The 54275-nt window shown below is 71.9% G+C and carries 57 protein-coding genes (2 of these 57 running past the window's edge); 22 read left to right on the top strand and 35 right to left on the bottom strand.

Translation table 11 applies throughout. The features are described 5' to 3' along the window. From ACNNMR_RS03275 to ACNNMR_RS03265, 3 genes are all read right to left on the bottom strand, one after another. Window positions 1-500, bottom strand: partial view of a GNAT family N-acetyltransferase gene (locus tag ACNNMR_RS03275; RefSeq protein WP_419992965.1) — the 5' portion only. It extends 814 nt beyond the left edge of the window; only the first 500 of its 1314 coding nucleotides appear in the window; its start codon is at window positions 498-500; the stop codon falls past the left edge of the window. Between the two features lie 66 nt (window positions 501-566). After that, window positions 567-2165: an alkaline phosphatase D family protein gene (locus ACNNMR_RS03270; protein WP_419992964.1), complete on the bottom strand. Its 1599-nt coding sequence runs from the start codon at window positions 2163-2165 to the stop codon at window positions 567-569. Between the two features lie 117 nt (window positions 2166-2282). Further along, a complete protein-coding gene (locus tag ACNNMR_RS03265; RefSeq protein ID WP_419992963.1) occupies window positions 2283-3776 on the bottom strand; it encodes a PLP-dependent aminotransferase family protein in 1494 nt (497 codons plus the stop codon). A gap of 48 nt (window positions 3777-3824) precedes the next feature. On the opposite strand from ACNNMR_RS03265, the gene ACNNMR_RS03260 reads away from it, so the two are divergent. The 3 genes from ACNNMR_RS03260 (at window position 3825) to ACNNMR_RS03250 (ending at window position 6516) form a co-directional block, all read left to right on the top strand. Beyond that, window positions 3825-4793 (top strand): DMT family transporter, encoded by a 969-nt coding sequence (locus ACNNMR_RS03260; protein ID WP_419992962.1) that lies wholly within the window; start codon window positions 3825-3827, stop codon window positions 4791-4793. Continuing rightward, window positions 4727-5632: an RNA polymerase sigma-70 factor gene (locus ACNNMR_RS03255; protein WP_419992961.1), complete on the top strand. Its 906-nt coding sequence runs from the start codon at window positions 4727-4729 to the stop codon at window positions 5630-5632. Before ACNNMR_RS03260 ends, ACNNMR_RS03255 begins: the two co-directional genes overlap by 67 nt. Before the next feature lie 149 nt (window positions 5633-5781). Beyond that, complete coding sequence (locus ACNNMR_RS03250) at window positions 5782-6516, top strand: GntR family transcriptional regulator (protein WP_419992960.1); 735 nt, start codon at window positions 5782-5784, stop codon at window positions 6514-6516. Between the two features lie 8 nt (window positions 6517-6524). Here ACNNMR_RS03250 and ACNNMR_RS03245 read toward each other — a convergent pair whose 3' ends face one another. Further along, entirely contained in the window at window positions 6525-8300 is a 1776-nt protein-coding gene (locus ACNNMR_RS03245; RefSeq protein ID WP_419992959.1) for an oleate hydratase, read from the bottom strand. Window positions 8301-8382: 82 nt separating this feature from the next. Between ACNNMR_RS03245 and ACNNMR_RS03240 the strand changes: the two genes are divergently transcribed. Continuing rightward, window positions 8383-8739 carry a DUF4180 domain-containing protein gene (locus ACNNMR_RS03240; RefSeq protein ID WP_419992958.1) on the top strand — a complete coding sequence of 119 codons (357 nt, stop codon included), beginning with the start codon at window positions 8383-8385 and terminating at the stop codon, window positions 8737-8739. On the opposite strand, the gene ACNNMR_RS03235 is transcribed toward ACNNMR_RS03240, so the two are convergent. The 3 genes from ACNNMR_RS03235 to ACNNMR_RS03225 are packed head-to-tail and all read right to left on the bottom strand — an operon-like array spanning window position 8736 to window position 11810. Beyond that, window positions 8736-9893 carry an ROK family protein gene (locus ACNNMR_RS03235; protein WP_419992957.1) on the bottom strand — a complete coding sequence of 386 codons (1158 nt, stop codon included), beginning with the start codon at window positions 9891-9893 and terminating at the stop codon, window positions 8736-8738. The genes ACNNMR_RS03240 and ACNNMR_RS03235 overlap by 4 nt on opposite strands. 47 nt (window positions 9894-9940) lie before the next feature. Continuing rightward, window positions 9941-10600: a response regulator transcription factor gene (locus ACNNMR_RS03230; protein WP_419992956.1), complete on the bottom strand. Its 660-nt coding sequence runs from the start codon at window positions 10598-10600 to the stop codon at window positions 9941-9943. 4 nt (window positions 10601-10604) lie between these two features. Beyond that, window positions 10605-11810, bottom strand: a complete 1206-nt coding sequence (locus tag ACNNMR_RS03225; protein WP_420000248.1) for a sensor histidine kinase — start codon at window positions 11808-11810, stop codon at window positions 10605-10607. 118 nt (window positions 11811-11928) lie between these two features. On the opposite strand from ACNNMR_RS03225, the gene ACNNMR_RS03220 reads away from it, so the two are divergent. The 3 genes from ACNNMR_RS03220 to ACNNMR_RS03210 all read left to right on the top strand — a co-directional run bounded on the left by ACNNMR_RS03220 (window position 11929) and on the right by ACNNMR_RS03210 (window position 17062). Then, a complete protein-coding gene (locus ACNNMR_RS03220; protein WP_419992955.1) occupies window positions 11929-12858 on the top strand; it encodes an ABC transporter ATP-binding protein in 930 nt (309 codons plus the stop codon). A gap of 4 nt (window positions 12859-12862) precedes the next feature. Then, window positions 12863-13600, top strand: coding sequence for an ABC transporter permease (locus tag ACNNMR_RS03215; RefSeq protein ID WP_419992954.1), 738 nt, complete (start codon window positions 12863-12865; stop codon window positions 13598-13600). A 171-nt stretch (window positions 13601-13771) separates the two neighbouring features. Next, window positions 13772-17062, top strand: a complete 3291-nt coding sequence (locus ACNNMR_RS03210) for a S8 family peptidase (protein ID WP_419992953.1) — start codon at window positions 13772-13774, stop codon at window positions 17060-17062. Between the two features lie 9 nt (window positions 17063-17071). Here ACNNMR_RS03210 and ACNNMR_RS03205 read toward each other — a convergent pair whose 3' ends face one another. From ACNNMR_RS03205 to ACNNMR_RS03175, 7 genes are all read right to left on the bottom strand, one after another. Continuing rightward, window positions 17072-18283 carry a sensor histidine kinase gene (locus tag ACNNMR_RS03205; RefSeq protein ID WP_419992952.1) on the bottom strand — a complete coding sequence of 404 codons (1212 nt, stop codon included), beginning with the start codon at window positions 18281-18283 and terminating at the stop codon, window positions 17072-17074. A 50-nt stretch (window positions 18284-18333) separates the two neighbouring features. Continuing rightward, complete coding sequence (gene mug / locus ACNNMR_RS03200; RefSeq protein ID WP_420000247.1) at window positions 18334-18882, bottom strand: G/U mismatch-specific DNA glycosylase; 549 nt, start codon at window positions 18880-18882, stop codon at window positions 18334-18336. Beyond that, a complete protein-coding gene (gene purB, locus ACNNMR_RS03195; RefSeq protein ID WP_419992951.1) occupies window positions 18879-20309 on the bottom strand; it encodes an adenylosuccinate lyase in 1431 nt (476 codons plus the stop codon). Before purB ends, mug begins: the two co-directional genes overlap by 4 nt. A 19-nt stretch (window positions 20310-20328) precedes the next feature. Then, complete coding sequence (locus tag ACNNMR_RS03190; protein ID WP_419992950.1) at window positions 20329-21102, bottom strand: SGNH/GDSL hydrolase family protein; 774 nt, start codon at window positions 21100-21102, stop codon at window positions 20329-20331. 24 nt (window positions 21103-21126) lie between these two features. Next, on the bottom strand, window positions 21127-22143 hold the full coding sequence (locus ACNNMR_RS03185; RefSeq protein WP_419992949.1) for a hemolysin family protein: 1017 nt from the start codon (window positions 22141-22143) through the stop codon (window positions 21127-21129). Continuing rightward, on the bottom strand, window positions 22140-23498 hold the full coding sequence (locus ACNNMR_RS03180) for a hemolysin family protein (RefSeq protein ID WP_419992948.1): 1359 nt from the start codon (window positions 23496-23498) through the stop codon (window positions 22140-22142). The genes ACNNMR_RS03185 and ACNNMR_RS03180 overlap by 4 nt, the downstream gene beginning before the upstream one ends. 145 nt (window positions 23499-23643) lie before the next feature. After that, window positions 23644-24069, bottom strand: a complete 426-nt coding sequence (locus ACNNMR_RS03175; protein ID WP_419992947.1) for a GNAT family N-acetyltransferase — start codon at window positions 24067-24069, stop codon at window positions 23644-23646. Between the two features lie 47 nt (window positions 24070-24116). Between ACNNMR_RS03175 and ACNNMR_RS03170 the strand changes: the two genes are divergently transcribed. Beyond that, window positions 24117-24659 carry an FABP family protein gene (locus ACNNMR_RS03170; protein ID WP_420000246.1) on the top strand — a complete coding sequence of 181 codons (543 nt, stop codon included), beginning with the start codon at window positions 24117-24119 and terminating at the stop codon, window positions 24657-24659. Between the two features lie 40 nt (window positions 24660-24699). Here the strand turns inward: ACNNMR_RS03170 and ACNNMR_RS03165 are convergent, their stop codons facing one another. Together ACNNMR_RS03165 and ACNNMR_RS03160 are read right to left on the bottom strand one after the other, a co-directional pair. Continuing rightward, window positions 24700-27270 carry an ABC transporter permease gene (locus ACNNMR_RS03165; protein ID WP_419992946.1) on the bottom strand — a complete coding sequence of 857 codons (2571 nt, stop codon included), beginning with the start codon at window positions 27268-27270 and terminating at the stop codon, window positions 24700-24702. 7 nt (window positions 27271-27277) lie between these two features. After that, entirely contained in the window at window positions 27278-28060 is a 783-nt protein-coding gene (locus ACNNMR_RS03160) for an ABC transporter ATP-binding protein (protein WP_419992945.1), read from the bottom strand. 147 nt (window positions 28061-28207) lie between these two features. Between ACNNMR_RS03160 and ACNNMR_RS03155 the strand changes: the two genes are divergently transcribed. After that, window positions 28208-28729, top strand: a complete 522-nt coding sequence (locus ACNNMR_RS03155) for a DinB family protein (RefSeq protein WP_419992944.1) — start codon at window positions 28208-28210, stop codon at window positions 28727-28729. 5 nt (window positions 28730-28734) lie between these two features. Beyond that, window positions 28735-29259 carry a DinB family protein gene (locus tag ACNNMR_RS03150; RefSeq protein WP_419992943.1) on the top strand — a complete coding sequence of 175 codons (525 nt, stop codon included), beginning with the start codon at window positions 28735-28737 and terminating at the stop codon, window positions 29257-29259. Between the two features lie 9 nt (window positions 29260-29268). On the opposite strand, the gene ACNNMR_RS03145 is transcribed toward ACNNMR_RS03150, so the two are convergent. Together ACNNMR_RS03145 and ACNNMR_RS03140 are read right to left on the bottom strand one after the other, a co-directional pair. Beyond that, window positions 29269-29934: a class I SAM-dependent methyltransferase gene (locus ACNNMR_RS03145; protein WP_419992942.1), complete on the bottom strand. Its 666-nt coding sequence runs from the start codon at window positions 29932-29934 to the stop codon at window positions 29269-29271. A gap of 337 nt (window positions 29935-30271) precedes the next feature. Continuing rightward, a complete protein-coding gene (locus ACNNMR_RS03140; RefSeq protein WP_419992941.1) occupies window positions 30272-30871 on the bottom strand; it encodes a TetR/AcrR family transcriptional regulator in 600 nt (199 codons plus the stop codon). Window positions 30872-30969: 98 nt separating this feature from the next. Here ACNNMR_RS03140 and ACNNMR_RS03135 point away from each other — a divergent pair, with 98 nt between their 5' ends. After that, window positions 30970-32460: a carboxylesterase/lipase family protein gene (locus ACNNMR_RS03135; protein WP_419992940.1), complete on the top strand. Its 1491-nt coding sequence runs from the start codon at window positions 30970-30972 to the stop codon at window positions 32458-32460. A gap of 50 nt (window positions 32461-32510) precedes the next feature. Here ACNNMR_RS03135 and ACNNMR_RS03130 read toward each other — a convergent pair whose 3' ends face one another. The 5 genes from ACNNMR_RS03130 to bioB all read right to left on the bottom strand — a co-directional run bounded on the left by ACNNMR_RS03130 (window position 32511) and on the right by bioB (window position 36514). Next, on the bottom strand, window positions 32511-32810 hold the full coding sequence (locus tag ACNNMR_RS03130) for a bacteriocin fulvocin C-related protein (RefSeq protein WP_419992939.1): 300 nt from the start codon (window positions 32808-32810) through the stop codon (window positions 32511-32513). 166 nt (window positions 32811-32976) lie between these two features. Further along, the gene (locus ACNNMR_RS03125; protein WP_419992938.1) at window positions 32977-33129 is read right to left on the bottom strand and encodes a hypothetical protein; all 153 of its coding nucleotides are present in this window, start codon (window positions 33127-33129) and stop codon (window positions 32977-32979) included. 280 nt (window positions 33130-33409) lie between these two features. Then, a complete protein-coding gene (gene bioD / locus ACNNMR_RS03120) occupies window positions 33410-34159 on the bottom strand; it encodes a dethiobiotin synthase (protein ID WP_419992937.1) in 750 nt (249 codons plus the stop codon). Between the two features lie 2 nt (window positions 34160-34161). Beyond that, window positions 34162-35457 (bottom strand): adenosylmethionine--8-amino-7-oxononanoate transaminase, encoded by a 1296-nt coding sequence (locus ACNNMR_RS03115; protein ID WP_419992936.1) that lies wholly within the window; start codon window positions 35455-35457, stop codon window positions 34162-34164. Further along, window positions 35450-36514: a biotin synthase BioB gene (bioB, locus tag ACNNMR_RS03110; RefSeq protein WP_419992935.1), complete on the bottom strand. Its 1065-nt coding sequence runs from the start codon at window positions 36512-36514 to the stop codon at window positions 35450-35452. The genes ACNNMR_RS03115 and bioB overlap by 8 nt, the downstream gene beginning before the upstream one ends. A 120-nt stretch (window positions 36515-36634) precedes the next feature. Here bioB and ACNNMR_RS03105 point away from each other — a divergent pair, with 120 nt between their 5' ends. Further along, window positions 36635-37789: an 8-amino-7-oxononanoate synthase gene (locus ACNNMR_RS03105; protein WP_419992934.1), complete on the top strand. Its 1155-nt coding sequence runs from the start codon at window positions 36635-36637 to the stop codon at window positions 37787-37789. Here the strand turns inward: ACNNMR_RS03105 and ACNNMR_RS03100 are convergent. Both ACNNMR_RS03100 and ACNNMR_RS03095 read right to left on the bottom strand, forming a co-directional pair. Next, window positions 37786-38019, bottom strand: coding sequence for a DUF397 domain-containing protein (locus tag ACNNMR_RS03100; RefSeq protein WP_419992933.1), 234 nt, complete (start codon window positions 38017-38019; stop codon window positions 37786-37788). The genes ACNNMR_RS03105 and ACNNMR_RS03100 overlap by 4 nt on opposite strands. 9 nt (window positions 38020-38028) lie before the next feature. Continuing rightward, window positions 38029-38886 carry a helix-turn-helix domain-containing protein gene (locus ACNNMR_RS03095; RefSeq protein ID WP_419992932.1) on the bottom strand — a complete coding sequence of 286 codons (858 nt, stop codon included), beginning with the start codon at window positions 38884-38886 and terminating at the stop codon, window positions 38029-38031. A 208-nt stretch (window positions 38887-39094) separates the two neighbouring features. On the opposite strand from ACNNMR_RS03095, the gene ACNNMR_RS03090 reads away from it, so the two are divergent. Next, window positions 39095-39523: an ATP-binding protein gene (locus tag ACNNMR_RS03090; RefSeq protein WP_419992931.1), complete on the top strand. Its 429-nt coding sequence runs from the start codon at window positions 39095-39097 to the stop codon at window positions 39521-39523. A 10-nt stretch (window positions 39524-39533) separates the two neighbouring features. On the opposite strand, the gene ACNNMR_RS03085 is transcribed toward ACNNMR_RS03090, so the two are convergent. Together ACNNMR_RS03085 and ACNNMR_RS03080 are read right to left on the bottom strand one after the other, a co-directional pair. Next, on the bottom strand, window positions 39534-40448 hold the full coding sequence (locus ACNNMR_RS03085; protein ID WP_419992930.1) for a LysR family transcriptional regulator: 915 nt from the start codon (window positions 40446-40448) through the stop codon (window positions 39534-39536). 11 nt (window positions 40449-40459) lie between these two features. Continuing rightward, window positions 40460-41587, bottom strand: coding sequence for an FAD-dependent oxidoreductase (locus ACNNMR_RS03080; RefSeq protein ID WP_419992929.1), 1128 nt, complete (start codon window positions 41585-41587; stop codon window positions 40460-40462). Window positions 41588-41669: 82 nt separating this feature from the next. Here ACNNMR_RS03080 and ACNNMR_RS03075 point away from each other — a divergent pair, with 82 nt between their 5' ends. Next, the gene (locus tag ACNNMR_RS03075) at window positions 41670-42257 is read left to right on the top strand and encodes a TetR/AcrR family transcriptional regulator (protein WP_419992928.1); all 588 of its coding nucleotides are present in this window, start codon (window positions 41670-41672) and stop codon (window positions 42255-42257) included. A gap of 3 nt (window positions 42258-42260) precedes the next feature. Here ACNNMR_RS03075 and ACNNMR_RS03070 read toward each other — a convergent pair whose 3' ends face one another. Beyond that, window positions 42261-42566 (bottom strand): DUF6189 family protein, encoded by a 306-nt coding sequence (locus ACNNMR_RS03070; protein WP_419992927.1) that lies wholly within the window; start codon window positions 42564-42566, stop codon window positions 42261-42263. A 72-nt stretch (window positions 42567-42638) separates the two neighbouring features. Between ACNNMR_RS03070 and ACNNMR_RS03065 the strand changes: the two genes are divergently transcribed. Then, complete coding sequence (locus ACNNMR_RS03065) at window positions 42639-43577, top strand: serine/threonine dehydratase (protein ID WP_419992926.1); 939 nt, start codon at window positions 42639-42641, stop codon at window positions 43575-43577. A gap of 88 nt (window positions 43578-43665) precedes the next feature. Here ACNNMR_RS03065 and ACNNMR_RS03060 read toward each other — a convergent pair whose 3' ends face one another. From ACNNMR_RS03060 to ACNNMR_RS03050, 3 genes are read right to left on the bottom strand one after another with little or no spacing between them, the layout of a single operon-like run. Continuing rightward, on the bottom strand, window positions 43666-44295 hold the full coding sequence (locus ACNNMR_RS03060) for a GNAT family N-acetyltransferase (protein WP_419992925.1): 630 nt from the start codon (window positions 44293-44295) through the stop codon (window positions 43666-43668). Continuing rightward, window positions 44288-44599, bottom strand: coding sequence for a hypothetical protein (locus tag ACNNMR_RS03055; RefSeq protein WP_419992924.1), 312 nt, complete (start codon window positions 44597-44599; stop codon window positions 44288-44290). The genes ACNNMR_RS03060 and ACNNMR_RS03055 overlap by 8 nt, the downstream gene beginning before the upstream one ends. Window positions 44600-44605: 6 nt before the next feature. After that, on the bottom strand, window positions 44606-45238 hold the full coding sequence (locus ACNNMR_RS03050) for an ATP-dependent Clp protease proteolytic subunit (protein ID WP_419992923.1): 633 nt from the start codon (window positions 45236-45238) through the stop codon (window positions 44606-44608). Between the two features lie 59 nt (window positions 45239-45297). Between ACNNMR_RS03050 and ACNNMR_RS03045 the strand changes: the two genes are divergently transcribed. Next, window positions 45298-45567: a type II toxin-antitoxin system Phd/YefM family antitoxin gene (locus ACNNMR_RS03045; protein ID WP_419992922.1), complete on the top strand. Its 270-nt coding sequence runs from the start codon at window positions 45298-45300 to the stop codon at window positions 45565-45567. Between the two features lie 11 nt (window positions 45568-45578). Here the strand turns inward: ACNNMR_RS03045 and ACNNMR_RS03040 are convergent, their stop codons facing one another. Continuing rightward, window positions 45579-46298 carry a lysophospholipid acyltransferase family protein gene (locus ACNNMR_RS03040; RefSeq protein WP_419992921.1) on the bottom strand — a complete coding sequence of 240 codons (720 nt, stop codon included), beginning with the start codon at window positions 46296-46298 and terminating at the stop codon, window positions 45579-45581. A 216-nt stretch (window positions 46299-46514) separates the two neighbouring features. On the opposite strand from ACNNMR_RS03040, the gene ACNNMR_RS03035 reads away from it, so the two are divergent. Next, window positions 46515-47015, top strand: coding sequence for an SSI family serine proteinase inhibitor (locus tag ACNNMR_RS03035; protein WP_419992920.1), 501 nt, complete (start codon window positions 46515-46517; stop codon window positions 47013-47015). Window positions 47016-47028: 13 nt separating this feature from the next. On the opposite strand, the gene ACNNMR_RS03030 is transcribed toward ACNNMR_RS03035, so the two are convergent. Then, window positions 47029-48255, bottom strand: a complete 1227-nt coding sequence (locus ACNNMR_RS03030) for an acyl-CoA dehydrogenase family protein (RefSeq protein WP_419992919.1) — start codon at window positions 48253-48255, stop codon at window positions 47029-47031. Window positions 48256-48420: 165 nt separating this feature from the next. Here ACNNMR_RS03030 and ACNNMR_RS03025 point away from each other — a divergent pair, with 165 nt between their 5' ends. Beyond that, a complete protein-coding gene (locus tag ACNNMR_RS03025) occupies window positions 48421-49065 on the top strand; it encodes a TetR family transcriptional regulator (RefSeq protein WP_419992918.1) in 645 nt (214 codons plus the stop codon). A 7-nt stretch (window positions 49066-49072) separates the two neighbouring features. Here ACNNMR_RS03025 and def read toward each other — a convergent pair whose 3' ends face one another. Further along, a complete protein-coding gene (gene def, locus ACNNMR_RS03020) occupies window positions 49073-49603 on the bottom strand; it encodes a peptide deformylase (RefSeq protein ID WP_419992917.1) in 531 nt (176 codons plus the stop codon). A 121-nt stretch (window positions 49604-49724) separates the two neighbouring features. Here def and ACNNMR_RS03015 point away from each other — a divergent pair, with 121 nt between their 5' ends. From ACNNMR_RS03015 to ACNNMR_RS03000, 4 genes are all read left to right on the top strand, one after another. After that, entirely contained in the window at window positions 49725-50963 is a 1239-nt protein-coding gene (locus tag ACNNMR_RS03015; RefSeq protein WP_419992916.1) for a MurT ligase domain-containing protein, read from the top strand. A gap of 29 nt (window positions 50964-50992) precedes the next feature. After that, complete coding sequence (locus tag ACNNMR_RS03010) at window positions 50993-51721, top strand: type 1 glutamine amidotransferase (protein ID WP_420000245.1); 729 nt, start codon at window positions 50993-50995, stop codon at window positions 51719-51721. Between the two features lie 87 nt (window positions 51722-51808). Next, window positions 51809-52834 carry a 6-phosphofructokinase gene (locus ACNNMR_RS03005; RefSeq protein ID WP_419992915.1) on the top strand — a complete coding sequence of 342 codons (1026 nt, stop codon included), beginning with the start codon at window positions 51809-51811 and terminating at the stop codon, window positions 52832-52834. Between the two features lie 100 nt (window positions 52835-52934). Continuing rightward, window positions 52935-53882 (top strand): cytochrome c oxidase assembly protein, encoded by a 948-nt coding sequence (locus ACNNMR_RS03000; protein ID WP_419992914.1) that lies wholly within the window; start codon window positions 52935-52937, stop codon window positions 53880-53882. Here the strand turns inward: ACNNMR_RS03000 and ACNNMR_RS02995 are convergent. After that, window positions 53859-54275 carry the 3' portion of a GNAT family N-acetyltransferase gene (locus ACNNMR_RS02995; RefSeq protein ID WP_419992913.1) on the bottom strand. Its footprint extends 123 nt past the window's final position, so the window shows 417 of its 540 coding nt (coding positions 124-540); its start codon lies beyond the right edge, outside the window; the stop codon is at window positions 53859-53861. The two genes, ACNNMR_RS03000 and ACNNMR_RS02995, sit on opposite strands and share 24 nt — an antisense overlap.

Below are 54275 nucleotides of genomic sequence, written 5' to 3'. Positions count from 1 at the left end.
TCGACCAGGTCGTGCGGGTCGGCCCGCTCCAGCCAGGTGTCGCGGCCCCCGGCCCCGGCGACGGCCTCCTTGATCGCGTCCGCTTCCACGGCCGCCGGGGCCCGCAGCAGAAACTCGTCGACCGTCCCGTCACCCAGCGGATGCGTCTGCAGCGTGAGAATGTCCGCGCCGTCCCTGGCCAGCGCCGTGCACACGGCCGCCAGGGTCCCCGGCTCGTCGCGCACCGTGGTCCGCATCCGCCACAGCGCCGTCTCGCCGCCGGAGGCCGCGACCGCCGCCGCGGCCGGATCAGGGGGCGCATGGGTCCGGCGGCGTGCCCACCATGTGTGGAACGCGACCGTGACGAGCAGCGCGACCGCGGACACGACCAGCATCGGCGGGCCCTCCGGACCCTTCAGTACGGTCTTGGCGACGCTGTCCGCCACCACCACGGCGGTGAACAGCGCCGCCAGCTCGACCACGTCGCGGCGCCAGGTGTGCTGAGTCTTCTTCTTCATCATGGTCACAGCCTCCGTGAACGTTGTTGCGTGATCACGAATGCCCTGTGACCGGTGCGTAAAGAGTGGCTATTGTCCGACCCGTCCCGGCTGCAGCACCTTGGTGAACAGCACCGCGCCGCCCCGCTCGCGCAGCCGGACGGTCATCTCGCCGCTGTGCCCGTCGATGTCCACCTGGCCGTAGTACTGGCCGCCGGCCGACGGCGGCACGTTCGCGGACGTGGGCGCCTTCACGAACGGCTGCGTCGCGCCGAAGGTGCCGTCCAGCTTCAGCGCCGGGAAGCCGCCCGCGTTCAGCGGCCCCGAAACGAACTCCCAGAAGGGCTCGAAGTCGGTGAACGCCGCCTTCGACGGGTCGTAGTACTGCGCCGACGTGTAGTGCACATCCGCGGTGAACCACACCGTGCCGGTGATCCGCTCGTGCTTGATGTGCCGCAGCAGATCCGCGATCTGCAGCTCGCGCCCGAGCGGCAGCCCACCCTCGCCCTGCGCGATCGCCTCGAAGCGGGTGGTGCCGTCGGGGACGACCAGGCCGAGCGGCATGTCGGAGGCGATCACCTTCCACACCGCCCGGGACCGCGACAGCTCCTTCTTCAGCCAGGCGAGCTGCTCGGCGCCGAGGATGCCGGTGGGGTCGTCCGCCTGATTGTCGGCGGAGTTCTGGTTGCGGTACGTACGCATGTCGAGGACGAAGACGTCCAGCAGCGGGCCGCGCCTGATCACCCGCTGCACCTTGCCGCTCGCGTCCGGGTGCAGCGACGAGACCGGGAAGTACTCCGCGAACGCCCGCTTCGCCCGGGCGGCCAGCACGCTCGCGTCCTTCTCCGTGTAGCGGGCGTCATCGATGATCTGGCCGGGGAACCAGTTGTTGCGCACCTCGTGGTCGTCCCACTGGTTGATCCACGGCACCTGGGCGTTGAAGCGGCGCAGGTTCTCGTCTAGGAGGTTGTAGCGGAAGTTGCCGCGGAAGTCGTCCAGTGTCTGCGCGACGTGCGACTTCTCCTCGGTGGTGACGTTGTGCCACACGCTGCCGTCCGGCAGCGTCACCGACGGCAGGATCGGGTTGTCGGCGTAGATGTTGTCGCCACTGCAGAGGAAGAAGTCCGGGTCGAGGCCGCCCATCTCGTCGAAGATGGTGTAGCCGCCGCGGTCGGGGTTGATGCCCCAGCCCTGCCCGGCGAGGTCCGCGGACCAGGTGAAGCGGATGCCGTCGCGGCGGGACGCCGGGGCCGTACGGAACGTGCCCGTCACCGGCTCGCCCTTGCGCCGCGGGTCATCGGGGTCGGCGAGGGTGACGCGGTAGTGCACCTGGGTGCCGGGCGGCAGGCCGCGCAACTGGGTGCGCCCGGTGAAGTCGGTGTCGGGGCCGACGACGGGCCCGCGCCAGCGGCGGGCGTTCTTGAACGACTCGGTGGCCGAGGTCTCCACGAGCATCCGCGCGGGCCGGTCGGAGCGCACCCACACCAGCCCGGAGCCGGCCCGGACGTCGCCCACCTGCACGCCCCACTTCGCCGCGGGGCGGCCGGACAGCGCCTGCGCCGGGGCCGCGGCAATGGCGCCGCCGGGCAGCGCCAGCGCCGCGGACGCGGCCGCGCCCCCGCGCAGCAGGGATCGTCTGCTGGGCCTGCGGCCTGCCTGGTCGTTGCTGTTCAAGCTCCTGCACCTCATCTTCTCTGGCGACGGCGGCTCACATGGTGTCCCCGCGTCCGCGACAGGGCAGTGCCGTGGACGCGAACGACAAGTGAACAACTCCCGCAACTCCAGGGGAAGTACGGCGCGTGGGAATCAACCGTTCCGCCCTGCGAAGCCACTCGCGGCGCGCAACCGTTCGACCCCGTGTGCGATCTCGGACGGCGCCAGATGGGCGTATCCGAGCACCAGCCGCACCCGCGGATCGCCCGCGGGCACGGTCCCGTACGACGAAAGCCCGAGCACCTCGACGCCCGCCCGCAGCGCCCGCGCGGTGAAGTCGCGCTCCGGCCCGTACCCCTCGGGGAGCGTCACGATGACGTGCAGCCCGGCCGCGATGCCGGAGACCTCGGCGCCGGGGAAGTGCTCGGCGAGGGCGGCGACGAGGGTGTCCCTGCGGGTCTTGTACTCGCGGCGGGTGCGGCGCAGGTGCCGGTCGTACTCGCCGCGCTCGACGAGGTCGGCGAAGACCGCCTGGTCGAGGACGGAGTTGCCGAGGTCGAGGCGGAACTTGCGCTCCGTCAGCTCGGCGGCCAGCCACGACGGCGCCACCATCCAGCCGAGCCGCAGCCCGGGGGCGAGGGACTTGCTCACCGAGCCCGTATAGAGCACCCGCTCGGGGTCCAGGCCCTGCAGCGCGCCGACCGGCTCGCGGTCGTAGCGGAACTCGCCGTCGTAGTCGTCCTCGACGATCAGGTGGTCGCCCGCGTGCAGCCAGTCCAGCAGCCCGGCCCGCCGCTGCGGCGAGTACGCAATCCCGGACGGGAACTGATGCGACGGCGTCAGCACCGCGAGCCGGGCGCCGCTGCGGCGCAGGGCCCGCAGGTCGAGCCCGTCGGCGTCCATGGCGACGCCCGCCGGCTCGATGCCGGTCGCGGCGAACTGCAGCCCGTGCGGCGGGCTGCCCGGATCCTCCAGCGCGACCGCGCGGTGCCCGCGCGCGTGCAGCACCATCCCGCACAGGGTCAGCGCCTGGGAGACTCCCGAGCACACGATCAGCCGGTCCGGGTCGGCGACCACGCCGCGGCGGCGGACCAGGAGGGCGGCGAGGGCGTTACGGAGCCGGGGCAGGCCGCGCGGGTCCGGGTAGCCGAGGCGGCCGTGGGGGAGGGCGGACATGACGCGGCGGTAGGCGGCGTTCCAGGCGGCGCGGGGGAAGAGGGACAGGTCAGGGGTGCCGGGCCGGAAGCTCAGCGAGGGCGTCGCGAGCGGCAGCCGCCCGCCGCCGGGGCGCTGCGGGTCGGCCCGCCACCCCTCGGCCTGCGGGCCACCGCGCTCCGCGCCCTGCGCACCCACCGGCGTGACCCAGGTCCCCGAGCCCCGCCCCGCCCGCAGATACCCCTCCGCCACCAGCTGCTCGTACGTGTCCGTCACCAGCCCGCGCGACACCCCGAGGTCCGCCGCCAGCTCGCGGCTGGCCGGCAGCCGCGTGCCCGGCGCCAGCCGCCCCGAGCGCACCGCCTCCCGCAGCGCCGCCTGCAGCGTGCGCCCCCGGCGCCTCGCGGGCGCGGACGCGGCGGGCAGCAGCAGCTCCCAGGCCGCGGTCCAAGCGGGCTCGTCCGGCGCCGGATTGGTCCCCGATTCCGTCATGGAAGTGGACCTTAATAGCGGACCGCAGGTCTCCGTAGCGTCGTTCTCATGATGAAACCGCACACCCAGGGCGCCCTGCTCGCCGGCCTCGCCTGCTTCCTCGTCGGCGGGTCCTTCACGGTCAACTCCGTGCTCGGCGACTACCCGTACGCCACCGGGCAGGCGCTGCGCTACGGCGGCGCCGCCCTGCTGCTGCTCCCGCTCCTCGGCCGCGGCGGCCTGGCCCCGCTGCGGCGGCTGGCCCTCCGGCAGTGGCTGCGCCTCGCGCTGCTCGCCGCGGTCGGCATGGCGGGCTTCAACTTCGCGGTCCTCGCCGCCGAGCGGACCGCGGAGCCCGCCGTGCCCGGGGTCTTCGTGGGCTGCGCCCCGGTGCTCGTCGCCGTACTCGGCCCGCTCCTCGCCGGCCGCCGCCCCACCCGGGCGGTGCTCGCCGGCGCCGTCCTCGTCGCCCTGGGCGCGCTCGTCGTCCAGGGCATGGGGCGTACGGACCTGGCGGGCGTGATCTACTCCGTCCTCGCGCTCCTCGGCGAGACCGGCTTCGCCCTGATCGCCGTGCCGCTGGTCGCCCCGCTCGGCCCCAAGCTGCTGTCATCCGCCGCCTGCGGCCTCGCCGCGCTGGAGTCCATGGCCGCGGGCCTCGTCCACGGCGGCACCGGCGTGCTGCAGCTCCCCGACGCAGGCGAGGCCCTGGCCCTCGGCTGGCAGACGGTCGTGGTCACCGTGATCGGCTTCGTCTGCTGGTACTCCGGCATCCAGCGCATCGGCGCCGAGCGTGCCACCCTCTTCTCCGGCCTGATCCCCGTCTCCGCGGCCCTCACCGCCCCCCTCGTCGGCACCGGCGGCTACGGCCTCCCGCAGGCCGCGGGCAGCCTCCTGGTCGGCGTCGGCGTGGCCATCGGCTCAGGCATAGTCGCTGGACAACGCCGCACCTCATCGGCTGTGATGGCGACGTGCCCACAGACGCGACCGACACCGCAGCCGACGCCGCCGCCTTCGAGGAGCACCGCCCGCTCCTGACCCAGGTGGCCTACCGGATGCTGGGTCGCATCGCCGACGCCGAGGACGTCGTCCAGGACGCCTGGCTGCGCTGGTCGGCCGCCGACCGCACCGAGGTCCGCGAGCCGCGGGCGTTTCTCGTACGGATCACCACCCGGCTCGCCATCGACCGGCTGCGCCAGGTGCAGTCCCGCCGCGAGGCATACGTCGGCCCGTGGCTGCCCGAGCCGCTCGCCACCGACCTCGGCGGCGAGGTGCCCGACACGGCGGAGCAGGCCGTCCTCGCCGACTCCGTGAGCCTCGCCGTCCTGGTGGTGCTGGAGTCGCTGTCCCCCCTCGAACGGGCCGTCTTCGTGCTGCGCGAGGCCTTCGGCTATCCGTACGCCGACATCGCCGCCATGCTGGAGCGCTCCGAGGCGGCCGTCCGCCAGCTCTCCGGCCGCGCCCGCAAGCACGTCGACGAGCGCAAGCCGCGCTACGACGTCGATCCGGCCGCCCGCCGCGACATCACCGAGCGCTTCATCGAGGCCGCCACCGGCGGTGACATGCAGGGCCTGATGGCGCTGCTCGCCCCGGACGTCACCCTCGTCGGCGACAGCGGCGGCAAGTCCAAGGCGCCGCTGCGCGAGCTGGTCACCGCCGACAAGGTCGGCCGCTTCATCCTCGCCGTGGCGCAGAGCAGCATGGACGACATGCCGGACCTCCGCCTTGAGGTACGCGAGGTGAACGGCGCCACGTCCCTGGTCGCCTACAACGGCGACAAGATCGACTCCGTCGCGACCGTGGACGTCGCGGACGGCCTCATCCAGCGCATCTACATCCAGCGCAACCCCGACAAGCTCGCCGGCGTGACCCGCTAAACCCCTCCGCGTTTCCCCAGCTCACACCCCCTGCCCGGGCATTGGTCTTGACCAAGTCCCGGCCCCGTCCTAGGGTCGCAGTGAAACTGCAACAACCTTTCTTAAAGACCTCTGATTAAGACGCACTTAAGACGCACGCGGAGGACAGGGTGGGGACGACGAGTCCGGCTGCGGTGCCCGAGCCGAAGTACTGGCACCTGAAGAGTGTGCTGAGCGACGCGCTGGAGAGCGAGTTCACGGTCGGCGAGATCCTGCCGAACGAGCGCGACCTCGCCGCCCGCTTCGGCGTCGCCCGCGCCACCCTCCGGCAGGCGCTCGACCAGCTGGAGCTCGAGGGCCGGCTGCAGCGCCGCCGCGGCGTCGGCACCACGGTCGCCCCGCCCCGCGTAGGTGTCGCGGTCGGCGACGCCGAGCCGCGCTGGCCCGGGCCCGGCGACGAGGCCTGGGAGCCGGTCAGCAGCATCGAGCAGGCGCCGCCCACCGCCGTGTCCCGGCTGCTGGGCACGGACCCGGGCGCGCCGGTGCACGTCGTCCGCCGCGTCCGCAGCCGCCACGGCCAGCCGGTCGCCGCCGAGCTGGTCTACGTGCCCGCCGCCTCCGTCCCCGGCCTTACCCGCATAGACGCCGAGGGCCCCGCCCTGGCCCGCGCCGTGCTGCGCGAGCTGCAGCGCCTGGAGCTGCAGGGCCAGGAGCGCACAGTCGAGCTGGGCTCGGCCACGGCCGATGACGCCAAGGAGCTGGACCGGCTGCCGGGCGCCCCGGTGCTGGTGGTCACCGCACGCTACTCGGCCGCGGACGCCACCGCGGCGGTCGCCGTGGCCACGTACCGCGCCGACACCTGCCGCCTCACCTTCGGCGACGACGGCGGGCTGCTGGCGGGCTGACTGCCTGGCTACTCCGTCGGCTGCTCCTCGATCAGCCCGAACTCCGTCAGCAGCGCGCCCACTTCGGTCGCGTCGAGCCGGTGCAGCAGCCGTTCCCGTACGAACCCGGGTCCCGGCAGCCGCAGCTCGGCGCCGTCCCGGAGATGGCTGACAGCCGCGAGCAGCTTGCGCACGTCGTAGGTGGAGTTGAAGACCTCGGGCACGCCGCGCTCCACGCCCGTGAGCCGGTACGCCGCCTCCATGCCGGTGCGCACCGAGTACTCGGTGGTGAAGATCGTGTCCCGGGTGGTCTCGGCGAACTGGCCGATGAACGCGAAGTTCACCGCCCCCTCCGGCACCACATCCGGCCGGTCGCCCGCCCGGCGCGGCGCGAAGAACGCGGTCACGTACGGCATCATCACCGGCACGCACCGGGCGGCGTTCGCGGCCAGCACCTGGATCTCGTCTTCCGGTACGCCGAGGTGGTAGAGCCACTCCTGCGTGATCTCCTCGCCGGTGCACTCCTGCATCGGCTTGCGCACATAGTCGCCCGGCCGGTCGACGAACAGCGAGTACACCCACACCACGATCTGGTCCGGCGGCTGCTGCTTGAAGTGCGGCTGCCGGTTGACCGTCCAGCTCAGCAGCCAGCTGGAGTCGCGGGCGGTGACGATGCCGCCCGTGACGACCTTGCCGCCGAACGGGTCGCGCTTGCAGATCTTCTGGATGTAGGCGGGGATGCGCGCGTCCAGGGTGGTGACGGTCGCCGACTCCCACTTGCTCTCGGCGATGTTGCCGCAGAAGACTTCGGGGCGGCCGAAGGCGTCGTCCTTGGCCGCGATCCGGCGCCAGAGGTCCCAGGCGGGCGCCGGGCCCTCGTTCAGGCGGGCCGGGGTGTGCTGGTCGCCGTTGTCGGAGTTCTCGGTGAGTGAGCCGATGGTGGTGAGGAGCAGGTCGTCCTCGCCGAGATCGACGCCGCCTTCCTCGCCGTCCGCGATCCAGCGGATGCGGGTCGCCTGCTTGCGGCTGTCTGCAATGGCGAAGTCGATGTCGGTGACCTCGACGCCGAAGCGGAAGGTCACGCCCTGGTCCATCAGCCAGCGGGTGAGCGGCAGCACCATCGACTCGTACTGGTTGTACTTGGTGAACTTCAGCGCGGACAGGTCCGGCAGCCCGCCGACGTGGTGGATGAATCGATGCAGGTAGAGCTTCATCTCCAGGGCGCTGTGCCACTCCTCGAAGGCGAACATGGTGCGCCAGTACAGCCAGAAGTTGCTGCCGAGGAAGTCCTGCCCGACGACCTCGTTGATCCGCTTGCCCTCCATCTCCTCCCGGGTGGCCATGAAGAGCTTCGTGATGTCCTTCTGCGCCCGGTCGCTGAGCGCGAAGCGGCCGTCGGTGCCCGCGTCCTGGCCGCGGCGCTCGGTGACGCGCTGCAGCGACCGGTTGGGGTCGTCTTTGTTGAGCCAGTAGAACTCGTCCAGCACGGAGGCCCCGTCGACCTCCAGGGATGGCACCGAGCGGAAGAGATCCCACAGGCACTCCATGTGGTCCTCGAGCTCCCGCCCGCCGCGGATCACAAAGCCCTTCTTCGGCTCCTTGATCCCGTCCAGCGCACCGCCCGCCAGCTTCAGCCGCTCCAGGACGGTGATCCGGTCCCCGGGCACCTGCGCGTCCCGTACGAGAAAGGCGGCCCCGGCGAGGGAGGCGAGCCCGGCGCCCACGAACCATGCGCTCTTGCGGTCGGCGCCCGCCGGCTTGCGCGGCCGGGCGAAGGCCTCGTAATTGCCGCTGCTGTAGTACATCCCCCCATTCACTCCCGCCCGGCGCCCGCGGCGCATACGCCGGGCGCCGAATGGATGACCGCGGCCGCTAGCCTTGGCTGCCATGAACCTGGAGAAGATCAACGACGTGCCGGTGATGGTCTACGACGCGGACGGGGCGACGATCAGCGCCGTGCCCGACGCGCTCGACCTGATCGGGGACGCCGGCTATCAGGGCGCCCGCTGGGCGGCCGTGCCCGCGGAGCGCTTCGGCGAGGACTTCTTCCAGCTGCGGACCCGTATTGCCGGTGAGATCGTGCAGAAGTTCGTCCAGTACGGGATGGGGCTCGCGATCGTCGGCGACATCTCCCGGCACGTCGAGGCGAGCGACGCGCTGCGGGACTTCGTCCGGGAGTGCAACCGCGGTCGGCAGACGTGGTTCGTGGCGGACCTGGCCGAGCTGGGGGAGAAGCTCGGCTAACGCCGCGCCGTCACCGTGGACTCGACCGCGAACAGCTCCTCCTCGACATGGTCGAGGGCCAGCCGCAGCGCGCCCGTCGCGATCGCCGCCTCGCCCAGCAGCGAGAGCGTCACCTGCGGCGGGCGCAGGCAGTAGCGGGCCAACTCGGTGCGCAGCGGGTCGAGCACGTCGTCCAGGCCCGCCGCCCAGCCGCCGACGATCACCCGCTGCGGGTCCAGCGCCAGCACCAGCGCCGCCACGTCGTGGACCAGGCGCTGGATGAAGCGCTCCACCGCGTCCCGTGCCTGCTTGTCGCCGCTCCGGGCCTGCGCGAACACCCGCGCCACCGCCGCCTCGTCGAGCTTGTGCAGCGGCTCGCCGGTGGTCGACAGCAGCTTCTCGGGCAGCGCCTCCCGCCCCAGCAGGTGCAGCGCCCCGATCTCCCCGGCGGCGCCGCCGAAGCCGCGGTGCAGCCGCCCGCCGATCAGCGCCCCGGCGCCCGGACTGAGCCCGGCGAGTACGAAGACGGCGTCGGCGCAGTCGCGGGCCGCGCCCTTCCAGTGCTCGGCGACGGCGGCCGCGTTGGCGTCGTTCTCCACCAGCACCGGGCAGCGGAAGGAGCGGCGCAGCCGGTCGCCGAGCGGGAGCCCGGTCCAGCCGGGCAGCGCGGTGCCGAGTCGTACCGTCCCGTCCGCCTCGATGATGCCGGGGCTGCCGACGCCGACCGCCCGCAGCGCGTCCCGGGCCACGCCCGTACGCCGCAGCACCTCGCCGACGACGACGCGGGTGCGCTCCAGGCGCTCCTCGGCCGGCGCCTCCTCGTCGACCTCGCGGGCCGCGGAGCCGACCATCTGCCCTTCGAGGTCGGAGAGGAGCGCGGCGACCCGGTGCGGGCCGATCTCGATGCCGAGCAGATATCCCGACTCGGCGCGGAAGCGGAATCTGCGGGCCGGGCGCCCCTGCTTCCGCTCCGACTCCGGGTCCGCCGCCGCAGGGCCGACCAGGCCCGACTCGACGAGCCCTTCGAGCACGCCCTCCAGGGTGGGCCGGGAAAGGCCAGTGGCGCGGACGAGTTCGGTCAGCGTGGCCGCGTCCACCCCGCGCAGCGCATGCAGCACCACCGCGGAGTTAATGCGCCGCAGCAGGGACGGATCGCCACCCGTGAGCTGCGCCAACGCCCGCCTCCCTCACCTTCGGTCGTATACGAGGCGGATCGTAACCGCTATTCGGCAGACCCGGGAGCGACGAACCCGGACTCGTACGCCGCGATCACCGCCTGCGTGCGGTCCCGCGCGCCGAGCTTCGCCAGCACGGCGCTCACGTGCGTCTTCACCGTCTCGGTGCCGAGGTGCAGGCGCGCGGCGATCTCCGCGTTGGCGAGGCCGCGGGCGATCAGCCGCAGCACCTCGCCTTCGCGGTCGGTGAGTGCGGCCCTGCCGAAGTCCTGCCGCGCCTGCTCGTTGCCGTGCGCGGCGGCGAGGGTGCGCAGGGCGGCCGGGAACAGCAGCGACTCGCCCTCGGCGACCAGCCGCACCGCGTGCACGATCTCCGCCGGCCTGGCCCGCTTCAGCAGAAACCCGTCGGCCCCGGCGCGCAGCGCCCCGTAGACGTAGTCGTCCTCCTCGAAGGTCGTCACCACCAGGATCTTCGGCGGATCCGGAACGGTCCTGAGCACCGCCCGCGTCGCCTCGATCCCGTCCATCAGCGGCATCCGCACATCCATCGCGACGACATCGGGCCGCAGCTGCCGTACGAGCGGAATCACCGCCGCGCCGTCCGCCGCCTCGCCGATGACCTCGATGTCCGGCTGTGCCTCAAGGATCGCCCGCAGACCGGCGCGCACGAGCGCGTCGTCGTCGACGAGCAGGACGGTGATCGGCACGCCGTCACTGTATCGGCAGCGCCACCTTCACCCGCCATTCGCCCTCGTACGGCCCGGACTCCGACTCGCCGCCGAGCAGCTCGGCGCGCTCCCGGATGCCGCGCAGGCCGGAGCCGCGCTCGGCGCTGCCGGCGGCTTCGGCGGGCAGCTTGTTGCGCACCTCCAGCTCCAGGCGGCCGTCCGCGGATATGCGGACCGACGACGGTACGGGTCCTGCGTGCCGCAGCACGTTGGTGAGGCACTCCTGCAGCATCCGGTATCCCTCGCGGGAGATCGGTCCCGGCACGACAGCCAGGTCGCCGGATATCTCCGTACGCACCTCCGCGCCCGCCCCGCGCGCGGACGCTACGAGCCGCTCGGCGTCGGTGAGCGTCGGCCGGGCCGAGGCCGGTGTGGCGTCCTCGCGCAGCACCTTCAGCACCCGGTCGAGGTCATTGAGCGCCTCCCGCCCGGTGTCCTCGATCGCCGCGAGGGCCTTCTCCGTGAACTCCGGCGACCCGGCGGTGCGCGCCGCCCCCGCCTGCACGACGGCGACGGTCAGCGCATGCCCGATCGTGTCGTGCAGCTCGCGGGCGAGCCGATTGTGCTCGAGGAGCCGCTCCGTACGGTCCTCCAGCTCCGCCAGCCGCTCGGCGCGGGAGGGGCCGAGGAGCTTGGGCGCCAGGGCGGCCATCGCGGCGCCGGTGGACCAGACGAGCCCGTACACGAGAAGCGCCGCCACGGGCGCGAGCAGCCGATACCACCACTGCCAGTGCTCATTGAAGCCCAGGGGCTCGGCCGTCAGCCCGTCCCACACGGACGGCACGAGCATCCCGAGCACGCCCGCGGCGCCATTGAAGGTCACCATCACGGCGGTGAAGCCCAGCACCAGCCGCACCACCAGCCAGATGAAGAGCCGCCCCCGGTCGCTCCAGGACGCGGACGGAGTCCTGGCGACCCCCGGGTGTGGCTTGCTGCCGGGATAGAGCAGCAACTGGGCCTGCAGCGTCTCCACCACGCGCATATGCGGGATGGCGGCGGCGACGGCCAGCAACGGGATGGGTGTGACGACCATGAGCGCGAGGGTGGACAGGTATGGGCGGCCGTCCATGCCGTCGAGCTCGGGGCCGGTCACCAGCGACACGATCACGGGGAGGATCGCGCCGACGAACATGTGCAGCCACCGCGTGTACGTCACCACACGTACAGCGGGGCGCAGCAGCCGGGCCATCGAGATCACGAAACCCATCGTGCCAGCCGCCCCCGCCCGCCGAATCCCTCGCGCGAGGGACCCGGAACCCGCCCCCGGGGGAGGCCCCTGACCTGCACGCACCGGAATCGTAAGCGCCATGACAGCAGCCACAGCCATCGAAGTGCGCGACCTGACCAAGGTCTACGGAAAGGTGCGCGCCGTCGACCGCATCACCTTCACCGTCGAACCCGGCCGGGTCACCGGCTTCCTCGGCCCCAACGGCGCCGGCAAGTCGACGACCATGCGGCTCGTCCTCGGCCTCGACCGCCCCACCTCGGGGACGGCGACCGTCGGCGGCCGCCCGTACGCGACCATCCCCGAGCCGCTCCGCCACGTCGGTGCCCTCCTCGACGCCGGCGCCGCGCACGGCTCCCGCACCGCCCGCGCGCACCTGGCGGCGCTCGCGGCCAGCAACCGGATCCCGGACCGCCGGGTCGCCGAGGTCCTGGAGCTGACCGGCATCGCCACGGCGGCCGACCGCCGGGTGAAGACGTACTCGCTCGGCATGCGCCAGCGCCTCGGCATCGCCGCCGCCCTCCTCGGCGACCCGCGGGTGCTGATGCTCGACGAGCCGTCGAACGGCCTCGACCCCGAAGGCATCATCTGGATCCGCGAGCTGCTGCGCCGACTGGCCGCCGAGGGCCGTACGGTCCTGGTCTCCAGCCACCTCATGGGCGAGACGGCGGCCTTCGCCGACCACCTGATCGTCCTGGGCCGCGGGCAGGTCCTGGCGGACACCCCGATGAAGGACTTCATCTCCTCGCGCGTCCGCCCGCGCGTGCGCGTACGGACCTCGGCGGACGAGCGGCTGCGCGCGCTGCTCAAGGAGCACGGCTACGACCCCGTCCGCGACGAGGACGGCCGCTGGCACGTCGACGACGCCGACGTGGACGCGATCGGCCCGCTCGCCGCCCGCGCCGGTATCCCGATCCTCGAACTCGCCGCCGAGGAGGCCACCCTGGAGCAGGCCTACCTCGATCTGACCGCATCCGCCGCGGAGTTCGCGGCCGTCCCCCAGGAGGTCTGAGCACATGCCCGCCACCGCCGTACTCCGCTCCGAGTGGATCAAGATCAAGACGCTGCGCGGCACGGTGTGGTCGCTCGCCGCGGTCGTGCTGCTGACCGTCGGCTTCAGCGCCCTCGCCAACGGGGCCTTCGGCGAAGCCGAGTCGGACAACGGCGACTTCGACCCGCTGTTCTCGGTCTTCATCGGCGTCAGCCCCGGCCAGATCGCGGTCATCGCCTTCGGCACCCTGGCGCTGTCGTCCGAGTACGTGTCCGGCGGCATCCGCGCCTCCCTCGCCGCGGTCCCGCGCCGGGGCGCCTTCTATGCCGCCAAGCTCGCGAATGTCGCGGGCCTCGCCCTCGCCCTCGGCCTGGTGACGACCTTCGCCACCTTCTTCCTGGGCGGCGCCCTGCTGGGCGACAAGGCCCTGTCCATCGGCGACGACGGCGCCCTGCGCGCCTGCGTCGGCGGCGCCATCTACCTGGCCCTGATGGCGGTCTTCGCCACCGGCCTGACCGCCGTGCTGCGCAGCGGGATGGCGGTGCTGAGCATCCTCATCCCGTTCATCCTCGTCGTGTCGATGGTCATCGGTACGGGCGCGGCGGGCGTCGCGGACTACCTCCCCGACCGCGCCGGGCAGCAGATCATCTACGCCGACCCGCCGACGTCCCTCGACCCGTGGGCGGGCCTGGCGGTGACCGCGGCCTGGGCGGCGGCGGCAGCGCTCGCCGGATGGTGGTCGCTGCGCCGCCGGGACGCCTGAACTGCGCCTGATGCCGTGGCCATTGCACCGATTCGCACTCTTGATCGGTTGTCTCACCATGTGAATACTGCTCCGCACACGGATTTTGGCATCCCAAAACTAGAGGACTCAACTCACGTGCGAAGCCAGGCAGGAAGAGCAGGCATCGCCATAGCGGCCGCAATAGCGGCCGTGGCGACTGCAACGGGCGCGTCCGCACCGGCCACAGCCGGTTCGGACGCGCCGAAGGCCAGCAAGAAGCAGGCCCCCACGCACCGGGTGCAGCTGATCACCGGTGATGTGGTGCAGGTGTCGGACGGGAAGGTCACCGGCTTTACGCCGGCCCCCGGCCGCGAGGACATCCCGGTGCACACGCGCACCTCCGGCGGCCACTCCTATGTGGTGCCGCTCGACGCCCAGCGGCTGCTCTCCAGCGGCAAGCTGGACCGCCGCCTGTTCGACGCCACCGGACTCGCGACCGCCGCGTCCCGCGCGTCGTACAAGAACGGGCTGAAGGTGATCGTCGGCTACCAGGGCAGCGCGGACACCGCCCGTTCCGAGGTGCGCGGCACCGACGGCACCAAGGTCAGCCGCCGGCTGAAGTCCCTCAACGCGGACGCCGTCACCACCAAGCAGGACGACCTGCCGAAGCTGTGGAAGGCGCTCACCCGGGAAGCCGGGAACTCCACTCTCGCCGCCACCTCGGGCATCGACCACGTCTGGCTCGACGGCACCGTCAAGGCCCAACTCGACGTCTCCGTCCCGCAGATCGGCGCCCCCAAAGCCTGGGAGGCCGGATTCGACGGCAAGGGCGTGAAGGTGGCCGTCCTCGACACCGGCGTCGACGAGACCCACCCGGACCTCGAGGGCCAGCAGATCGCGGAGAAGAACTTCACCGACTCGCCCGACAACAAGGACCGCCAGGGCCACGGCACCCACGTCGCCTCCACCATCGCGGGCACGGGCGCCAAGTCCGGCGGCAAGTACAAGGGCGTCGCACCCGGCGCCGGGCTCCTCGCCGGCAAGGTGCTCGGCGACACCGGCAGCGGCAACGACTCCGGGATCGTCGCCGGCATGGACTGGGCGGTCGCCGAGGGCGCCGACATCATCAGCATGAGCCTCGGCGGCCAGGACGAGCCCGGCCTCGACGCCATGGAAGCGGCGATCAACAAGTACACCGAGCAGGGCGTCCTGTTCACCATCGCCGCCGGCAACGAGGGGCCCGGCGCGGGCACCATCGGCACGCCGGGCTCGGCGGACGGCTCGCTCACGGTCGGCGCGGTCGACAAGAGCGACCAGATGGCCGACTTCTCCAGCCGCGGCCCCCGCGTCGGCGGCGGCACCATCAAGCCGGATGTGACGGCCCCCGGCGTGGACATCACCGCCGCCTCGGCCCCCGGCAACTCCATCGCCCAGGAGGTCGGCGAGAACCCCGAGGGCTACATGACCATCTCGGGTACGTCGATGGCCACCCCGCACGTCGCAGGCGCCGCCGCCATCCTCAAGCAGCAGCACCCGGACTGGAAGGCCGCCGAGCTCAAGGGCGCGCTGACGGCGTCCGCCAAGGACGGCGGCTTCACCGCGTACGACCAGGGCTCGGGCCGTATCCAGGTCGACAAGGCGATCAAGCAGGGCGTCTACGCCGCCCCCACCTCGCTCAACCTCGGCAGCGCCCCCTGGCCGCATGACGACGACGAGCCGATCACCAAGCCCCTGACGTACCGGAACACCGGCTCCGCCGACGTCACCCTGGACCTCTCCATTGCCGGCAAGGGCCCGGACGGATCGGCCGCCCCGGAGGGCATGTTCAAGGTCAGCCCGGCCAAGGTCACCGTCCCCGCGGGCGGCACCGCCGAGGCGTCCGTCACCGCGGACACCAAGGTCGAGGCGCCCGACGGCAAGTACTCGGCGGCCGTGACCGCGACCGCCGGCGAGCAGTCCGTGCGCACGGCCGTCGCCGTGGAGCGCGAGATCCCTTCCTACGCCCTCTCGCTGAAGCACCTGGGCCGTGACGGCAAGGCGGCCGCCGCCTTCCAGACGTACATCCACGGTCTGACCGGTGAGGCGGCGGGCGAGGAGTTCACGCTCGACGAGAACAGCGAGTCCACCACGGTGCGGCTGCCCAAGGGCGAGTACAGCGTGGAGGGGATGGTGCTCGCCGACCGCGGCGACCCCACCAAGGGCACCGACTGGATCGCACAGCCCCGGCTGACGGTGGACGGCGACCAGGAGCTGACGCTGGACGCCCGTACGGCCAAGCCGGTCGACATCACGGTGCCGGACGACGCGGCGGTGGCGCGGCAGGCCTATGCGGCCTACCAGGTGCAGGGGCAGTACAGGGAGACCTTCGCCTGGCGACTGGGCTCCTACAAGGGATTCCGTTCCGCCCACCTCGGCCCCGACGTCGCCGAGGGGGAGCTGCTCAACCAGGTGTGGGGCGCCGACTTCACCAAGGGCGACGACACCCAGTACTCGCTGGTCTACGGTGGCGCGACCAAGCGGTTGGAGGACGGCTTCACCAAGCACGTGAAGCGGCGTGAACTGGCCCGGATCGACGCGGGCATGGGCGTGACCGCTCCGGGCAAAACCGGCTGGCTGTCCGCCATCGGTGGGGTGCCGGCCGGGACCTCCTCGATACAGGGCTACGCCTTCGGGCGGTTCGTCCCCGCACCGACCACCCAGCATCTTTACGTGGCGGCCTCCCGCGACGCCGACTGGTCGCTGTTCGCCGACCAGGTCGGCGACCCGCTGCCGAACGGATGGCTGCCGTCGGAGGTCTCGCACCAGATCTTCTTCGAGCAGTACGACGCGGGCCGGACCTACCGCATCCCCTTCAACACCGGGGTGATGGGGCCGGTACTGAGCGACGACAACTACCTGGCGCGCAGCGGCGACACGCTCTACGCCTTCCTCGCCATGTTTTCGGACGGTGCGGGCCACGAGAACGGCGGCCTGGTGGACGTCGACGCCGTGAAGGCGACCACCACCCTGTACCGCAACGGCGAGAAGATCGCGGAGGACGACAACGACCTTTCCACAGGCTCGTACCCGCTGCCCAAGGACGACGGCGAGTACACGCTGAAGACGTCGCAGGTACGCGAGGACCGCACGATGTTCCAGGTGGGGACCAAGATCGACGCCAGCTGGACGTTCCACTCCAAGACCGGCGACGAGGGACACCTGCCGGTGTCCGTGGTCCGCTTCCACCCCGACCTCGACCTCGAGTCGAAGGTCAGGGCGAACCGGATCATCGCGATGCCGTACGAGATCCAGGGCGCGGCGGCCGGCGACAACCTCAAGTCGCTGACGATCGAGGCCAGCTACGACGGCGGCAAGTCCTGGCACAAGGTGCCGCGGGTGCTCGGCAAGGCCCTCGTGCTCACCCCGGCGAAGGGGAAGTCGGTCGCGCTGCGGGCCGAAGCCGTGGACAAGCAGGACAACAAGTCCACGATCGCCGTGTACGACGCGTTCCTGGGACGCTGATCAAGCCGATCAGCCCAGCGGCACCGACGCCGACAGCACCGTGCCCTCACCCGGCGCGGACTCGATCGTCAGCGTGCCGCCGAGCTGCTTGAGCCGCGCGCGGATCGCGGGCACGCCATGCCCGCGCATCCCCGCCGCGGCCTCCGGCAGCGTCGCCGTATCGAAGCCGCGGCCGTCGTCCGCGACATCCAGCACCACCTGGTCGTCGAGACAGGTGAGGGTGAGGACGGCGGTCGTGGCCCCGGCGTGCTCGCGCACATTGGCGAGCGCGCCCTGCGCGATCCGCAGCAGCGCGGACTGCACCAGCTCCGGAAGCTCCGTTACGGGACCGGCGCCGGCCGCGTCCACATGGACCCGTACGGTCAGCCGCTCACCCGACTCCCGCTCGGCGAGGGAGTGCAGCGCGGCCTCCAGCCCGCCGCCGCCCGCCAGGTCGGCCGGCGCCAGGTCGTACACGAACCGCCGCGCCTCACGCAGGTTGTGCTCGCCGATGGCGACGGCCGTCTCGACGTGGCCGCGGGCCTTGTCCTGTTCGGTGTCCCAGGTGCGCTGCGCCGCCCGGAGCAGCATCTGCTGGCTGGAGACGCCCTGCGCGAGGGTGTCGTGGATCTCCATCGCCAGCCGCTGACGCTCGGCGAGGGTGCCCTCGCGGCGCTCGGTGGCGGCCAGTTCGCGGCGGGTGCGGACCAGGTCGGTGATCAGCGACTCCTGCCGGGCGGACTGGCGCTCCATGTAGCCGAACAGCGCGGCGGCGGAGCCGGCGAGCGCGATCGGGCCGACCACCAGGTCGATGTCGAAGCGCGCCGACAGCTGCAGCTGGGCGGCGATGACGAAGGCGGTGAGGATGGCGATCAGCCCGTACGCGGCCCGGGGCGGCAGATTGCGCAGCGCGGTGAAGAAGAGCGGCACCGCCACCCAGCCGAAGCTCGGCGCGAGCGCGACCAGCACGGCCCACAGGGTGATCATCGTGCCGAACCAGGCCGCCATCCGCGCCCGCGGCCACTGGTCGGTGGCCCGCCCGGCGCGCGGGCCGAAGAAATAGACCACCGTCAGCGCGATGGCCAGGGCGATCACCCAGGGCGCCCGGTTCTCGCCGGAGTGCCGGTGCAGGAAGCGGATCATCGCGGAGCCGAGCAGCAGGACGTACGTCAGCTGCATGACCACGGCGAGCCAGCGGGCATCCGCGTCGCCCTCGGCGAGGTGCCGCTCGTCCGTCTGCATTCGGCAGCGGCCTCCTTCGTGTCATGTCCGACATGAAGGATATCCGGGCCTCAGTTCTGGTTTGCCTCATGGCGCAGCCGCGCGAACTCCTCGGCCATGGCGGCCGGCGTCCAGTGCGCGTTCAGCCCGCTCGGGTTCGGCAGCACCCACACCCGCGCGCCGCCGATGCGGCGCTCCTGCGGCCCGATCGCCGCCTTCCGCTCGCCGAAGGCGATCCGGTACGCGGTCACGCCCACCACGGCGAGCACCCGCGGCCGCAGCCGCGCCACCTTCTCCGCCAGCAGCCGCCCGCCCTCGCGGTACTCCTCGTCGCTCAGTTCGTCCGCCCGCGCGGTAGCCCGCGCCACCACATTGGTGATGCCGAGCCCGTACGACAGCAGCTCCCGCTGCTCGTCCGGGCGCAGCAGCCGGGGCGTGAACCCCGACCGGTGCAGTACGGGCCAGAAGCGGTTGCCGGGCCGCGCGAAGTGGTGGCCGGTGGCGGCCGTCATCAGCCCCGGATTGATGCCGCAGAACAGCACCCGCAGCCCGGGGGCGACCACATCGTCCACCAGCCGCTCCCGCGCGGCCTCCAGCTCCTCGGCCGTAAAGCGGGTCAGAGGATCGCCCCGGGCGCGTACGCGGCGGCCTCCGGGTGCTGCTTGGCGACCTCTTCGATACGGGCCACCACGGCGGCGACCTGGTCGCCAGCCGCGCCGGTGAAGGACAGCTTGTCCGCCATCAGCTCGTCCAGCGCGGCCCGGTCGAGCGGGATGCGGTCGTCGGCCGCGAGCCGGTCGAGCAGCTCGTTCTCGGTCGCGCCCTGCTCGCGCATGGCCAGCGCGGACGCGACCGCGTGCTCCTTGATGACCTCGTGCGCGATCTCCCGGCCGACCCCGGCCCGTACGGCCCCCATCAGCACCTTCGTCGTCGCGAGGAACGGCAGGTATCGGTCCAGCTCCCGCGCCACCACCGCCGGGAAGGCGCCGAACTCGTCCAGCACCGTCAGGAAGGTCTCCAGCAGCCCGTCCAGCGCGAAGAACGCGTCCGGCAGCGCGACCCGGCGCACCACCGAGCAGGACACGTCGCCCTCGTTCCACTGGTCGCCTGCGAGCTCGCCGGTCATCGACGCGTAGCCGCGCAGGATGACCGCCAGCCCGTTGACCCGCTCGCACGACCGGGTGTTCATCTTGTGCGGCATCGCGGACGAGCCGACCTGGCCGGGCTTGAAGCCCTCGGTCACCAGCTCGTGCCCGGCCATCAGCCGGATCGTCTTGGCGAGGGATGACGGGGCCGCGGCCAGCTGCACCAGGGCGCTCACCACGTCGTAGTCGAGGGACCGCGGATAGACCTGCCCGACCGAGGTGAAGGCCTCGGCGAAGCCCAGGTGGGCGGCGACCCGCCGCTCCAGTTCGTCGAGCTTGGCGCCGTCGCCGCCGAGCAGGTCGAGCATGTCCTGGGCGGTGCCGACCGGGCCCTTGATGCCGCGCAGCGGATAGCGGGCGAGGAGCTCCTGCACCCGCCCGTACGCCACCAGCAGCTCGTCGGCCGCGGTCGCAAAGCGCTTGCCGAGCGTGGTGGCCTGCGCGGCCACGTTGTGCGAGCGGCCGGCCATGACCAGCTCGCCGTACTCGCCCGCGCGGCTGCCGAGCCGCGCCAGCACGGCCACGGTGCGGTCGCGGATGTGCTCCATGGAGAGCCGGATCTGCAGCTGCTCGACGTTCTCCGTGAGGTCGCGGGACGTCATCCCCTTGTGGATCTGCTCATGCCCGGCGAGCGCGTTGAACTCCTCGATGCGCGCCTTCACGTCATGCCGGGTGACCTTCTCCCGCTCGGCGATCGACACAAGGTCGACCTGGGAGAGCACCCGCTCGTAGTCGGCGAGGGCCTGGTCGGGCACCTCGATGCCGAGGTCCTTCTGCGCCCGCAGCACGGCGAGCCAGAGCCTCCGCTCCAGCGTGACCTTGTATTCGGGGGACCAGAGGACCGCCAGCTCGGGGGAGGCGTAGCGGCCGGCCAGGACGTTGGGGATGCGCGGCTTGTTCACGTAGCGGAATTCTACGTGGTCACGCCTGCTCGTACGGAGCCAGCTCCCCGCGCTTCGGCGGCCTGCCGTCGCCCGAGGACCTGCCGGTGAGCCGGCGCCCGATCCACGGCCCCAGGTAGGTGCGCGCGAAGCGCAGATCCGCCGCCCGCCGGGCCGCCCACGGGGCCGGGGCGGCCGGCGGCAGCGGCTCGTCCCAGTCGAAGGACGGCGGCAGCCCGAGCGTCTGCCACACCGCCTCGGCCACCCGCCGGTGGCCCTCGGACGTCAGGTGCAGCCGGTCGTCCGCCCACATCCGCTGGTCGGCGAGGGCCTTCGAGGCGTACAGGTCCACCACCAGGGCGCCGTGCCGCGCGGCGAGCTCATCGACGTACGCGAAAAGCTCCTCCATGCGCGGCCTGACCCGGTCGAGTACGGGGCCGTTGCGGCCCGGGCTGCGCATCAGGACCAGCTGCCCGGCGTGCGGCGCCAGCCGCTCCACCGCCTCGCCGAGCCGGGCCTTCACCAGCGCCATGTCGCAGCGCGGCCGGATGGCGTCGTTCAGGCCGCCGACCAGCGTCACCACATCGGCCTCCATCGCGGCCGCCGCGGCCACCTGCTCGTCGGCGATCTGCGCGATCAGCTTCCCGCGTACGGCCAGGTTGGCGTACCGGAAGCCGGGGGAGGCGGCCGCGAGCCGGGCGGCCAGGAGGTCCGCCCAGCCGCGGTAGCTGCCGTCCGGCAGCTCGTCCGACATGCCCTCGGTGAAGGAGTCGCCGACCGCGACAAAGCTGGTGTAATGAACATTTGTTTCCATCGCGAGGGCGATCCTACGCCGGGGTCACGCCGCCCGCCCGACCAGCTCCCGCAGCACATCCTCCATGGTGACGAGCCCGGCCAGCAGCCCATCGTCGCCGGTGACGGCCGCCAGATGGGTGCTGGAGCCGCGCATCGCGGTGAGCACGTCGTCCAGCGGCATCGACGCCCGCACCCGGGCGATCCGGCGCAGCGCGCCGACCGCGAACGGCAGGTCGCGGACCGGCGCGTTCAGGGCGTCCTTCACATGCAGATAGCCGAGGATGCGGCCGAGGTCGTCGACCACCGGGAAGCGCGAGAAGCCCGACTCGGACGACATCCGCTCCAGCTCCTCGGGCGTGATCCCGAACCGGGCCGAGACCACGTCCTCCTTGGGCAGCACGACCTCGCTCACGGGGCGGCGCCCCAGCTCAAGGGCCTCCTGCAGCCGCCCGGTCGCCTTGTCGTCGATCAGCCCCGCCTCGCTGGAGTCGGTCACCATCCGGGCCAGCTCGTCGTCCGAGAAGGTCGCGGACACCTCGTCCTTGGTCTCCACGCGCAGCAGCTTCAGCAGCATGTTCGCGAACGCGTTGATCGTGAAGACCAGCGGGCGCAGCGCCCGCGTCAGCGCCACCAGCGGCGGCCCGAGCAGCAGCGCGGTACGCACGGGGTCGGCCAGCGCCACGTTCTTCGGCACCATCTCGCCGAAGAGCATGTGCAGGTACGTGGCCAGCACCAGCGCGATCACGAACGAGATGCCGTGGGCGACCCCGTCCGGGATGCCGACCGTGTGGAAGACCGGCTCCAGCAGGTGCGCGATGGCCGGTTCGGCGACGATGCCGAGGACGAGGGTGCACAGCGTGATGCCGAGCTGGGCGGTGGCCATGAGCGTCGAGACGTGCTCAAGACCCCACACGACCCGCCGCGCCCGCCGGTCGCCCTCGCGGGCGTACGGCTCGACCTGGCTGCGGCGTACGGAGATGAGCGCGAACTCGGCGCCCACGAAGAAGGCGTTGACGACCAGCGTCGCCAGGCCGATGAACAGCTGGATCGCGATGGTCATCGGCGCGCCTCCGGCCCGTAAGCCGCATGGTCAGCAGCGTGCTCCGGCTCCGGCAGCGGCGCATGCAGCACGACCCGCGCCGCCCGCCGCCCGGTCGCGTCGACGACGTCGAGGCGCCACCCGGCCACCTCGATCGAGTCGCCGTCGGACGGGATCCGCCCGAGCTCGGTGGCGATGAGCCCGGCGAGGGTCTCGTACGGGCCGTCCGGGGCCTTCAGCCCGATTCGCTCCAGCTGGTCGGAGCGGACGGCGCCGTCGGCGTTGAACAGCCGGCCGCCGTCCGTCCCGGTCCCGGCCGGGGCCAGGTCGGGCGTCTCGTCGGGGTCGTGCTCGTCCTGCACCTCGCCGACGACCTCCTCCAGGATGTCCTCCAGCGTTACGACGCCGGCCGTGCCGCCGTACTCGTCGATGACCACACCCATGGAGCGGGCGGTCGACAGCCGGTCGAGGAGCGTGTCGCAGGGCAGCGTCTCCGGCACCAGCACCGGCTCGCGCAGGAAGCCGGTGACCGGGCGGCGGGAGCGCTCGTCGGCCGGTATCGGGAGGATGTCCTTGATGTGCGCGATGCCGATCACCGAGTCGAGCGACTCGCGGTAGACGGGGAAGCGGGACAGGCCTGTGGCCCGGCAGGCATTGGCGACGTCCTCCGCGGTGGCGTGCACGTCGAGCGCCATGACCTGCACCCGCGGCGTCATCACGTTCTCCGCGGTCAGATCGGCCAGGTGCAGGGTGCGTACGAACAGCTCCGCCTGGTCGGCCTCCAGGGAGCCCTGCTGGGCGGAGTGCCGGGCCAGGGCGATCAGCTCCTGCGGGCTGCGGGCGGAGGCCAGCTCCTCGGCGGGCTCCATGCCCATGGCGCGGATAAGGCGGTTGGCGGTGCCGTTGAGCTGGCTGATGAACGGCCGGAAGGCGACCGAGAAGCCGCGCTGGAAGGCGGCCACCCGCTTGGCGATCGGCAGCGGCTGCGAGATCGCCCAGTTCTTCGGCACCAGCTCGCCGACGACCATCAGCAGCACGGTCGAGATCGCCGTGCCGAGGGCGAGCGCGAGGCCGCCGACGGCACCGTGCGGCACGCCGGCCGCGGTCAGCGGACCCTCGATGATCGCGGCGATCGACGGCTTGGCGAGCATGCCGACGATCAGGTTGGTGACGGTGATGCCCAGCTGCGCGCCGGAGAGCTGGAAGGTCAGGCTGCGTACGGCCTTCAGGGCGCTCTCCGACCCGCGCTCGCCGCGCTCGACGGCCAGCTCCAGATCGGCGCGCTCGACGGTGGTGAGGGAGAACTCGGCGGCCACGAAGACGCCGCACGCCAGCGTCAGCGCCAGCGCGACACCGAGGAGGATCACTTCGGTCATCGGGTCACCACCGTCCCATGATCGCCGGAGCGGGCGGGGTGGCGCGATGGCAGGGACTTGGAGGCTCGTCCATCAGTGGACGCTCACACCTTTCCTGGGAAGTGGGTTACGGAACGACCAATAGTAAAGGACCAGCAAAGCGTGGTCATCGCGGGAGCGGCTTCACCCACCGGCTCCACTCTTCCTGCGGCGCGTACCCGGCCCCGCGCCAGGCATGGTGGGCGGTCTCATTCCGGTCCAGCACCATGGCGTCGAGCCGCCGCCCGCCGACCTTCGCGAACCGCTCCTCCGCGGCCGCCAGCAGCGCCGTCGACACGCCCTGGCGGCGGTGGTCCGGGTGCACGGCCAGCCGGTACAGGTGGCAGCGCCACCCGTCGAACCCGGCGATCACCGTGCCCACGAGCTCCCCGTCCCGCTCGGCGAGCAGCAGCGCCTCCTGGTCGCGGGCGATCAGTGCCGCGACTCCGTCCGGGTCGTCGCTGACGCTCGTGCCCTCGGCGGCTTCCTTCCAGAAGGCGAGCACGGCGTGCAGGTCGGCGGGGGAGGAGTGGCGTATCCGGAGATCGGTCATGGGCCATAGTGTCCCTCGTGGCCCCCGACACCCTTGGAGCGCACCGCATGTTCGACCTGCCGTACCCCGACGCCCTCCGCCCGGACGACCAGCCGGCCCCGCACGCACTGCTCACCCCGGTCCTCGGCCTCCTCGGCACGTGGGCCGGCCGCGGGGGCGGCGGATACCCGACGCTGGCGGAGGACTTCGCGTACGAGCAGCGGGTCACCTTCAGTCATGACGGCCGCCCTTTCCTCCACTACGAGGCCCGTGCCTGGCTCATCGACGCGGACGGCACCGCGCTGCGCCCGTCGGCGCGGGAGAGCGGCTGGTGGCGGCTGCAGCCCGACGGCCGGGTGGAGGCGCTGATCACGCAGCCGACGGGGATCGCGGAGCTGGCGGAGGGCCGGGCGGAGGACGGGAGGGTGGACCTGTCGACGCACGAGGTGGCGCTGACGCTGACGGCGAAGGTGGTGGAGGCGACCCGCCGCCGGTACGTCCTGACGGACGAGGACACGCTGGAGTTCACGCATGACCTGGAGGCGGTGGGCGAGCCGCTCCAGCCGCACCTGGCGGCGCGGCTGCGCAAAACAAGCCCGTCCGGCGTTTGAGGACGAGCGAAGCGACATCGCGCCGCAGGCGCGGCCAGGACTATTCGTGCGCGATCGCGGCCAACACGTTGAGCCGCGACGCCCGCAACGCCGGCAGCAGCGCGGCCGCCAGGCCGACGAGCACCGACCCGCCCACGACGGCGACCACCGTCCACCACGGCACCGCAAACGCCCGCATGCCCTGAAGCGCGAGCACCTCGTGCACGCCCCCGCCCCACACCAGTCCGAGCGCCAGCCCCAGCAGCGCGCCAAAGACCGCGATCATCACCGCCTCCAGCCGGATCATCCGCCGCAGCTGCCGCCGCGAAAGACCGATCGCGCGCAGCAGCCCGATCTCCCGCGTCCGCTCCACGACCGACAGGGCGAGCGTGTTCACCACGCCCAGCACCGCGATGATGATCGCCAGCCCCAGCAGCGCGTACACGAGATACAGCAGCACCGCGATCTGCTCCCGCACCAGCTCCTTGAGGTCGGCCTGATCACGGACCTTGACCTGCGGGAATCCCTTGAGCGCCGAGTCGAGCCGATCCCGCAGCGCACTCTGATCCGTGCCCTCGGCGGCATTCACGAGCAGCGCCGCGTCCTGCGCGCCGGGCAGGTACTTCTCCAGCGTGTCCGTGCCCATCATGAAGCCGCCCTGCGTGCCGAAGGCATTCGCCGAGTCCCGTGCGTTGAGCGCGCCGACCGTCAGTACGGCCCGCTTGCCGGTCGTGAACTCCACCGGCAGCCGAGACCCCATCCGCAGCCCGTGCTCGCGCGCGTACTTCGACTCCAGCCCGATGCTGTCCTCCGCCAGCGCGGCATCCGTGCTGCCCGCCGCGTACTCGAGCTTGGCGACCTTGTCGAGATCGCCGTCGACGGCTCCGGCCGCGGTACGGACCTTGCGGCCGTCCGGCAGCGTGATCCGCATCGGCGCGTACCGCTGCCGCACCAGCAGCCCGACCCCCTCGGTCTTCTCCACCCGCTTGCCGATCTCCTTCGGGAAGGGCCCGAAGTTGTCGTTCTGCACGACGAAGTCGGCGCCCAGCGACCGGTCGATCTCCTCATCGAAGGACTTCGTCATCGAGGCGCCCGCCACCGCCATGCCGCCGACCAGCGCGAGCCCCACCATCAGCGCGGAGGCGGTGGCGCCGGTGCGGCGCGGGTTGCGCAGCGCGTTCTGCCGGCTCATCGTGCCCACCGGGCCGAACACCCGCGGGAACGCCGCCCCGAGCGCCCGGATCACGGGCCGTACGAGCAGGGGCCCCGCCACGACCATGGCGATCAGGGTGAGCACGATCCCGCCGAGGAGATACGTGGCCGTGGTCGAGGTGTCCGTACTCAACACGCACCCGACGAAGGAGGCGGCGCCCGCTAGCGCCAGCACGCTCCCGGCGATCGCCCGGATCTTCAGCGGCCGGCCGGTCCCGGCGATCTCCAGGTCGGCGAGCGCCGCCATGGGGGAGACCCGTGCCGCCCGCCGGGCGGGCAGATACGCGGCCACGAAGGTCACCCCGAGGCCGACCACGTACGCGGCGACCGGCGTCGTCGCCTTGACCGTCATCTCGGCCGCGTCCAGGTTCATCCCGAGCGCGCCCATCAGCTCGATCAGCCCGGCCGCAAGGGCGACCCCGGCCGCAAGACCCAGCGTCGAGCCGACCAGCCCGAGCAGCACCGCCTCCGTCAGCACCGACCTCCGCACCTGCCGCCGGTCCGCGCCCAGCGCCCGCATCAGCCCGAGCTCGCGGGTGCGCTGCGCGATCAGCATCGAGAACGTATTCACGATGAGAAAAACCCCGACCAGCACCGCCACCCCGGCGAAGCCGAGCATCACCCACTTGATGACATCGAGGAACGAACCCAGCTCCTCGGTCGCGGACTTGGCCTGCTCGTCGGCGGTCTTCACGGTGTAATCGGCGCCGACGGCGGCCGCGACCCGCTGCTTCAGCGCCGCGTCCTCGACTCCGTCGGCGGCGTCGATGACGATCGCGGTGGCCTGCCCCTTCTTGCCGAGGACCTTCTGCTGGGCCGTGGCCGTATCGGTGAAGACGAGCGTGGCGCCCGGGTTGGTGGTGGTGAAGGCGGCCACCCCGACTACCCGCACCTGATGGCTGCCGGGCGCGGCGACGATCTTCAGCCGGTCGCCGATCGCGATGTCCTTGCGGTCGGCGGTGTCCTTGTCGACCAGCGCCTCGCCGGGCCCGCGCGGCGCGTGTCCGGTGCGCAGTTCGAGGGCGCTCTTCGGGCCCGGGTCCCAGTTGGCGGCGATTGTCGGCGGCCCGTTCGTGCGCCCCACGGGCTTGTTACGGGAGTCGACGACGGTCACCCGCTCGACCTGTACGCGGACGCGGGCCTCGGCGACCCCATCGACGCCCGCGACCTTGTCGCGCAGCTTCGCGGGCACGGTCGGGACCAGCCCGGATGTGATCCCCTGCGCCTCGTTGAACCGCTCCTTCGGCTCCACCGACACATCGGCGGCGGTTGACTTGAACAGCCGGTCGAAGGTCCGGTTCACCGTGTCCGAGAAGATGAGGCTGCCGGAGACGAACGCCACCGACAGCAGGACCGCGAGGGCCGACAGCAGCATCCGCCCCTTGTGCGCGAAGAAGCTGCGCAGCGTCGCCCGTAGCACCTCGGCCTCAGCTCTTCCTGATCCCGTCGAAGCGCTTCATGCGTTCCAGCACCGCCTCCGCGGAAGGATCCGGCATCTCGTCGACGATCCGCCCGTCGGCGAGGAACAGCACCAGGTCCGAGTGCGCCGCCGCCCCCGGGTCGTGCGTCACCATCACCACCGTCTGCCCGAGCGCGTCCACGGCCTCGCGGAGGAAGGACAGCACCTCGAGTCCGGAGCGGGAGTCGAGATTCCCCGTCGGCTCGTCTGCAAAGATCAGCTCGGGGCGGGAGGCCAGCGCCCGCGCGCACGCCACGCGCTGCTGCTGCCCGCCGGACAGCTGCGCCGGGCGGTGGGTGAGCCGGTCGCCGAGGCCGAGCGTGTCGATGACGCGGTGCAGCCACTCCTTGTCGGGGCGCCGCCCGGCGATGTCCATGGGGAGGGTGATGTTCTCCAGCGCGGTGAGGGTCGGCAGCAGATTGAACGACTGGAACATGAACCCCACCCGGTCCCGGCGCAGCCGCGTCAGCTCCCGCTCGCTCAGCCCGGTGATCTCCGTCTGCCCCAGCCAGACCCGCCCCGCCGATACGGAGTCCAGGCCGGCGAGGCAGTGCATCAGCGTCGACTTCCCCGACCCTGACGGCCCCATCACCGCGGTGAAGCGGCCGCGCTCAATCGCGACATCCACCGCATCCAGGGCAATCACCGCAGTCTCCCCGGTGCCGTACGCCTTCGTCAGCCCCGTCGCCCGGGCCGCGAACGGCGCCCCGTCCGCGACGTCCTGCGCCTGTGCCGCTGCCGGTGTGGACACGGCCGCCTCCCCGGTACGTATCGCGGTCAACTCCCTTGCTGCGCCCGAGGGTAAGCCGCTCCCGGCCCCACCGGCATCCTTCCGGAGGGCGGCACGGGTCGTACCGGGGGATGACACGGTGATCGGCGCGGCATAGGCTCCCGGCTCATGACGTGGACCGCACCCGAGATCGCGCGCAGGTACGAGCCGTATGTCGGCAGCGAGCGCACCATGCTGCAGGGCTGGCTCGACTTCCACCGCGACACGCTGCTGCACAAGTGCACCGGCCTGACCGCCGAGCAGCTGAAGCAGGCGAGCGTGCCGCCGTCCGGGCTGACGCTGCTCGGGCTGGTGCGCCACCTGGCCGTGGTGGAGCGCAGCTGGTTCCGGATCCGTTTCGCGGGCGAGGACGTGAAGGACCTCTACATCACGGATGACGATCCGGACGGCGAGTTCGACAATGTGGCGGGGGCCGACGCGGAGGCGGACTTTGCCGTCTTCCGCGCCGAGATCGTCGCCTGCGACGCGGCTGTCGCCGGACGGGACCTCGAGGAGACTTTCGTGGACCCGCTGGGCGGGAAGACGCGCAGCCTGCGGTGGGTCTACACGCATATGATCGAGGAGTACGCGCGGCACAACGGGCACGCTGACCTGGTGCGGGAGTGCGTTGACGGGGTTACGGGGGACTGAGCGGCATGACGTGGACGGCACCGAGTATTGAGCGGCGGGAGGGCCCGCTGGTCGGCCCTGAGCGGGCGATGCTGCAGAACTATTTGAACTGGCACCGGGACACGCTGCTGCTGAAGTGCGCGGGGCTCACGGCTGAGCAGCTTGCGACTGCTGCTGTGCCTACGTCGAATCTGACGTTGCACGGGCTGGTGCGGCATCTTACGAAGGTGGAGCGCGGCTGGTTCCGGCAGGACGTTGCTGGTGAGGACGTGCCGAAGCTGTACTCGACGGCGGAGCGGCCGGACGCGGATTACGAGGATCTCGACGCCGATGCGGCGGAGGCGGACTTCGCGGCGTATCGGGCGGAGGTCGCGGCGTGCGATGCGGTGATGGCGGGGTACGGGCTGGAGGACACGTTCACCTTCGGGCGGGTGGAGAAGGAGACGATGAGTGTGCGGTGTCTTTACCTGCACATGATCGAGGAGTACGCGCGGCACAATGGCCACGCGGATATGATCCGCGAGGCGATCGACGGGGTGACGGGGGAGTAGCTCTCTCTGTCAGGCGGGCTTGCGGGCGGAGCCGAGGACGTGGCCGGCCGCGGGGCCGTTGAAGGGCACCCGGATCTCGTCGTACGGGCCTACCTCGAAGCCGGCCCGTTTGATGGCCGCGACTGTGTCGCGGGAGGTGTGGCAGCCGCCTAGGAGCAGGGGCCAGACGGTGTGGTCGACTGTCCACTGTGCGGCGCGGGTGATGGTGCGGTGCGAGCGTACGTGCTCGAAGAAGCGTAGTTGGCCGCCTGGGCGGAGTACGCGGCGGAGCTCGCGGAGTGAGCGTTCCGGGTCGCGTACGGAGCAGAGCACGAGGGATGCTACGGCGGCGTCGAAGGCCTCGCTCTTCACGGGGAGCGCTTCGGCGGTGCCGGGGACCACGTCTACGGGGATGCCGGCGCGGAGCGCCGCTTCGGCGGCGAGGCGGCGGAGGCGGCGTTCCGGCTCGATGGCGACTACCTCGGAGACGGTGTTCGGGTAGTGCGCGAAGTTGAGGCCGTTGCCGGCGCCGATCTCGATGACGCGGCCGGTGAGGCCGTCGAGCAGCTGGTCGCGGTAGGCGCCGATGCCGGCGCCTTGTTCCGCGCGGGGACTCATCCTGGCGTAGAAGCGTGCGAAGAGTGGGTGGTGCACGGCGTCCCGCGGGGGCTTGCTGCTGCTGCTGCGGCCGGGCATGGGTGGTCCCTTCCGACGACGGTGCTATGGCGATTGTGCCGTGCGGGTGGGGTTATGCGTCCGCGCCTGCGGCGCGGCATCCGAGCTTCGCTCGGAATCCTCAAGCGCCGGATGGGCTTGGGGTGGGTGGGCCGGGCCGAGTTCCGCGACACTACCGAAGAAAACCTCTGTGGTCGGCTTGGGTAGGTTCCGGGGTTTTCTTCGGCAGCGTCGCTCCACTCGGCCCTCCTCCCGGAGGGGAGTTCGGCTTCGGGTTCGCGCTGGGTTCGCCTGGGTTGATCTCTTCGTACGGGCGCTGGTGCTGATCTTGTCTGCTGCCAGCGCGTCCGGGGGCAGGTCACGTACTGCTGAACAGCCGGTCCAGATGTGCGTCGATCGCGGCGAGTGCGTCCGGGGGGTCGATCACGGTGAGTTCGATCAGGGGGGTGAAGCCGGTGAGGGCGAGGAGCAGGTTGGTCTCGGTCGCCGGGTCGCGGGCGGGGTCGATGTGCCCGTCGGCGATCGCCTGGCGGACCAACTGCTCGACGAGGGCCCGCCCTTGGACGAGGCCGTGGCGCGCCTGCTCGTGCACGGCCTGGTCGTGCAGCGCCTCCAAGACGTAGGCGGCGCTCATCCGGCTGGTCGCGCGGGCGTCGGCATGCAGGGGGAGCATTTCCGCGAGGGTCAGGCGTAGCACGTCACGGGGGTGCGGACGGGCACCGAGCTTTTCGAGCGCCTGGTTTACGCGCGCCGCGGTCTGCTCGGACGCGAAATCCATGGCGAAGGTGAGCATGGCCGTCCGTGAGGCGAAGTAGTGCTGCAGCTGCCCGAGTGACATGCCCGCCTCCCGCGCCACCACGCGCATCGTCAGCTGTGTGACGCCGCGCTGTTCCACCACCCGCCACAGTGCGCGGGCGATCGCTTCGCGGCGTCCGCGGTGATCCACCTGTTTCGGCATCGTCAGCCCCCTCCTTCGCGCTCCAGAGCCGTTCCAATACAGTCGACATAATACATCTGACCCATAACCCTGGGTCCGCTCGAGGGAAGGGAGTCGTCATGTCCGAACAGCCAAAGGTGCGGACCACGGAAGGCGTGCTGCAGGGGCGCCGGCGCCAGGGGCATGCGGTGTTCCGGGGCATCCCCTACGCCCAGCCCCCGGTCGGAGCGCTCCGCTTCGCCGCGCCCGCGCCGCCGCACCGCTGGGAGGGGACGAGGCAGGCGGTCGAGTACGGTCCCGTGGTGCCGCTGTCCCTGCCGATCGACGTGCCCCCGCAGGGCACCGACTGGCTGACGCTCAACGTCGGCACCCCGGACCCCGGCGCGGCGGGACTGCCGGTGCTGGTGTGGATCCCCGTGGGCGGCTACCTCTCGGCGGCGTCGAGCGACCCGATGTACGACCCGGCGGCGCTGGCCGAGGCGGGGATCGTCGTGGTGACCATCAACTGCCGCGTGGGCGCGGAGGGATTCGCGTTCCTCGACGACGCGCCGCCCAACCGCGGATTCCTCGACCAGATCGCGGCGCTGGAGTGGGTGCAGCGCAACATCGCCGCCTTCGGAGGTGACCCCGGACGGGTCACCGTGGGCGGGGTGTCCGCCGGGGCGGGCTCGGTTGCCGCCCTGCTGACGATGAAGTCCGTGCGCGGCCTGTTCCGGCGGGCCATCGCCCATTCGGTGCCCGGGCTGCACAGCACCCCCGCGCTGGCGCGGCAAGTCACCGCCGCGTTTACGGACCGGCTCGGGGCGGCGGCCCCCACCGCCGAGGCCCTGCGCGACATCGACCCATGGCACCTGGCCGCCGAGCTCACCTCCTTCAACGCCGGCCTGCACGCGCACCGGGAGAGCTGGGGACGCCTCACGGAGACCGGCACCGCGCTGTGCCCTGTCGTCGACGGCGAGGTCCTTCCGGAATCGCCTTGGCCCGCGCTGACCGGTGCGCGCGCGAGCGGGACCGAACTGCTCGTCGGCCACACCCGGGACGAATTCCGGTACTTCAGCGTCATGAGCGGACGGTACGGCACCTTCACCGAGCAGGACGCCCACGCAGCCCTCGAACTGCTCGCCCCGCAGCCGGACGGTGCGCGGGCCTACCGTGCCGCGTTCCCGCAGGCAGGCCCGGAGGAGCTGGTGGAGACGGTGTACTCCGACGCCCTCTTCCGCATGCCGTCACAGCAGCTGGCCGAGGCGAACGCCGCAGCCGGCGGCACCTCGTACCTCTTCGAACTGTGCTGGGCGGCCCCGGCCCTCGACGGCATCCTGGGCGCCTGCCACAGCCTCGACGTACCCCTGGCATTCGGCACGCTGGACAGCCCCGTCGCCACCCAGCTCATCGGCGACGAGCCCACCCCCGAGGCCGCCGCGCTCTCCCGCGAACTCCAGGAAGCATGGGTCCGCTTCATCACCACCGGCGACGCGGGCTGGCCCGCCCACCGGCCCGGCGGGCACCTCATCCGCGTCCTGGACACCGAGTCGAAGACTCTGCCCTACCCCGAACAGGCATCCCGCCAGATCTGGGCAGGCCGCTTCCCCGCTCCCTTCGATCATTCGTAACTGTCCGGGTCGGCTCCTGCGACGGCGAGGTCGATCACCAACCAGACGATCTACATGCTGACGCAGCTCCCGCTGCACCAGTCGCTGGCGCAACTGCACTGGCAGCCCGCGAGCGGGGAAGCGGCCCGCTGCGGCGGGCCGAGCGTGGCCAGGAGGGCTCGTGCCTCGTCCAGACCGTACGCGGCGATGGCGTCCTCGCGGAGACGCTCCAGCCGCCGGTGGACGTCGCGCGTCATGCGCTCGGCCGCCAGGTCGGGGTGCGCGTCGCGGTAGGTGCGGAGGTGGCTGGCGTGGTGCTGCCGAGGACGACCGCAACGGCGCCTGCCTAAGAGTGGGTGCGTGTGGCGCATGCTCTCCGAACGCCTGTGTACGCCAGGTCCTGACGTCCGGGTTTTCGAGCGGCATGATGTCGAGTTTGCTGTCGCCCGCGTGCTTGACCTGCTCGGCTGTCCGGCGACAGTCGCAGCAAGAAGCGTATGCCGAATGCGGGACAATCTCGCAATGACACTGCCGACCTCAGGGTTGCTGGGTTGTGAGCTGGGGAGGGACGCGATCGCCGTCGGCCGTCATGATCCGGATGACCTCGACGTCGCCATCGGCGTCGCGGTACGGAACGAGTTCGGCGGCAGGCACCTGGATATCTGGAATGCCGATGAGATCGAGAGACATGGCCGAGAACCTACCGGGTGAACATCGACTGCCCGCCCTGCGCGCTGTGCTCGCTGAACTCCTGGCCGACTGTTCGGCCGACGCGGCCGCCCGGACCCGGTCGGCACGGTGATCGTCAGGATCAGTACTGGCGAGCTCCGGTCCCCACCCCCAGCAGTCGGCCGCTTCATCCGAGGAGGGCCGAGTGGAACGACGCCGCCGAAAAAACCCAGCACCGGGCGGCGGCTGACCACGGCGTTTTTTCGGTGGTGTCGTGGAACTCGGACCGGCCCACCCACTATCAAGCCGGTCCGGCGCTTGAGGACTCCGTGGCGAAGCCACAGGATGCAGCCCAGGTCTCCACATCCCACGTGCCCCCGAAGCGCGGCGCCAGCCACCCGGGCGCGGCCTCGCGAAAGACCTCCGGGGCCAGCCGGGCGGAGCCCGAAGGCACCGCCCCCACCAGCGGCGCACCCGAAACCTCCGGCAGATCCGCCACATTGCACCGGGCCGCCAGGTCCGCTTCGTCCGGCCACGACCCGATGACCACCCCGGCGCAGTCGATGCTCCGCGCTCGAAGCGCCTCCGCCGTCAGCTGCGTGACATTAAGTGTCCCGAGCCCGGCCGCCGCCACCACGACCACCGGCGCCCCGACTCGCGCAGCCGCGTCGGCCAGCGTCCCGCCGGCCTCGTCGTAGCGCACCAGCAGCCCACCCGCGCCCTCGACCAGGACCACATCGTGCGAAGCCGCCAGCTTCTCCGCCGCCTCAGCCACATCCGCGGGCCTTACGGGCGTCAGCCCGCACCGCCGGGCAGCCGTCCCGGGCGCAAGCGGCTCCGGGTAGCGCGCCAGCTCCACCGTCGTGACGCCGGGCCCGGCAAGGCGCGCCACCTCCGCGGCGTCCCCGGCCTCCCCAACCGCGACCCCGGTCTGCGCCGCCTTCAGCACCGCCACCGACCGCCCCGCGGCCACCGCGATCGCGGCAAGCGCCGCCGTAACCACGGTCTTCCCGACCTCCGTACCCGTACCACTGACGAACGTCACGCCCATGCTCAACCCGCCTCCGCCGCCGCACACACCGCCGCGCACACCCGCGCGAGATCCGCGTCGCCCGTCACGTACGGCGGCATCGTGTAGATCAGATCCCGGAACGGCCGCAGCCACACCCCGGCCGAGACAGCCGCCCGCGAGGCCGCCGCCATGTCGACCTCATGGTCCAGTTGTACGACGCCGATCGTGCCGAGCACCCGCACATCCCGTACGCCCGCCAGCTCCGCCGCCGCGCCGAGCCCGTCCGCGAGACCCGACTCGATCCGCTTCACCTCCGCCTGCCAGTCGTGCCCGATGAGCAGGTCGATCGAGGCGCACGCCACCGCCGCGGCGAGCGGATTGCCCATGAAGGTCGGCCCGTGCGCCAGCACGGGGACCTCACCGCGCGAGATCCCCTCGGCGACCTCACTCGTGCACAGCGTCGCCGCCATCGTCATATAGCCGCCGGTCAGCGCCTTGCCCAGGCACATCACATCCGGCGCCACCTGAGCGTGCCCGGCCGCGAAGAGCGTGCCCGTACGGCCGAAGCCAGTCGCGATCTCGTCGAAGATCAACAGGACGTCGTGCTCGTCGCAGGCCTCGCGCAGCACCCGCAGATAGGCGGGGGAGTGGAAGCGCATGCCGCCCGCGCCCTGCACCACCGGCTCCACGATCACCGCGGCGAGCTCGTCCGCGTGCGCGGCCACCGTCGCGCGCAGGTGATCGGCGTACGCCGGATCCGCCGGATCCGCGAAGCCGCCCGGCGGGGCGTCCGCGAAGATCTGCTCCGTCAGCACCCCGCCCCACAGGTGGTGCATGCCGCCTTCCGGGTCGCACACGCTCATCGGCTGCCAGGTGTCGCCGTGGTAGCCGCCGCGCCAGGTCATCAGGCGGCGCTTGGCGGGGCGGCCGCGCGAGCGCCAGTACTGGAGGCACATCTTCGCCGCGACCTCGACCGATACGGACCCGGAGTCCGCGAGGAAGACGTGCTGCAGCGGCTCCGGTGTGAGCTCGACCAGGCGGGTCGCCAGCGACACCGCCGGCTCGTGGGTCAGGCCGCCGAACATCACATGGCTCATCCGCGACAGCTGGTCGCGCGCCGCCTCGTCCAGGGCCGGGTGCCGGTAGCCGTGGATCGCCGACCACCAGGACGACATCCCGTCGATCAGCTCGTCGTGGCCGCCGGCCGGCTGCGCCAGGCGCAGCCGGACCCCCGTCGCCGAGTCGACGACGAGGGGCTGCTGCCGGCCCGGCATCGGCCCGTACGGATGCCAGACGTGGTCGCGGTCGAGCTCCAGCAGCCGCTGCGGGTCAGGCATTCGGCGGCAGCTCCGTGCCGGCGCCGCGGCGGCGTACGGCCACCAGGTCGGCCTCGCGGTGCTCGGGGAGCGTGGTGGTTTCCTGGCCCTCCACCTCGAAGCCGGCGTCCGCGATCATGTCGAGGTCGGCCTTGCCTGCCTGGCCTTCGCTGGTCAGGTAGTCGCCGAGGAAGATGGAGTTGGCGATGTGCAGGGCGAGGGGCTGCAGGGTGCGGAGGTGGATTTCGCGGCCGCCGGCGATGCGGACCTCGGCGTCCGGGCAGACGAAGCGGACCATGGCGAGGATCTTGAGGGCCCGCTGGGGGGTGAGGTTGCTTTCCTTGGCGAGGGGGGTGCCCTCGAAGGGGATCAGGAAGTTCACCGGGACCGAGTCCGGGTTCATCTCGCGCAGTGCGAAGACCACGTCGACCAGGTCGGCGTCGGACTCGCCCATTCCGGCGATCAGGCCGGAGCAGGCCGAAAGACCGGCGGCCTGTGCCTGTTTCACCGTCTGGACACGGTCGGAGAAGTCGTGCGTCGTACAGATGTCGCCGTACATCTCCTCCGACGTGTTGAGGTTGTGGTTGTACGCGTCCGCGCCGGCCGCCCGGAGCTTGTCGGCCTGGCCGTCCGACAGCAGGCCCAGGCAGGCGCATACCTCGACCTTCTCGTTCTCGCCTCGGATCGCCGAGATCGTGTCGGCGACCCGGTCCACGTCCCGGTCCGTCGGGCCCCGGCCGCTGGCGACCAGGCACACCCGCTTGGCGCCCCCGGCCACTCCCGCGGTCGCCGCGGCGGCCGCCTCGCCGGGCTTCAGCCAGGTGTACTTCAGGATCCCGGCATCCGAGCCGAGCCGCTGCGAGCAGTACGAACAGTCCTCCGGGCACAGGCCCGACTTGAGGTTCACGAGATAGTTCAGCTTCACCCGGCGGCCGAAGTACGCGCGGCGCACCTTCCCGGCCGCCGCCACCACGTCGAGCACGTCGTCATCCGATGCCGCCAGCACGGCGAGCGCCTCGTCCCGGCCCGGCAGCTCGCGCCGCAGCCCCTTGTCCACCAGCGTCTTCAGCAGGTCCATGCCCGCGATCCTTCCCCACCGGGAGGTCGTCGGCCAATGAGACACCGCACAAGGCTCGCCGCGATACGTGTGTGCCTCGCCACACAGCGGCAGCGGCCCAGGTCGTCGTACGGTGCGCACATGCCGCACGCCCACGCACCCTTCGCCTGGATCGACGAGGCCGCCGCCGCCCGCCGCAGCGCCGGTCTCGTACGCACCCTGCGCCCGCGCCCCGCGGACAGCACCCTGCTCGACCTGGCGGGCAACGACTATCTGGGCCTGACTACCCACCCGGAGGTGACGGCCGCGGCCGCCGATGCGGCGCGGCGCTGGGGCGCGGGTGCCACCGGCTCGCGGCTGGTCTCAGGGACGACGGCGCTGCACGCCGAACTCGAGGCCGAGCTCGCCGCCTTCACCGGCTTCGAGGCCGCCCTCGTCTTCTCCTCCGGGTACGCCGCCAACCTCGCCGCCGTCACCGCCCTGACCGGCCGCGACAGCCTCGTGGTGTCGGATGCGGGCAACCATGCCTCCCTCATCGACGGGTGCCGCCTCTCCCGCGCCGCCGTCGATGTCGCCTCGCACGCCGATCCCGAGGCCGTCGACAAGGCCTTGACCGGACACGACGGCCGCGCCCTCGTCGTCACGGACGCGGTCTTCTCCGTCGACGGCGATACGGCTCCGCTGCCCGATCTCGCCGCCGTCTGCCGCGCCCGCGGCGCCGCGCTGCTCGCCGACGACGCGCACGGCCTCGGCGTCCTGGGCGAGGGCGGTCGCGGCACCCTGCATGCGGCCGGTCTCGCCGGGGCTCCCGGCGTCGTGGCGACGGTGACGCTGTCGAAGTCCCTCGGCAGCCAGGGCGGCGCGGTGCTCGGTCCGGCGCCGGTCATCGAGCATCTGCTCAACACCGCGCGCACCTTCATCTTCGATACGGGCCTGGCGCCCGCGGCAGCGGCCGGTGCCCTGGCGGCGCTGCGCCTGCTCGGCCGCGAACCGGGCCGGGCGGCCCGCGCGCGCGATGTCGCCGGGGCGCTGCACGACGGCCTGACAGCCGCCGGGTTCGCGCCCGTACGGCCGCAGGCGGCCGTGGTCTCCGTGCCCGCGCCCACCCCGGAGTCTGCGGTCCGGTGGGCCGCGGACTGCCGGGACGCCGGCCTCGCGGTGGGCTGCTTCCGCCCGCCGTCGGTGCCGGACGGCGTCTCCCGCCTGCGCCTGACCGCCCGTGCGGATCTCACGGACGGTCAGGTGGAACGGGCGGTGACGACGGTGGTCAAGGCCGCGCCCGCGGCGGCCTCCTAACGCCCGGCGAACGCGCCGGACTTGACCGCGGCGGTAAAGGACTCCCAGGCCCGCGCGGTGAAATGCAGCTGCCCACCCTCCGGGTCCTTCGAGTCGCGGACGGCGAGCGACCCGGAGGCCATACGGGCGGCCTCTACACAGTTGTTGGCGCCTGTCGAGTAGCTGCTGCGGACCCAGCGGGTGCCGGGTGGAGCAGCGTCATCGAGGGCGGACGGGGACGGTTCTGCCATGGTGCCTCCTCACGCGCCAGCGCTTATGGCGGCGATCAACTCCAGTGACTCCTTGTGTGGCAGGGCGCCCGCCTCCAGCGTCGTGAAGGCCTCCCCGTACGCCCCCAAGTCTTCTTTCCGTTCGAGATAGAGGCTACTCGTCAAATGGTCGAGAACAACCACATCCAGATCGGCTCCGTGCGAAAAAGAGAAGATAACGAAAGGCCCGGTGACCCCGATGTGCACTCCACTGTCGAACGGCAGCACCTGCAGCCGCACATGAGGCAGCGCGCCTACCTCCACGAGGTGCCGCAGCTGCTCGCGCATCACCTCGGGCCCGCCCACCTTCCTGCGTAACACCGCCTCGTCCAGCACCGCGTGCAGCACCAGCGGCCGGCTGCCGTGCAGCACCGACTGCCGCGCGAGCCGCACATCGACGAGGGGGCCGACCTGGCCGCTCGCCGCTTTGCCGAGTGCGGCCGAGGTGACGCAGCGGGCGTATTCGGGGGTCTGCAGCAGGCCCGGGACCACCGTGGTCTCCAGCGTGCGCATGCCGGTGGCCTCGGCCTCCAGGCTGATGAAGTCCCGGTAGGCGGGCGGCAGTAGATCGCGGTACGAGCTCCACCAGATGCGCGGGCCGGCGGCGACGCCCTCGGCCAGGGCCAATAACAGCTGCCGTAACTCGGGTTCGCGCACCCCGTAGGCATCGAGCAGTAGCTCCACGTCGCCAGGTTTGGCGGCGCTGCGCCCCGTCTCGATCCGGCTGACCTTCGACTGATGCCAGCCGACCCGCCCGGCCGCCTCACCGGAGGTGAGCCCTGCCAGGTCCCGTTGTCTGCGTAACTCCGCGCCGAGCTTGCGGCGGCGCACCGCTGGACCGTGCCGCATGGCGCCATAGTGTGCTCCACGAAACCGGTCGGCCGTAGCAGACTTCACCGCTTCGAGGGACAGATATATGCAGATCTCGTGAGATCGCCCCCGGACCAGGCCACTTCGGTGGCAGGCTGTCGCGCAGCAACCACCCGCGGTCGTCATCGACTTCAACCCGCACAGCGTCGGAGTCCGGCCCCGGGGCGGGAAAGGGACGGGCGCGGCCATGGCAGACCAGAAGGAAGCATCAGTCACTCTGCCGAGCGATCCGGCGTCGGTCACCGCGGCGCGCAGATATGTGACCGAAGTGCTGACCGAGTGGGGTGTCCCGGAGGGTGCCGAGACCCGGGACACGGTACGTCTGATCGTCTCCGAGCTTGCCACGAACGCCATTCAGCACACCTTCGGGCAGTCCCCGGTCTTCACCGTAAAGGTGGAGCTGGAGCGCGACGAGGCGCTGCGCATCGGCGTCACCGACAGCCATCCGCGCTGGCCGCAGCGGCTCCCGGCGGCGGTGCAGCAGGACAATGGCCGCGGGATGGTGATCATCCGATGGCTGATGGCGGAGGCGGGCGGCAGGTTGACGGTGCAGCCGACGGCGGACGGCGGCAAGACGGTGTGGATCGCGCTGCCGTGGAAGACGCCGGTGGCGTGACGCAGCCGGGCTACTGCTGCGACCGCCCGAACGTCCCGCGCAGCAGCGCCCGCAGCGACTGTGCCGCCGCGTTCGCCTCGCCCTCCCGGTACGCCACCCCGATGGTCCGCTTCAGCGCCGGCGGGTCGAGCCGCCGCATCGCGATCGGGGTGACGGCGAGGCGCGTCATCATCTCCGGCACCACCGCGACCCCCAGCCCGGCGCTGACCAGCGCGCACACCAGCACATAGCCCGGGGTGTCGCAGCGCACCGCCACCCGCGCCCCGGCCTCGGCGAGATGGGCCTCGACGGCGCTGCGGTTGGAGTTCTCCGGTGCGCTGGAGACCAGCGGCTGCCCGGCGAGATCGGCCATCGGCAGCCGCCCGGTGCCGGCCGTCAGCGCGTGCCCGGGCGCGGTGACGAGCACCAGCTCCTCGGTCAGCAGCGGCTCGACCGCCACCCCGGCGGGCGGGTGCTGTGCCGTGGGGGCGGGGTCGTACGCGTGCGTCAGCGCCAGGTCCGCCTCGCCGCGCGCCACGGCCGCGACGCCGTGCGGCGGCTCGTACTCGGCGACATGGAGCTGCACGTCGGGATGCTCGCGGCGGAAGGCGCTCAACACCGGCGGCAGCAGGTGCGTGCCCGCCGTCATGAAGGAGCCGATGCGCAGCCGCCCGCCGCACAGCCCGTTCAGCTCGGCGAGTTCGAGCCGCGCCCGTTCGAGCTCGTCCAGTACGCGCCGGGCCCGGGACAGCAGCAGCTCGCCCGCGGCGGTGAGCGCCGCCCCGCGGTGGTGGCGTACGAGCAGCGCGGCGCCGGCCTCCCGCTCCAGCTTCACCAGCTGCTGGGAGAGGGCGGGCGTGGTATAGCCGAGCCGCTCGGCCGCGCGCGTGATGGAGCCGGCCTCGGCGACGGCGACGAGGGCGGCGAGGCGCTGCGGGTCGTACACGGTCGGGCCTCTCAGCGGTGGTCGGCGGTGGCGAAGTCGGGCAGTTCGGTGGAGATTAGCCCTTCGGCGGCGCCGTCGAGGAGCCGGGCCATGTCGGCGGAGCGGGGGAGCATGGTCTTTTCGTACGCGCGGATGGCGGCGTCGGCGGTGGGGTGGTGGGCGATGGCGAGGGCGAGTTCGGCGGCGTCCAGCATGGCGAGGTTGACGCCGACGCCGAGCGGGGGCATGAGGTGGGCGGCGTCGCCGAGGAGGGTGACGGTGGGGTGGTGGGCCCAGGTGTGCGCGACGGGGAGGGCGAGGATCGGGCGGTCGACGTAGGGGCCGTCGTTGTCGGTGAGCAGCCGGCGCATGCGGGGTGACCAGTGGCGGTAGCGCTCCAGGAGGTGGGCGCGGATGCCGTGGGTGTCCGCGGGGGTGAGGCCGGCGGCGGTGATCCAGTCCGCGGGGGTGCGCTGGATGACGTAGACGCGGATGTGGTCGCCGCCGTTGCGCTGGGCGAACAGGCCGCGGTCGCCGTCGGCGCCGGCCGCGCTGCCGTGGCCGACGAGGCCGGCGATGTCGGGGTGGCGGGTGTCTACGTTGTCGAACCAGGCTTCCAGGAAGGTGACTCCGGTGTAGCCGGGTGTGGCGGGGGAGACGGCGCGGCGGACCTTCGACCAGGCGCCGTCGGCGCCGATGACGAGGTCGGCCTCGGCGGTGGTGCCGTCGGCGAAGTGCAGGCGGCGGGGGCCGGTGGCCGGGCCGCTGATCGTCTGGAGGGGGTGGTCCCAGCGCACGGTGCCGGGGTGCAGGGAGTCGAGGAGCAGGTCGCGGAGGCGGCCGCGGTCGATCTCGGGCTTGAAGAGCTCGCCCTCCTCCGGGATGTGGTGGAAGCGGACCGTGCCGTCCGGCGCCAGCTGGCGCATCTCCTGTCCTTCGGGGCGGGCGAGTCTGAAGAAGTCCTCCAGGAGGCCCGCCTCGCGGAGGGCGAGCTGGCCGTTGTCGGCGTGCAGGTCGAGGGTGCCGCCCTGATCGCGGGCGTCGGGGGAGGGGTCGCGGTCGTAGACGGTGGCGGCGATGCCGTGCCGCTGCAGGATGCGGGCGCAGGTCAGGCCGCCGGGACCGGCGCCGATGACCGCTATGCGGAGTTTGGTGTCCATGGCCGCCAGAAAAGCACAACGACTCAATAAGTGCAACAACTCAACTTTTGAACTCAGGCAACCGAAGGCATATGATGGCGCCATGACGAGCACTCCGCCGGGGCGCCGTGAGCGCAAGAAGGCCGCCACCCGCCAGGCCATCGCGGACGCCGCGCTGCGGCTGTTCCTGGAGCGCGGATACGACGACGTCGGCATCCGGGAGATCGCTGATGCCGCGGACGTGTCCACCACCACGCTGTTCAAACACTTCCCGGTGAAGGAGGCCCTCGTCTTCGACGAGGCGGCGGACCATGAGGCCCGGCTGATCGCCGCCGTACGGGAGCGGCCGGAGGGGCAGTCCATTCCTGCCGCACTGCGGGAGCACGCCCTGACCGCGCGCCTGGCCGCCGCGGGCAGCGACCCGCGCTTCAAGGCGTTCATGGAGCTGGTCGACGGCACGCCCGCGCTGCGCGACTACCACCAGAAGGTGTGGCTGCGCTACACCGCCGCGCTCGCCGGCGCCATCGCCGCGGAAAGCGGCCTTTCGGAAGCCGACCCCGCGTGCGCCGCCCTCGCCCACTTCGCCCTCGAAGCCCCGCGCGTGGCCCACGGCCACGACGACCCCCGGCAGGCCATCACCCGCGCCTTCGAGCTCCTGGAACACGGCTGGAGCGCGGCTGCCCGTCCCTGACCCTCAGGCCACGATGACCTTGGCCAGATCGGACAACATGACGTCCGCCTGGCTCCGTACGTCCGCGCTCCGGGACTGCGCGAAGTAGTCGAACAGGTACTTCAGGTCGCGATGCTCGTCGGCGGTCACCGGAATCGCATCGTAGGCGAGCACCGCGACCAGGGTCTCCAGCGCATAGTGCCATTCGCCCGCGCTGTTGGCGCCCCGCACCGAGCGGATGTAGGGCACGGCCGTCGGATGGGCCTCGAACCTGGGGAGGATGCGCTCGATGATCTGCTCCGTCCGCTCGGCGAGCTCACGATTCTCCATAAACAAATCCGTTAGGCAGACCCAGAAAATCCCCAATAGCTTACGAACCCTCGCATGCGGCAGGCTGATCCCATGGAGTCGTCACACACCGTCGCGCACAGCGATGTGAAAAGCGCCGCCGCGCGGATCGCGGGCCAGGTCAGGCCGCTGACCGTGGCACCGGCGGGCGAAGGGCTGCACTTCGCCCTGGAGTACCTGCAGCACACCGGCACCTTCAAGGCCCGCGGCCAGGCCAACTTCCTCGCCGCCCACGCCGAGCAGGGCGCCCTGCCCGAGGCGGGCGTCGTGATCGCCTCCGGCGGCAATGCGGGCCTCGCCTGCGCGTGGGCCGCCGCCCGGCACGGTATCCCGGCACACGTCTTCGTGCCCGAGACGACGCCTGCGGTGAAGGTGGCGGGCCTGCGTCGCTATGGCGCCGACGTCCGCCTAAAGGGCGCGCTTTACGGCGAGGCGCTGGAGGCCTCCCGCGCGTACGCGGCCGCGTCCGGCGCGCTCGTCGCGCACGCCTACGACAACACCCTCGTCTCGGCGGGCGCCGGGACGCTTCTCCCGGAGCTGGCGGCCGCGGTGCCTGACGGCGTCGACACCGTGATCGTCTCCGTCGGCGGTGGTGGTCTCTACGCCGGTGTCGCGGCCGCCGCCGACCACCTGGGCATCCGGGTCGTCGCCGTCGAGCCGGAGGGCTCGCGCGCGCTCAACGCCGCGCTGGAGGCGGGCAGGATCATCGACGTAGCCCCTGACTCGATCGCCGCCGACGCCCTGGGCGCGCCTCGCGTCTCGCAGGACGCGCTGACTTGGGCGCAGGGCCCCGGCACCCGGTCGGTGCTGGTCCCGGACGAGGCGATCGCTTCCGCGCGCCGGGCCTTGTGGGCCGACCACCGGATCGCGGTGGAGAACGCTGCGGCGACCGCGTACGCGGCCTTGACCCATGGCGCGTACGAGCCGGCGCCCGGGGAGCGCGTCGCGGTGGTGCTGTGCGGCGCCAACGCCGACCCGGCGGGTCTGGCCTGATCAAAGTGCGGCCTGGCGGGCGCGGCCTGATCCAAGACCGGCCCGGTGGGCCGGGCCTGAACCAAGCGGTCTCAGCGGCCTCGCCTGATCACCCCGCAGCCAGCAGCGCCTCTGCCCCCACGGGCCTGAACCCGGCCGCGAGAATGGCCCGCACGCCGGCCGCATTCCCGGGTGCGATCTGTGCCCACACCGGCGCGCCGTCCGGCACCAACTGCCGGGCGGCCTCCGCCAGCCGTCGCCCGAGCCCCTCGCCGCGCGCCTCCGGCTCCACCTCGACGGCCATCTCCCACCGCCCGGCAACCCCGTGCCCCAGCAGCACCAGACCGCCCGGCACAGCCCAGGCCCGTACGTCATCGCGATAGCGCAACGCCCGCGCCACCCGCGGATGGTCGCGCGCGGCGACCGGTGCCAGGTCCAGCTCCGGCGGCCCGTCGGCGGCGTCCGCGACCGTCAGCATGTCGATGTTGTTGACCCGGCGGCCCAGCCGTTCGCACAGCGCGCTCAGGAACGGCGGGTTGAGCGGCGCCGACAGATCGTCATCCGGCAGCAGCCCGCGCACCCACGCGGCCTCCGCGTCCGCGAAGACCACCGCGCACCCGGTGAAGGCGATCACTCCGGCATCCCGCGCCGACGGCTGCGGCAGCACCGCCACCGCGCCGTCCGGCGGCGGAAACACCCCGCGTGCGGCGTCGTCCAGAATCCCGGCAAGGTCACTCATGTACGGCACCAGGTGGCAGCAGCACCTGCCGCGTGCGTCTCTCGGCGTCGAGGACTCGCAGCGCCCGCGCCAGCGTCGCCGCATGCACCTCCGTCTCGCCGCGCGCATGCATCAGCTCCAGCGCGTCGCGCAGCTCCGCCGCCTTGCGCACCAGCGCCTGCGCGGCCCGCAGCCCGCCGTAAGTGTCGTCGCGGCGCGCCGGGTTGATGCGGCCCAGCAGGTCCACGGCCTCCAGATAGCGGTCGATCAGCTCACCCTCCGCACGGGTGAGCGCCGGCAGCGGCGGCAACTCCGGCGGCAGCACCGCGGCTCACCGCCCCGCACCCGGTACGGGGCGCTTGCGCGCCGCCGTGAGCTTGTCCGCGAGCCCGTACTCGATCGCCTCCTCGGCGTTGAAGTACTGGTCCCGCTCGATGTCCGCGCGCACCTCCTCGCGCGACCGGCCGGTGTGCCGGGCGAGGAGCTCCTCGAGCAGCTCGCGCTGGCGCTGCAGCTCCGCCGCTTGGATGACGAGGTCGTCGGTCTGCCCCTGCACCGTGTCGGAGAGGGCCGGCTGGTGGATGACGATGCGGGCGCCGGGCAGCGCGTACCGCTTCCCGGGGGTGCCGGCCGCGAGCAGCACGGCGGCGGCGGCGCCCGCCTGGCCCAGGCACACCGTCTCCACGTCGGAGCTGACGAACCGGATCGTGTCGTAGATCGCGGACATCGAGGTGAGCGAGCCGCCGGGGGAGTTGATGTAGAGCGAGATGTCCTGCTCGGGGGCGGAGTGCTCCAAGTGCATGAACTGGGCGATCACGTTGTTCGCGGCGTCGTCGTCGACCTGCGTGCCGAGGAAGACGATCCGCTCGCTGAGCAGCTTCGAGTACGGGTCCATGGTGCGGGTTCCGGAGCTGGTGCGCTCCGTGAACTCCGGCAGTACGTAACGGGCGGCCGGGTCGGTCATCGCGGCGTCACCTCCACAGGTCAAAATGTACAGGACGTACATCTTGTTAGAATGGCAGCATGGCCTACGAAATTCCGGTGACGCAAGCCCGCGCGGAGCTCGCGGATCTGATCAACCGCGTGGTGTACGGCGGCGAGAGGGTGCTGCTGACCCGGCACGGCAAGCCGCTGGTGGCCCTGGTCTCGGCTGCTGACCTGGAGCGTCTTGAGGCAGCGCCGGCCGAGCCGGTGATCCAGTCGGTGTCGGACGTGGGCGCGGCGCCGTCCGCTCCGGGCGAACGGCGGCGCTTCGGCATCGCGGCGGAGCACAAGCAGCCGCCGCCGCACTGACAGCCGCGGGCTCAGGCGGCCTTGTCCTGCGAGCCGCCGCCCTCCTTGCGCGCCTGCTCCAGCTCGGCCTTGACGTCGGTGGCGTACCGGTCGACGTACTCCTGGCCCGACAGGTTCAGGATCGAGTAGATGATCTCGTCGGTGACGGCGCGCAGGGCGGCCTTCTCGTTGTCCATGCCGGCGAAGCGGGAGAAGTCCAGCGGCTCGCCGAAACGAATCGTCACCCGTCCGAGCTTGGGGATCTTCCGCCCGGGAGGCTGCAGTTCGAAGGTCCCGACCATCGCGCACGGGATCACCTTCACCTGCCCGCGCAGCGCCATCGCCGCCACCCCGACCCGCCCCTTGTACAGCCGCCCGTCGTGGCTGCGGGTGCCCTCGGGGTAGATGCCGAGCAGCTCGCCCTTGCGCAGCACGCCGAGCCCCTCGTCGATCGCGGCCTGCGCCGCATTGCGGCCGGAGCGGTCGACCGGGATCTGTCCGGCGCTGCGGAAGAAGCCGGCGATCAGGCGCCCTTTGATGCCGGGCCCGGTGAAGTACTCCTGCTTGGCGAGGAAGGTGATGCGGCGCCTCAGCATGGCGGGCATCAGGAAGTGATCGGAGAAGGACAGGTGGTTGCCCGCGACGATCGCGGCGCCCTCCTCCGGGATGTGCTCGAGCCCCTCGATCCGCGGCCGGAACATCAGCCGCAACGCAGGCCCCAGGAGCACGTATTTGAGCACGTAGTAGAACACGGCAGCCTGCCTTCCCCCATGGTCGTCCGGTGCCCGAGCACACTAGTCGAGCCCCGGGCGGCGGGCGAGGGGGTGGGGCGGCATCGGGCGCGTATCGCTGCTGCGTACGGGTGATTGTGCGTACTTGCCGGGCGGGTCGGTGGCGTGGGGCGTTGCCCGGCGGGGGCCTCGGTACGAGCCTCGGGCTTTCACGAGCCAACTCACAGGAGGCCCGCCATGCCGTCCCCGCTCCGCCGCACCGCGGCCGTGCGAAGCGGCTCCGCCGCGGTCCCGCGCGCCGAGGATCCCGTGGGCTGTCCGCGGCCGGACGGCACCCGGTCGCGGCGGAGCCGTCTGGCCGCGCTCGCACTCACCTTGCTCGCCGTATCGGCGGCCTCCACCGCACCCGCCTACGCCCGTCAGGAGCCGGTCCCGGACCGCGGCGGGCTGATGCTGACCGTCTCGGGCTCGTCCAATACCTGGATTCGCGGCGTCCTGCTGCGGTGTCCGTCCGGCGTCGGCAACCACCCGGATGGCCTGCGCGCCTGCGCCGCTCTGGAGCGCGCGCATGGCGACCCGGGCCGGGCGGGGGCCGGAAGGCGGCCGTGCAGCCGCGAGTACGACCCGGTCACCGCGACCGCGTACGGCACCTGGCGCGACCGCGCGGTCCGCTGGGAGCGTACGTACGCCAACGCCTGCGAGCTGGACGCACGTACGGGCCCGGTCTTCCGCTTCTGAGCCCCGCCCCTGGCTAGCGGATCGGCACGCCCGACAGCGTCCGCGCGATCACGAGCCGCTGGATCTCGCTCGTCCCCTCGAAGATCGTGTAAATCGCGGCGTCCCGGTGCATCCGCTCCACCGGGTACTCCCGCGTGAAGCCGTTCCCGCCGAGGATCTGCATCGCCTGGGCGGTGACCGTCTTGGCCACCTCGCCCGCGTACAGCTTCGACATCGAGCCTTCGGCCGACGTGAACGGCCGCCCCGCGGCCGCCATCCACGACGCCCGCCACACCAGCAGCCGGGCCGCGTCGATCTGGGTCCGCATGTCGGCGAGCTGGAAGGCGACGCCCTGGTTGTCGATGATCGGGCGGCCGAACTGCACGCGGGTCTTGGCGTACTCCAGCGCCGTCTCGTATGCAGCCCGCGCGATGCCCACCGCCTGCGCGCCGACCGCGGGGCGGGAGGCCTCGAAGGTGGCCATGGCGGCGTTCTTCACGCGCTCGCCGCCGGTCTTCGCCCGCTCGCGGGCGCGCGCGAGGCGCTCGTCGAGCTTCTCCTTGCCGCCCAGGAGGCAGTTCCCCGGCAGACGTACGTCTTCGAGGACCACCTCGGCGGTGTGCGAGGCGCGGATGCCGTGCTTCTTGAACTTCTGGCCCTGGGACAGGCCGGGCGTGTCCGGCGGGACGATGAAGGAGGCGTGGCCCTTGGAGCCGAGCTCCGGGTCGACGACCGCGACGACCACGTGGACGTTGGCGATGCCGCCGTTGGTCGCCCAGGTCTTGGTGCCGTTGAGGACCCACTCGTCCTTGGCCTCGTCGTAGACGGCGCGGGTGCGCATCGCCGCGACGTCCGAGCCGGCGTCGGGCTCGGAGGAGCAGAAGGCGGCGACCTTGACGTCGTTCACGTCGCCGTACATCTGCGGGATCCAGGTGGCGACCTGCTCCTCGGTGCCGTTGGCGACGACGCCGACGGCGGCCAGGCCCGTGCCGACGATCGACAGGGCGATGCCGGCGTCGCCCCAGAAGAGCTCCTCCATGGTCATGGCTATGCCGAGGCCGGTGGGGTCGAAGTACTGCTGGGCGTAGAAGTCGAGCGAGTACAGGCCGATCTTCGCGGCCTCCTGGATCACCGGCCAGGGCGTCTCTTCGCGCTCGTCCCACTCGGCCGCCGCCGGACGGATCACGTCGGCGGCGAAGCCGTGGATCCAGTCGCGCACCGCCTGCTGGTCCTCATTGAGCTCGAACGTGAATTCCGCCATGCCACCCTCCGACTAATGTTACTTTCGGTAACACGCAGTCTGTTACTCGCGAGTAAGGTCTGTCAACTCCCGGACGCCGCTCCGGCCCGTCACGCTGCCCTTAAGACCTGGGTGTTACGTTGCGCACGCGGGCACGGAAAGACGAGGCGAGCGGGGAGAAAGCGCGTGGAGACCAGCCGGCAGGCGGATCAGCAGCAAGCGGCAGAGCGCCGAAGAGAGGAGCTGCTCCGGGCCGCCGACCGCGTCGTCCTGCGCGAGGGCCCGGACGCTTCCATGAACGCCATCGCCGCCGAGGCCGGCATCACCAAGCCGATCCTCTACCGCCACTTCGGCGACAAGAGCGGCCTCTACCGCGCCCTCGCCGAACGCCACACCGACGCCCTCGTCGCCTCCCTGCGCGCCGCCCTCGACACCCCGACGGGCCGCCGCGAGCGGGTCGAGGCCGCCCTCGACACCTACCTCGCCGCCATTGAGGCCCGCCCGCAGGTCTACCGCTTCCTCATGCACCCGGCCGGCGACGCCCGAGCCCCCGAGCGCGACTTCGAGGTCGGCCGGCACTCCGCCCCGCTGCTGCGCCGCCTCGGCGAGGAGCTGGCGCAGGTCATCGACGAGCGGGTGGACCTCGGCCCGGGCGGCGCGCTGCTGGCCCGCACCTGGGGCCACGGCATCGTCGGCATGATGCACGCGGCGGGGGACTGGTGGCTGCGCGAGCGGCCGTGCTCCCGCGCGGAGCTGGTGCAGTCGCTCGCGGATCTGCTGTGGGGGCGACTGGCCGCCGCCTCGGACCGGCTCGGCGGGCCCGGGTTGTAAGCCTCTTTTACGCGGCCCACCCGCTGCCGCGCAGCGCCCGCCTTCGCCGCAGCCGCCCCAGCCGGTCGGTGAACACCATCCCGTCCAGGTGGTCGCACTCGTGCTGCAGGCACCGCGCGAAGAACCCGGTGCCCGTCACGCGCACCGGCGCGCCCGTCAGATCGCAGCCCTCGACGACCGCCTCGTCCCAGCGCGGCGTGCCGGCCTCCCGGCCCGGCAGTGACAGGCACCCCTCGGGCCCGCGCACCACCACTCCGCCCGTCGACACCAGCCGCGGATTCACCACATGTCCGATATGCCGCCGGTCTTCGTCATCCGGACAGTCGTACACGAACACCCGCTTCCCGACGCCGATCTGGCAGGCCGCGAGCCCCACGCCCCGGTGCGCGTACATCGTCGCGAAGAGGTCCTCGACGAGCCGCTCCAGCGGCTCCCCGAAGGACGTCACCTCGTCCGCGGGCTTGTGCAGCAAGGCCTCACCGAACCCCAGCACCCGCCGCACCCGTCCGCCACTGCCCGGAATCGCCCGCTCTGCCATGGCGGTCAGGGTACGGGCCGTAAACCCTATGACTCTTACAAGACCCCTGGTGGCGATTCGGGTCCCGGCCTAACTCTCGGTAGGCTGAGCTCCGCGCCGAATGCGAGGAGGAGCATCCACGATGGCAGGCAACACGGACCCGCTGTCCCCCCGGGCGAAGCTGGCCGTCACGGCAGGCAGGGCCGCGGCCGCGGTGTCCCGCGCCGCGGGTCGCGGCAGCGGATCGGTGATCGGGGGCAAGGTCGCCCTCAAGCTGGAGCCCGACCTGCTCGCCCGCCTCTCCACCCACCTCGACGTGGTGCTGGTCTCCGCCACCAACGGCAAGACGACCACCACCCGCCTGATCGCCGAGGCGCTGCGCGCGTCCGGGCCGGTCGTCTCCAATGCCCTCGGCGCCAATATGCCCGCGGGCATCACCTCCGCCCTCGCCGGCGGCTCGGAGGCGAAGTACGGCGTCATCGAGGTCGACGAGAAGTACCTGGCGGGCGTCGCCCGTGACGTCGACCCGAAGGCCATCGCGCTGCTCAACCTCTCCCGCGACCAGCTCGACCGCGCCGCCGAGACCCGGATGCTGGCCGAGCGCTGGCGCGAGGGCCTGGCCGGCACCAAGGCCGTCGTCATCGCCAACGCCGACGACCCCCTGGTCGCCTGGGCCGCCTCGTCCTGCCCGAATGTCATCTGGGTCGCCGCGGGCCAGCAGTGGAAGGAAGACTCCTGGTCCTGCCCGTCCTGCGGCGGCGTGCTGCAGTGGCACGGCGACGACTGGGGCTGCGGCGAGTGCGGCTTCCGCCGCCCGACGCCCAGCTGGGCGCTCAACGGCGACCACGTCCTCGACCCGCACGGCGCCGCCTGGCCGATCCAGCTGCAGCTGCCGGGCCGCGCCAACAAGGCCAATGCCACCACCTCCGCCGCCGTGGCTGCCGCCTTCGGCGTCCACCCGCAGACGGCGCTGGAGCGGATGTACTCCGTGACGGCCGTCGCGGGCCGCTACGACGTGGTGAACTTCTCCGGCCGTGAACTGCGCCTGCTGCTGGCCAAGAACCCGGCCGGCTGGCTGGAGACGTTCTCGCTGATCGACCCGCCGCCCGCCCCGGTCGTCCTGTCCGTCAACGCCCGTGGCGCCGACGGCACCGACACCTCCTGGCTGTGGGACGTCGCGTACGGCCGCCTCGCCGGCCACCCGATCTTCGTCATCGGCGACCGCAAGCTCGACCTGGCCGTACGCCTCGAGGTGGCGGGCGTCGAATTCCGCGTCTGCCGCGACCTGGACGAGGCGGTCGCCGCGGCGCCCCCCGGCCGTATCGAGGTCATCGCCAACTACACCGCGTTCCAGGACCTGCGCCGCCGGGTCGGCAACTGACCAGCGAGGAGATGCGCTACATGAACGGCATGAACGACAACAGCCTCCGCCTCGTCTGGGTCTACCCCGACCTGCTGTCGACCTACGGCGACCAGGGCAACGCCCTCGTCGTCGAGCGCCGCGCCCAGCAGCGCGGCATCGAGGTCGAGCGCATCGACGTACGCTCCGACCAGCAGGTGCCCGCCGGCGCCGACATCTACCTCATCGGCGGCGGCGAGGACCGCCCGCAGCGGCTCGCCGCCGAGCGCCTGCGCCGCGACGGCGGCCTCAACCGGGCGGCCGCCAATGGCGCGATCATCTTCTCCGTTTGCGCGGGCTACCAGATTCTCGGCCACGAGTTCGTCAACGACCTGGGTGAGCGCGAGGCCGGCCTCGGCCTCCTCGACGTGATCAGCACCCGCGGCGAGAAGGACCGCTGCGTCGGCGACGTCCTGGGCGACATCGACGACCGCCTCGGCCTGCCGCCGCTGACCGGCTTCGAGAACCATCAGGGCATTACGCACCTGGGCCCGGGCGCCCGCCCGTTCGCCCGCACCCGCTTCGGCAACGGCAACGGCACCGGGGACGGCACCGAAGGCGCCTGGAACGACACGGTGTTCGGCACCTACATGCACGGCCCGGTCCTGGCCCGTAACCCGCAGATCGCCGACCTGCTCATCCGGCTCGCGATGGACGCGCCCGGTCTACCCGCGCTGGACGACCGCTGGTACGAGGCCTTGCGCGAGGAAAGGATCGCGGCCGCGAGCCAGCCCGCGTAAAGGTCCCCCTGTAAGCTGAGGGCACCCCTAAGCCGGACGATGGGGTCCGGTCATCCACCCCACGTCCGCGAAGGGTTCCCCTCCGCCATGCGCATAGGTGTGCTCACATCCGGCGGCGACTGCCCCGGCCTGAACGCCGTCATCCGCTCCGTCGTCCACCGCGCCGTCGCCGACCGCGGCGACGAGGTCATCGGCTTCCGCGACGGCTGGAAGGGCCTGCTGGAGTGCGACTACCGCAAGCTCGACCTCGACGCGGTGGGCGGCATTCTCGCCCGCGGCGGCACCATCCTCGGCTCCTCCCGCGTCCAGCCCGCGCATCTGCGCGACGGCGTTGAACGGGCGCGGGAGCACGTCGCCGAACTCGGCCTCGACGCGATCATCCCGATCGGCGGCGAAGGCACCCTGAAGGCCGCCCGGATGCTCTCCGACGCAGGGCTGCCCATCGTCGGCGTGCCGAAGACGATCGACAACGACATCGCCTCGACCGATGTCACCTTCGGCTTCGACACGGCGGTGGGGGTGGCCACCGAGGCCCTCGACCGCCTGAAGACGACGGCCGAGTCCCACCAGCGCGTCCTCGTCGTCGAGGTCATGGGCCGGCACACCGGCTGGATCGCCCTCCACTCCGGCATGGCGGCGGGCGCGCACGCCATCGTCGTACCGGAGCGGCCCTTCGACATCGGCGAGCTGACCAAGCTGGTCGGCCGCCGCTTCGAGGCCGGGAAGCGCTTCGCGATCGTCGTGGTCGCCGAGGGCGCCAAGCCGCGCGAGGGCTCCATGCCCTTCGACACCGGCGGCAAGGACATCTACGGCCACGAGCGCTTCGCCGGTGTCGCCCGCCAGCTGACCGTCGAGCTGGAGGAGCGCCTCAACAAGGAGGCCCGCCCGGTCATCCTCGGCCACGTGCAGCGCGGTGGCACCCCCACCGCGTATGACCGCGTCCTCGCCACCCGCTTCGGCTGGCACGCGGTGGAGGCGGCGCACGAGGGCGCCTTCGGGATGATGACGGCCCTGCGCGGTACGGACATCACGCTGGTGCCGCTCGCCGAGGCCGTCGATTCGCTGAAGACGGTCCCCTCGCACCGCTACGACGAGGCGGAGTGCGTCCTCTAGCCGCGACCCGCCGCTGAAGTAGAGCCGCCCCGCACGCAGCACACCGCGGAGGCGGCTCTACTCTGTTAAATGCACCATCAGCGGCGAAGAGGGAACAGACATGGACCACGGCGGACACGGCCAGATGAACCTGCCGCCGTTCACCTTCGAACGCGGCCTCGCCTGGAGCCCCGACACCTTCTTCCTCGTCGCCTGCCTCCTCGGCCTCGCCCTCTACGCCTGGGGCGTCGTCCGTCTCGTCCGGCGCGGCGACCGCTGGCCGGTCACCCGTACCGTCGCCTTCACCTTCGGCGTGCTGACGGTACTGGTGGCGATGTGTACGGGACTGAATGACTACGGCATGGTCATGTTCAGCGTGCACATGGTGCAGCACATGATCATCAGCATGATCTCGCCCATCCTCATCCTGCTGGGCGCGCCGGTGACGCTGCTGCTGCGGGCGCTGCCGACCAGGCCGAAGGGCAAGATCAGTCCGCGGTCGCTGCTGGTGAGCCTGCTGCACAGCCGGTATCTGCGGGTCATCACCCACCCCGCGTTCACCATCCCGCTGTTCATCGCGAGCCTGTACGGGCTGTACTTCACGCCGCTCTTCGACACGCTGATGGGCAGCAGGGCGGGCCATATCGCGATGATGGTGCACTTCCTCGCCGTCGGCCTGATCTTCTTCTGGCCGATCATGGGCGTGGACCCGGGCCCGCACCGCCCCGGCTATGTGATGCGCATCCTGGAGCTCTTCGCGGGCATGCCCTTCCACGCCTTCTTCGGCATCGCCCTGATGATGGGCGGCGAGCCCATGATCAGTACGTTCATGCACCCGCCGGCCTCGCTTGGCCTCGACCCGCTCGGCGACCAGCAGGCGGCGGGCGGCATCGCCTGGGCCTTCAGCGAGATCCCGTCGGTGCTGGTCCTGGTCGCGCTGGTCCACCAGTGGCACAACTCCGAGCAGCGCAAGGCCCGCCGAGACGACCGCAAGGCGGCCAGGGACGGCGACGCGGAGCTGGTGGCGTACAACGCCTATCTGGCGTCACTGAACTCCCGGTCGAGCTAGCCGGTACAGCACGCTCGGCCGCAGCGGCCCCTCGGGCGCGGTGAGGTCCTCGAAGTCGTCGGCCGGGTCGCGGGTCATGCCGATGCGTCGCATCACCGCCTGTGAACGGACATTGGCAGCCGTGGTGACAGCGAGGATCTCGGGAAGCTCAAGGGTGTCGAAGCCGAAGGCCAGGACTTCCCGCGCGGCCTCGGTGGCGTAGCCCTGGCCCCAGGCCGGCCGGGCGAGCCGCCAGCCGATCTCCACGCCGGTGAACGGCATGCCGTCGTCCACCGGATCCAGGCCCGCGAAGCCGATGAACTCGCCCGTGGCCCGCACCTCGACCGCCCACCATCCGTAGCCCTGCCGCTCGAAGCCGGCCCGGAAGCGCGCCACGGACGCATCGGCCTGCTC

The sequence above is a fragment of the Streptomyces boninensis genome, assembly GCF_048572725.1.
Classification (GTDB): Bacteria; Actinomycetota; Actinomycetes; order Streptomycetales; family Streptomycetaceae; genus Streptomyces; species Streptomyces boninensis.
The sequence above is the reverse complement of the archived record's forward strand: the minus strand, read 5'-3'. Positions and strand labels throughout refer to the sequence as shown.

What these genes read in the sequence shown, in the direction of transcription:
- ACNNMR_RS03270 (WP_419992964.1), bottom strand. Translation starts at nt 2,165, where the DNA reads ATGAGGTGCAGGAGCTTGAACAGCAACGACCAGGCAGGCCGCAGGCCC.
- ACNNMR_RS03265 (WP_419992963.1), bottom strand. Translation starts at nt 3,776, where the DNA reads ATGACGGAATCGGGGACCAATCCGGCGCCGGACGAGCCCGCTTGGACC.
- ACNNMR_RS03260 (WP_419992962.1), top strand. Translation starts at nt 3,825, where the DNA reads ATGATGAAACCGCACACCCAGGGCGCCCTGCTCGCCGGCCTCGCCTGC.
- ACNNMR_RS03245 (WP_419992959.1), bottom strand. Translation starts at nt 8,300, where the DNA reads ATGTACTACAGCAGCGGCAATTACGAGGCCTTCGCCCGGCCGCGCAAG.
- ACNNMR_RS03240 (WP_419992958.1), top strand. Translation starts at nt 8,383, where the DNA reads ATGAACCTGGAGAAGATCAACGACGTGCCGGTGATGGTCTACGACGCG.
- ACNNMR_RS03225 (WP_420000248.1), bottom strand. Translation starts at nt 11,810, where the DNA reads ATGGCCCGGCTGCTGCGCCCCGCTGTACGTGTGGTGACGTACACGCGG.
- ACNNMR_RS03220 (WP_419992955.1), top strand. Translation starts at nt 11,929, where the DNA reads ATGACAGCAGCCACAGCCATCGAAGTGCGCGACCTGACCAAGGTCTAC.
- ACNNMR_RS03215 (WP_419992954.1), top strand. Translation starts at nt 12,863, where the DNA reads ATGCCCGCCACCGCCGTACTCCGCTCCGAGTGGATCAAGATCAAGACG.
- ACNNMR_RS03205 (WP_419992952.1), bottom strand. Translation starts at nt 18,283, where the DNA reads ATGCAGACGGACGAGCGGCACCTCGCCGAGGGCGACGCGGATGCCCGC.
- ACNNMR_RS03190 (WP_419992950.1), bottom strand. Translation starts at nt 21,102, where the DNA reads ATGGAAACAAATGTTCATTACACCAGCTTTGTCGCGGTCGGCGACTCC.
- ACNNMR_RS03185 (WP_419992949.1), bottom strand. Translation starts at nt 22,143, where the DNA reads ATGACCATCGCGATCCAGCTGTTCATCGGCCTGGCGACGCTGGTCGTC.
- ACNNMR_RS03180 (WP_419992948.1), bottom strand. Translation starts at nt 23,498, where the DNA reads ATGACCGAAGTGATCCTCCTCGGTGTCGCGCTGGCGCTGACGCTGGCG.
- ACNNMR_RS03175 (WP_419992947.1), bottom strand. Translation starts at nt 24,069, where the DNA reads ATGACCGATCTCCGGATACGCCACTCCTCCCCCGCCGACCTGCACGCC.
- ACNNMR_RS03170 (WP_420000246.1), top strand. Translation starts at nt 24,117, where the DNA reads ATGTTCGACCTGCCGTACCCCGACGCCCTCCGCCCGGACGACCAGCCG.
- ACNNMR_RS03155 (WP_419992944.1), top strand. Translation starts at nt 28,208, where the DNA reads ATGACGTGGACCGCACCCGAGATCGCGCGCAGGTACGAGCCGTATGTC.
- ACNNMR_RS03150 (WP_419992943.1), top strand. Translation starts at nt 28,735, where the DNA reads ATGACGTGGACGGCACCGAGTATTGAGCGGCGGGAGGGCCCGCTGGTC.
- ACNNMR_RS03145 (WP_419992942.1), bottom strand. Translation starts at nt 29,934, where the DNA reads ATGCCCGGCCGCAGCAGCAGCAGCAAGCCCCCGCGGGACGCCGTGCAC.
- ACNNMR_RS03140 (WP_419992941.1), bottom strand. Translation starts at nt 30,871, where the DNA reads ATGCCGAAACAGGTGGATCACCGCGGACGCCGCGAAGCGATCGCCCGC.
- ACNNMR_RS03135 (WP_419992940.1), top strand. Translation starts at nt 30,970, where the DNA reads ATGTCCGAACAGCCAAAGGTGCGGACCACGGAAGGCGTGCTGCAGGGG.
- ACNNMR_RS03130 (WP_419992939.1), bottom strand. Translation starts at nt 32,810, where the DNA reads ATGCGCCACACGCACCCACTCTTAGGCAGGCGCCGTTGCGGTCGTCCT.
- ACNNMR_RS03125 (WP_419992938.1), bottom strand. Translation starts at nt 33,129, where the DNA reads ATGTCTCTCGATCTCATCGGCATTCCAGATATCCAGGTGCCTGCCGCC.
- bioD (WP_419992937.1), bottom strand. Translation starts at nt 34,159, where the DNA reads ATGGGCGTGACGTTCGTCAGTGGTACGGGTACGGAGGTCGGGAAGACC.
- ACNNMR_RS03115 (WP_419992936.1), bottom strand. Translation starts at nt 35,457, where the DNA reads ATGCCTGACCCGCAGCGGCTGCTGGAGCTCGACCGCGACCACGTCTGG.
- bioB (WP_419992935.1), bottom strand. Translation starts at nt 36,514, where the DNA reads ATGGACCTGCTGAAGACGCTGGTGGACAAGGGGCTGCGGCGCGAGCTG.
- ACNNMR_RS03105 (WP_419992934.1), top strand. Translation starts at nt 36,635, where the DNA reads ATGCCGCACGCCCACGCACCCTTCGCCTGGATCGACGAGGCCGCCGCC.
- ACNNMR_RS03100 (WP_419992933.1), bottom strand. Translation starts at nt 38,019, where the DNA reads ATGGCAGAACCGTCCCCGTCCGCCCTCGATGACGCTGCTCCACCCGGC.
- ACNNMR_RS03095 (WP_419992932.1), bottom strand. Translation starts at nt 38,886, where the DNA reads ATGCGGCACGGTCCAGCGGTGCGCCGCCGCAAGCTCGGCGCGGAGTTA.
- ACNNMR_RS03090 (WP_419992931.1), top strand. Translation starts at nt 39,095, where the DNA reads ATGGCAGACCAGAAGGAAGCATCAGTCACTCTGCCGAGCGATCCGGCG.
- ACNNMR_RS03080 (WP_419992929.1), bottom strand. Translation starts at nt 41,587, where the DNA reads ATGGACACCAAACTCCGCATAGCGGTCATCGGCGCCGGTCCCGGCGGC.
- ACNNMR_RS03075 (WP_419992928.1), top strand. Translation starts at nt 41,670, where the DNA reads ATGACGAGCACTCCGCCGGGGCGCCGTGAGCGCAAGAAGGCCGCCACC.
- ACNNMR_RS03070 (WP_419992927.1), bottom strand. Translation starts at nt 42,566, where the DNA reads ATGGAGAATCGTGAGCTCGCCGAGCGGACGGAGCAGATCATCGAGCGC.
- ACNNMR_RS03065 (WP_419992926.1), top strand. Translation starts at nt 42,639, where the DNA reads ATGGAGTCGTCACACACCGTCGCGCACAGCGATGTGAAAAGCGCCGCC.
- ACNNMR_RS03060 (WP_419992925.1), bottom strand. Translation starts at nt 44,295, where the DNA reads ATGAGTGACCTTGCCGGGATTCTGGACGACGCCGCACGCGGGGTGTTT.
- ACNNMR_RS03050 (WP_419992923.1), bottom strand. Translation starts at nt 45,238, where the DNA reads ATGACCGACCCGGCCGCCCGTTACGTACTGCCGGAGTTCACGGAGCGC.
- ACNNMR_RS03045 (WP_419992922.1), top strand. Translation starts at nt 45,298, where the DNA reads ATGGCCTACGAAATTCCGGTGACGCAAGCCCGCGCGGAGCTCGCGGAT.
- ACNNMR_RS03035 (WP_419992920.1), top strand. Translation starts at nt 46,515, where the DNA reads ATGCCGTCCCCGCTCCGCCGCACCGCGGCCGTGCGAAGCGGCTCCGCC.
- ACNNMR_RS03030 (WP_419992919.1), bottom strand. Translation starts at nt 48,255, where the DNA reads ATGGCGGAATTCACGTTCGAGCTCAATGAGGACCAGCAGGCGGTGCGC.
- def (WP_419992917.1), bottom strand. Translation starts at nt 49,603, where the DNA reads ATGGCAGAGCGGGCGATTCCGGGCAGTGGCGGACGGGTGCGGCGGGTG.
- ACNNMR_RS03015 (WP_419992916.1), top strand. Translation starts at nt 49,725, where the DNA reads ATGGCAGGCAACACGGACCCGCTGTCCCCCCGGGCGAAGCTGGCCGTC.
- ACNNMR_RS03010 (WP_420000245.1), top strand. Translation starts at nt 50,993, where the DNA reads ATGAACGACAACAGCCTCCGCCTCGTCTGGGTCTACCCCGACCTGCTG.
- ACNNMR_RS03005 (WP_419992915.1), top strand. Translation starts at nt 51,809, where the DNA reads ATGCGCATAGGTGTGCTCACATCCGGCGGCGACTGCCCCGGCCTGAAC.
- ACNNMR_RS03000 (WP_419992914.1), top strand. Translation starts at nt 52,935, where the DNA reads ATGGACCACGGCGGACACGGCCAGATGAACCTGCCGCCGTTCACCTTC.